Below are 56,288 nucleotides of genomic sequence, written 5' to 3'. Positions count from 1 at the left end.
GGTGCCGACGCTGACGCTCACGCCGCCGCCGAGCGCGGCGGCGAAGGCCGCGCCGGCGCGCCCGACGGGGTCGGCGCTGCGGGAAGAGCTCTGACGCGAGGGGTCGTCGCGGTCACCGTCGACCTGCAGGGCGGTCACGTCGGGCATGGAACCGGCGTTGCGTTCCAGTTCATCCCAGCTCGGTTCCCAGCCGGGCCCGCCGAAGAACGAGGCGTCCAGCACGAGGGAGGTGATCGGCGGGTTCGCCGGGTTCGCCCGCCAGGCGGCGAGGGTCTGGCGGGCGAGCTCATCGACGTGGGCTGCGCCGGGGTAGACGGATTCCGTGCCGGTGGGCAGGCGCGTGAGGGTGAGGTCTCCCCCGCCGACCAGCACGACAGACCCCGGTGTGCTGCCGGTGACGACGGTGGTCGTGGCCCGGTAGTCCGGTCCGAGCACCTCAAGGGCGGCGGCGCTGGTCAGCACCTTGAGCACGCTCGCCGTGCGTGAGGAGGTATCGCCGCCGCGGTCGAAGAGCACCTCGCCGGTGCTGGCGTTGATCACCTGGGCCTGGAAATCAGCCAACCGGGGGTCGGCGGCCAGCGCTGAGACCGAACACGTACGCAAGTTTCTGGCATCGGAGGCGGTGGCCGGCACGGGGCGCTCCGAAACGGGTTCCGCGGCCGGCACGTTCACGCTCGCACCGGTGTTCGCGGCGGCGATGGAGGCGGTGGCCGCGGCATCCGGGGCCCGGGTCGACGCCCCGATCAGGACGGCACCCGCGCCCAGCAGCACCGCCACGGTGACGAGGACGGCCGCGAGGCGTTTGCGAGGCTTCGATTCTTCCACCCGTGAACCCTACCCGCCGGGCTTGTGAGTCAGCCTGTGCCTCGTGCCCACGGCGTTGCAACGGCGTTACTGCGGCGTTGCGACGGCGCCCGCGTGGCCGCCGGCGCGTGCCGGGCGGCGAGCCAGGCATCCAGTGCCGCGGCCGGAAGCGGGCGGGACATGTGGAAGCCCTGGGCCTCGTCGCAGCCGTACCGGGTCAGCTCGGCGTAGGCGACGGCGTCCTCGACGCCCTCCGCCACCATGCGCACGCCGAGGCTGTGCGCGAGCGCGATGATCGAGGCCACCAGGGCCGCGGCCCTGGCGTCGTCGGCCATCGGGAACACGAAGGACTTGTCGAGTTTGAGCTCGTCGATCGGCAGGTCCCGGAGGTAGGCGAGGGAGCTGTAGCCGGTGCCGAAATCATCCACGGCAATGCGGATGCCGCTCTCCCGCAGGCGGATCAGGATGTCCCTGGCCCTGGCCCGGTCTTCCATCAGGAACTCTTCGGTGATCTCCAGCATCAGGTCGGCGGCCGACAACCCCCGCACCTGGATCATGGCGGCGATGCGTGCGGGCAGATCGGACTCGATCAGGGTGCTGGGAGACATGTTGACCGCAACGGTCAGCGGTGTTCCCTGCGCACGCCAGACCGCGGCCTGGTCGAGCGCCTTTCCCAGCACGATCCGGGTCAGGTCGCGCATGAGCCCGACGTCTTCGGCCAGGGTCAGAAACACGTCGGGAGGCAGCAGACCCCGGCTCGGGTGCTGCCAGCGCACCAGCGCCTCCACACCGTGCACGTGCCCGGTGGCCAGCTCGATCTTGGGCTGGTAGTGCAGCACGAGTTCGTCCATGGCGAGGGCGCCGCGCAGGTCTTCCATCATCCGCAGCCTGGAGTCGCCGTGATCGTCGTCGGAGCAGACGAAGACGTGGTGCCCGCTGCGGGAGGACTTGGCCTTGTACATGGCCATGTCGGCCTTGCGCAGCAGCACCTTGAGGGTGTCACCCTGGTCGGGGAATAGGGCGATGCCGATGCTGACGTTGGACTCGATCGCGATGCCCTCCAGCGTGAACGGCCGGGCCAGGACCGCCCGCAGCCGCACGGCCGCCGCCACGGCCTCGTCGTGGCCGGCGTCCTGGATCAAAAGCGCGAACTCGTCGCCGCCGAGCCGGGCGAGAAGATCGCCCGGTCGTCGCTGATCGAACAGGCGCGATCCGGCCTGCACCAGCAGCAGATCGCCGACGTCGTGGCCGAGACTGTCGTTCACTTCCTTGAACCGGTCGATATCCAGGAGCAGCAGGGCGCTCCGGTGGCCGTCCCCGGGCACGAGGTGAGCGGATGCCTCGGCGTAGAGGGCGCGCCGGTTCGGCAGCCCGGTCAGGTCGTCGGTGCTCGCCTGGCGGTGAAGGTCGGCCATCCGCCCGATCTGCCGGGAGGCGAGCTGGGTGCGCACGGTCCCGAGCACCAGGGTCACGCCTGCGAGGAGCACGGCGCCTGTGGAGATCTTCACCTGCGTGCCGAGGACGAGCACCGCCATCCCGGCGATCGTGGCTGCCCCGGGCACCGCGAGGGTCCACACGCCGCTCAGGGGGCGCCGGGCGGTGACACCGGGCCGAGCCAGGTCCCACGCCCAGACCGCAATGAGGGTGAGGCCGAGCGCCCAGCCCGCATCCAACGGCTCCCCGAAGGTGTACGTTCCGGCGGAAACCTGGAAGGCGTAGACGGCGTCGGTTGCCGCGAAGATCAGGAGTCCGAGCACCAGCAGGGCCCACCGTCGGCCCACGTCGAGTCCGCGGGCGGCGGCAATCCCCGTGATGACCGACACGAGCAACAGATCGAGCAGAGGGTAGCTGGCGGACACCAGGGCGGCCGGGGAGGGCGGCCAGACACCCGCGGATGCAATCACCGGGCTGAGCAACACGGCCAGCACGGATGCCGCGCCAAGCGACCCAATGGCTCCGTCCACCAGGACCGACCGGGGTATTTCACCACGCTGACGGTGGACCAGGACAGCCAGTCCGGCCAGAATCAGCGGATAGAAAAGCGTGTAACCGATGTCGGCCGGAGACGGAAACGAGAGGGTCGCCGCGCCCGCGAGCAGGTAATAGGTGCTGCCGAGGGTAAAGGCCGTCATCGCGGCCGACACCAGAATCAGCTGCGTGCGGCCGCGCTCCGCGCAGAGCGCGGCTGCCCAGCAGAGCAGGGCCGGGAGCCCCGCAGTGATTAGCGACAAGGAACCGGTGAAAACCGGGCCGAAGGAGGCGAACAGGCCGATCGCGTAACCGATCAGCAGCACCCACATCAGCCACAGGATCCAGCGGCCGAGCCGCGCATGGCGAAGGGAGCGGTCATCGATTCGATCCGCGTGCGCGTTGGCGTGCATCGGATCCCCCGCTCCCGTTGCGTACACGCTAGCCGAGCCGTCATGGGCCGATGGACCAACGCCCCCGAGTACGACCACCCCAAAACGGGGGGTGGCGTCATCCGACGGGCGGAACGAACTCGAGCGGCTCGACGACGGAGCACGCGACCAGCGCGCCGAGGAGCCGCAACGGCCACGTATGGGGGCGGTGAGGCCGGTTCGTGACACCACCACTGGATCCACGCGGCGCCATTCTGCCCCCTCCCGCTCTACTGGTCAGATTATCGACCGGAGCACAGCGCACGGACTCCCGCTTACTCCCCGGGGTACCGCAGGCCGATTTGCGCGCGCACCAGGTCGAGCGTCTCCATGATCGCCACCACTTCCTCGACCGGCAGGATGTCGCTCGAGATCTTGCCGGCCCGGATCAGTTGCTCCGCTTCGGCCGCCTGGTAGTGCATGCCGCGCCCGTTGATCTCGGCGGTGAAGGTCTCGATGACCTCGTTGGCGCTGTTGAGCACCCGGAAGTCCGTGGGCGAGTACCAGACCCGGTCGATGTCGATGCGGCCCAGCGTGCCGAGGATGGTGGCCGTATTCGGGCCGGTGGTGTTGCTGGCCGACAGGGTCTGGGCGATCTGCCCGCCCGCGTAGCGGAAGGTCGTGGCGATCTGCGCGTCGGCGCCGGTGGCCTTGAAGGTGGCGGTCGCGAGGATCGTCTCGGGGCGTCCGAACAGTTCGGACGCGAAGGTGAGCGGGTAGATGCCGAGGTCGAGGAGCGCCCCGCCGCCCAGGTGCATGGCGTTCAGCCGGTGCGCCGGGTCATCCGGCAGGTCCTGGGTGTGATCGGCGATCAGGGTGCGCACGTCGCCGAGGGTGCCCTCGGCGAGGATCTCGCGGATGCGCACCATGTGCGGCAGGAACCGGGTCCACATTCCCTCGAGCACCAGCAGCCCCAGGGTCGCGGCGAGGTCGACGACCTCGCGGGCCTCGGCGCCGTTCAGGGTGATCGGCTTCTCGATCAGAACATGCTTGCCGGCATTCAGGGCGAGCTTGGCGTTCTCGGCGTGAAACGGATGCGGGGTCGAAATGTAGATGATATCGACATCCGGGTCCGCGGCCAGGGCCTCGTAGCTCGGATGAGCCGTGGGAATGCCGAACTCGGCCGCGAAGGCATCCGCCGACGCCTGCGAGCGGGAACCGACCGCCTGCACCTGAAAACCGTTCCGGACGAGGTCGTCCGTGAATGCGTGGGCGATCCCGCCCGTGGCCAGGATTCCCCAGCGAATAGTGTCGGTGCGGGTTGTGTCGGTCATGGGATCAGCCTAGCGATCGCGGGCGGCCGGCGGCCGAGCCCGTCACGACCCGGCGACCTGGTCCGGCGGCCCGGCACCGGGCATCCGTGGGGACAGCACGGTGACTCCGGAGATTTTCGCAACACGCCGCTCGGCCGGGCCGTAGAACCGGCGTTTCCCGAAAATCTCCGCGTTTACGTGACGACGGATGCCCCGGTCGGCTCAGTCAGCCTCAGGTTGCGGGCTCAGTAGGGCGGTATCAGCTCGATGAGCCGCGCCGCGTGCGTGCGTGCGTGCGTGCACTAAGTGGCTTTCCGCGAGGTTGCGGTTGGCGACCACGCGGGTGAGGCGACTTCGGTCGATGAGGCGGTCGATTTCGTCCCGGCCACGAGCCCAACGCCCCTGTACGCGATTCGGGTGACTTCGCGGTGAGCACTTGCGTGCCGGGCGTGCGCGGCACGAGCGAAAGCCACGGCTGCCTGAGTTGAGATGGAGCCGCCTATCAGAATCGAACTGATGACCTTCTCATTACGAGTGAGACGCTCTACCGACTGAGCTAAGGCGGCGTCACGATTATTCCTCTCGGAAAACCTCGGACACAGCTACAAAGTCTAGCTGGTCTTCAGGGTCATCTCGTACAGGTCCGCGAAGGATGCCGCGACGTGCGTGGCCAGGGGGCGGGCCGCGTCGGAGTCGGCCCAGCACCGCCAGGCGTGGCGGAGCGCAGCCACGGCCACCAGGGTGAACAGGAGCGCCCGCTGCTCAAGCTGCGCCGAGCCGGCGCCGAGCTCGGGGTGGTCGACGACGAAGCGCCGGGTGACGATCTCCTGCAGTCGACCCTCGAAGTTGCGCAGGGTGGCCATCCGCATCCCGAACAGGTAGGGATTCTCCTTCATGACCTGACGCCGCAGCTGGTGGATCTCCCGGTCACCCTCGGTGTTCCTGAGGCTGACCGAGAGCAGCGCGGCCAGCTGGGCCAGGATGTCCCCATCGCGGCCGCCGTGCACGAAGGCCTCGATCTGCTCTTCGGACGCGAGGTCGAGTTCGTCGCCGACCAGCGCGGCATCCTTCGAGGGGAAGTAGTTGAAGAAGGTGCGCGGCGACACATCGGCGAGCCGGCTGATGTCCTCGACGGTCACCTTCTCGAGCCCCCGCTCGCAGGAGAGCGTCAACACGGCGCGCTGGATGGCGCGTCGCGTTGCGAGCCGCTTACGTTCGCGTAGGCCCGGTTCCTCGTGGTGCAGCGACATGCCTCAATTCTTACACAGCGCGCAAATCTGCAGCCAGGCGGATGCTCAGCACATCGGGTCTTCGGCCGGCACCGTGCCCTTCAGCAGGTAATCGTCGACGGCCGAGTTCACACAGTCGTTCGATTTGTTGTAGGCGGTGTGCCCTTCGCCGGTGAAGGTGACGAGGTGGCCGCTGGCGAGCTGCTCCGACAGGTTCTCGGCCCACACATAGGGTGTGGCCGGGTCGTTGGTGGTGCCGATGACCAGGATCGGGTCGGCCCCCTCGGCGGCGATCTCGGACCGCTCCCCTTCAAACTGGTAGGGCCAGTTGGCGCAGCCGATGTCGCCGAACGCCATGTACTTGCCGATCGTCGGGGCGGCCTGTTCGATCTCGGCGGCCTGCGCGCGCATCGAGGCGGGATCGTCGTTGTAGCTGTAGTCCACGCAGTTGATTGCCAGAAAGGCCTCGGTCGCGTTGTCGCGGTAGGTGCCGTCGGCGGACCGGCCATTGTAGCCGTCCGCGAACTGGAAGGCCATGTCGGCATCGCCCTGCAGAACGCTCGCGAACATCTCGCTCAGGTTCGGCCACGCGGTGGCCTGGTAGAGCGGGTAGATGATGGCGGTGAGCAGCGTGTTCGCGCCGAGTCGACGGCCGTCGGTGGCCGTGATCGGGCTGACGTCAACCGAGGCGAGCAGGGCTCCGATGGTAGTCATGGCCTCGTCGACGGTGCCATCGAAGGGGCACTCCTCGCCGGCCAGGCAGTCGGCCAGATAGGAGCGCAGCGCGTTCTCGAACCCGGTGGCCTGCACCCGGGTCACATCGGCGTTGCTGGTGGACGGGTCGAGGGCGCCGTCGAGGGCGAGGCGTCCGACCCGCTCGGGGTAGAGGTCCGCGTAGGTCGCACCGAGGAAGGTGCCGTAGGAGTAGCCGAGGAAGTTGAGCTTCTCGTCACCGAGCGCGGCGCGCAGCAGGTCGAGGTCGCGGGCTGCGCTGAGGCTGTCGACGTGTGCGAGCAGGGCGCCGGTATTCTCCTGGCAGGCGGCCCCGAAGTCGACGGCGGCCGTCGACAGCTCCTGGATCCAGGCGTCGCTCCCCCGCACCGCGGCGGGCAAGCCGTAGAGGTACTCGTCCATCTCAGCCGGTTCGTAACAGCTCACCGCCGAGGAACGGCCCACCCCGCGCGGGTCGAAACCGACGACGTCGAAACCGGCCTGCAGCTTCGCATCCGTGGCGTAGTCGAGGGAATCCTTCACGAAGTCGTAACCGGAGCCGCCGGGGCCTCCGGGATTGACCAGCAGGGAACCCACCCGGGTGCCCGTGGCCGGATGCCGCACCAGCGCCAGGTCGACCGTCTCGCCGCTGCCCGGGTCGGCCCAGTCGAGCGGCGCCGAAGCCGTGGTGCACTGCAGGCCGGAGTCGCAGTCCGCCCACTTCAGCACCTGGTCATAGAACGGTTCGAGGTCGGCGTCGACCTTCTCCCCGGTCGGGACCGAGGTGGTCGGCGCCTGCCCCGGCAGGAACAGCGGCACGCAGCCGCTGAGGCCCATGGCGAGCACCAGTGCCAGGGCGGTGGCCCTGGCACGCGCCGACAGGGTGCGCACGCGAGTTCGTCTGGTCAACGGATTCCCCTTTTCTGGGACGTGTTCTCGGTCACCGGCGGATTGCCGATACGAGCATGGCCTCGAGGGCCAGCGCCGGCGCCACGTTCGATTCGATCCGCTGCCGGGCTTGGGCGATCGCGTCCAGGGTGAAGAGCGTGGCGGCGGGCGCACAGACGGTTCCCGCCGCCCGCACCTCCGTGAGGAGTTCCCGGTTGATGACGCTGGTCTCCCGGCCGAGCTGCACCATGATCACGTCGCGGTACAGCGAGGTGAGGTCGACCAGGATGCGGTCGATCCCGTCGCGGAGGCTGCGGGTGGCCCTCCGCTTCTGGTCATCTTCGAGGGCCTTGATCTGGCTGCGCAGGCCGGGCGGGACCGACTGTCCCGGCTCGACGCCCAGGGAGCGCAACACGCCCTCACGCTCGGCGGCGTCGCGCTCGAGCGTGATCGCCTTCGCGTCGTCACCGGCGACGGCGAGCAGCCGGGCCGCCGCATTCACCGCCGCCGACACGCCGCGGATGCCGAGGGCCGCCCGCAGGGTCTCCTCGCGTCGCGCTCGCGCCTCGGGGTTCGTCGCCAGGCGGCGGGCCATGCCGATGTGGCTCTGCGCCTCCCGAGCGGCTCGTTCCGCGGTGGCCCGGTCGACACCGTCCCGGGCCACGAGCAGCTCGGCGACGTCGTCGATGCTCGGCACCCGCAACCGCACCGATCGCACGCGGGACCGGATCGTGGGCAGCAGGTCAGCCTCGCTGGGAGCGCAGAGAATCCACACGGTGCGCTCCGGCGGCTCTTCCAAAGCCTTGAGCAGAACGTTGGAGGTGCGCTCGACCATGCGATCGGCGTCTTCGACCACGACCACCCGGTAACGGCCCACCGACGGTGAGTACTGCGAGCGCTTCACGGCCTCTTTGACCGAGTCCATCTTGATGATGACGCCCTCGGTGGAGAGCACGGTCAGGTCGGGATGCGTCCGGGCGTCGACCAGGCGGCGGGCGCTCTCGTCACCGGCCTCGGTGCCGGGACTGAGCAGCGCGGTCGCGAAGGCGAACGCGAGGTTGGAGCGGCCCGAGCCGGGCGGCCCGGTGATCAGCCAGGCGTGCGTCATGGCCGACCCGGCGCGCGCCTCGGCGTTTCCGTCACTCGGACGTTCGGCCGCCGCGCGGAAGATCGCGATCGCTCTCGCCTGACCCGTCAGGCCATCCCACACAGTCATCGGACCAGAGTACCTTTCGTCGGTGACAGAGGGCTTAGAGCTCGTCCAGCCGGCGCCGTCAGCTGGTTGCGCCCCCGGCAGGGCCCGTCCAGTCGGCGCATTCCGTCCAGCCGGCGCAGCACCGCGCCTGGTGCCGAACCAATTCGACGGAGATTTTGCCGAAAACGGCCGGTTTGGGGCCGATAACGGGGTCCAGGGCCAAAATCTCCGTCGAATTCGCACGGCGCACGGCGCACGGCGAGCCCGCGCGTGAAACGGATGCCGCCGCAGCGGCGGGCCGCCGGGCCGCAGCGGCCTCGGACATCCGTTCACACCATCCCTAGAGCAGCGCGGCGACCCGGTCGCGGATGACGGCGGCGATCTCGGCCACCGGACGCCCGGCGTCCACGACCAGAAACCGCTCCGGCTCGGCGTCGGCCAGGGCGAGGAACGCGGCGCGCACCCGGCGGTGAAAGTCGCTCTTCTCCGCCTCGAGCCGGTCGAAGGGCTTGTTCTCAGCGTCGAGGCGGCCGCGCGCCACGGTCTCGTCGAGGTCGAGCAGCACGGTCAGCGCGGGCAACAGTCCCTCCGCCGCCCAGAGCGACAGATCACGCACCGGGGTGGCGTCGAGCACCCGTCCGGCACCCTGGTAGGCGACGGATGAGTCCAGATAGCGGTCCTGGATCACCACTTCGCCTCGGGCGAGCGCCGGCCGCACCGCGGTCGCGATGTGCTGGGCCCGGTCGGCGGCGTAGAGGAGCGCCTCGGCCCGCGGTGCGATCTCACCGCGGTGGTGCAGCACGATCTCACGGATGGCGCCGCCGACATCCGTTCCGCCGGGCTCGCGGGTGCGCAGCACGGTGCGCCCGCTCTGCCGGAGCCAGTCGGTGAGAAGCTCCGACTGGGTCGTCTTGCCGCTCCCGTCACCACCCTCGAGGGTGATGAACAGCCCGGCAGCGGCGGGACCGGTCACGGCTTCCGGAACTTCTCGGGTCACGACAGCGACGACGCCTGGGTCGCGGCCTTCGCGGCCGCGGTGGCCGCCCGGGTCGCCGCAGCCTTGGCCGCCGTCGCGGCCTTCTGAGCCGGGGTGCGCTGAGCGCGCACCGTCGTGGTGGCACCCGACGGAGTCGGCTTTTTGACGGCCGACTTCCGAGCCGGGGCCTTCCTGACCGCCGTCTTCTTCGCCGGGGCCTTCTTGACCGCCGTCTTCTTGGCCGGGGCCTTCTTCGCCGGCGCCTTCTTGACGGCCGGGCCCTTGGCGCGCTTGTCGGCGAGCAGCTGCACGGCGCGGTCGAAGTCGACCTCCTCCACCGTCTCGGCTTTCGGGATGGTGGCGTTGGTGATGCCGTCGGTGACGTAGGCGCCGAACCGGCCGTCCTTGATCTTGATCGCCTTGCCGCTCTCGGGGTCGGGAGCCTCGAACTCCTTGAGCGCGCTCGACGCCCGCCGGGCGCCGTACTTGGGCTGGGCGTACAGGTCGACCGCACCGGCCAGATCGATCTCGAAGATCTGGTCCTCGCTGGTCAGTGACCGGGTGTCCACGCCCTTCTTGAGATACGGGCCGAACTTGCCGTTCTGGGCCGTGATCTCCGCGCCCGTCTCCGGGTCGAGGCCGACCACGCGCGGCAGGGCGAGCAAATGCAGGGCCGTGTCGAGGTCGATCGTGGCGAGGTCCATGGTCTTGAACAACGAGGCCGTGCGCGGTTTCACCGCGGCGACCTTCTTCGCCGGGGGCTTGCGCTTGGGCTTCGCGGCCGCGGCCGTCGTTTTGGTCGTGGAGGCAGCCTCGGCGGCGGCCGAATCGGCAAGCAGGGTCACCTCGCCGGTGACCGGGTCGATGGTCTCGCCGGGTTCGACGACCTCGACCTCGGGCTCCAGCTCGGTGACGTAGGGGCCGAACCGGCCGTCCTTCGCCACGATCCGCTTGCCGTTCTCCGGGTTCTCGCCGATCACGCGGTCGGTGATGACCGGCGCGTCGATGAGTTCGCGGGCTTTCGCCGGGGTCAGCTCGTCGGGGGCCAGGTTCGGCGGGATGTTCACCCGGCGCGGCGGGGCATCCGGTGCCGCGCCCGGGTCGATGACCTCGAGGTAGGGACCGTACTTGCCGATGCGCAGGGTGATGTCGTCGCCGATGGGCATCGAGTTGATCGAGCGCGCGTCGATCTCGCCGAGGTTGTCGATGACCTGGCGCAGGCCGCGGTGCTTGTCGGAACCGAAGTAGAAGCTGGTCAGCCAGTCCACCCGGTCGGCTTTGCCGTCGGCGATGCGGTCGAGGTCGTCTTCCATCTCGGCGGTGAAGTCGTATTCGACCAGGTCGGAGAAGTACTCCTCGAGCAGGCGAACGACGGAGAAGGCGATCCAGTTGGGCACCAGCGACTGGCCGCGGGGGGTGACGTAGCCGCGCTCGGTGATCGTGGAGATGATCGACGCGTACGTCGAGGGGCGGCCGATGCCGAGCTCCTCGAGCTTCTTCACCAGGCTCGCCTCGGTGTAGCGGGCGGCCGGGGTGGTCTCGTGGCCCTTGGCTTCCACGTCGAGCAGGGTCAGCTTCTGGCCCTCTTCGAGCGGCGGCAGCTTGGACTCGGTGGCGTCGGTGGGTGCGTTGCGCTCCTCGTCACGGGATTCCTCATAGGCCAGCATGAAGCCGCGGAACGTGATCACGGTGCCGCTGGCGGCGAATTCCGCGAGCACCCCGGATGTCGCGGGGTGCGTGGACGTGCCGGTCGGCCCGGCCGCGATGGTCACCGACGCGGTCGAGCCGGTCGCATCCGCCATCTGCGAGGCGACGGTGCGCTTCCAGATCAGGTCATAGAGCTTGAAGTCGTTGCCGCGCAGAGTGGATGCGAGCGCCGAAGGGGTGCGGAATGTGTCGCCGGACGGACGGATCGCCTCGTGCGCCTCCTGAGCGTTCTTGCTCTTGCCCTTGTACAGGCGGGGCTTGTCGGGCACCGTTTCGGGGCCGTAGAGCGCCGCCGCCTGGGTGCGCGCGGCCGTGATCGCCTGCTGCGACAGCGACGGCGAGTCGGTTCGCATATAGGTGATGTACCCGTTTTCGTAGAGCGACTGGGCCACGCTCATGGTCTGGCGGGCGGTGAAGCGCAGCTTGCGGGCCGCCTCCTGCTGCAGGGTCGAGGTGGTGAAGGGCGCGGCCGGGCTACGACGGTAGGGCTTGGCGGTCACCTTCGTCACGGTCAGGGCGACCGATGGTTCCTTGAGGGCGGTGGCCAGGGCGAGGGCGGATGCCTCGTCGAGCGTGACCGCCGTCACCTTGGGTTTCAGCCGGCCGAGGTCGTCGAAGTCGCCGCCGGAGGCGATGCGCTCCCCGCCCAAGCGCACGAGCTTCGACTGGAATGCGGAATCCGCCCGGGACGCGCCGGTAGCAAGCTGGGCGATGAGGTCCCAATAGCCGGCCGACACGAACGCGAGGCGCTCGCGTTCGCGTTCGACGACGAGGCGGGTGGCCGCGGACTGCACGCGGCCGGCGGACAGGCCCGGGCCGACCTTGCGCCAAAGCACGGGGGAAATCTCGTAGCCGTAGATGCGGTCGAGGATGCGCCGGGTCTCCTGCGCGTCGACGAGGGCGGTGTCGAGGTCGCGGGTGTTGTCCTTCGCCTGAAGGATGGCTTCCTTGGTGATTTCGTGGAAGACCATGCGCTTGACCGGCACCTTGGGCTGCAGGACCTGCAGCAGGTGCCAAGCGATGGCCTCGCCTTCGCGGTCCTCATCAGTCGCGAGCAGGAGTTCGTCGGCGTTCTTCATGGCCCGTTTGAGTTCGGCCACGGTCTTCTTCTTCGCGTCGGACACGACGTAATACGGCTCGAAACCGTTTTCCACGTCGACCGAGAACTTGCCGAGCGGACCCTTTTTCAGTTCGGGTGGCAGGTTCTTGGGCTCGATCAAGTCGCGAATATGGCCGACCGAGGACAAGACCTCGTAGCCGTCGCCCAGATACGCGGCGATCGATTTCATCTTCGTCGGCGATTCGACAATGACCAGCTTCTTAGTGCCTGGCACCAGACTCCTCTTTATAGGTACGGGTCCAAGTGGGCCATGGCACACCATACACACTTCAATATGGTGCCTGCCTAATCGACCACGCCGCGCGAGACCATTGGGGGTTGCCAGGCCTGCGCTGGCGGAGACAATTGGAGCATGGCGAATTCAGCGACGGGCACGTACACCGCGAAGCTCACGGACGGCCCCCTCCAAGGCAAGACAGTCACCACCCAGTTCCTGGAATCCGGCGATCCGCGGCCGCGACTCGAGATCCCTGCCGACGGCAACAAGCGCTACCTCTATCTACGCGGCTCCGGCCTCGAATTCGACTCCAGCACATTCCCGGCTCGACCCACCGCCGTGGACTACCGCTACATCGAGGCCCTCTTCGACTGAGCCGCCCGTGGCTTTCGCGCCCGCTGAGACGAAGTCAGCCGGCGGGGCCGCCGGGCGAATCGGGCGGCCCGGCCCATGCCTGCGCGCCCAGCTCGAACCCGAGGTAGCCGCGCACCGCGGTCACCGATGCGATCAATCCCTCCACCGTGCAGACGGTGACGGATGCCCCGTTCAGCCTCGCGGCTTCGGCCGCCGCCGCGCAGGGAATCCCGGCCACGGCGCCCGAGGCGGTGTCGGCGGCGGCGAGCGCCGCGGCATCCGCTGCCCCCTGCACCGCCTGACCGACCACCAGCGCGGCGAACAGCGGCAGCAGCACCGCCGTCAGGAGCATGACCGCGCCCAGCACCCCGACAGCTAGCACCGTACCCGAGCCGCGCTCGGGTGCTGACCAGTGCCGCCGCCGCAGAGCCCGGCGAGTCACGGTCCGCCGCCGCAGAGCCCGGGAAGTCAGCGTCCGGGACCTCCCCCGGCGGGGCCTCACCGGCCACCGCCGAGCGCGCAGGACCCGGCCCGGAGCGTGAGGCCGAAGGCCGCGAAAGCGCCGAACGAGCTCGGTGCGCGCAGGTTCACGCAGACGAACTCACCCCGGCGCTCCGGGGTCATCGAGGCCCCCTGCACCGCCCGCTGCACCAGCCCAGAGGCCCGGTCGACGCTGTCGCCGCGGGAGAGGGACCGGGCGGCATCGGCCGCGGCATCCGTGAGGCGCACCTGCTGGCCGATCACCTGCAGGGCGCCCAGGCAGCAGGCGAGCACGAGCAGTACAGCCGGAACGACCGTCGCGAACTCGGCGGTGACGCTGCCGCGGTCGCGGGGGCGGTCCCTGGGGCCGGGGCGGCGCCGCGCGCGGCTTCGGGCGCTCGGGGCGTCGTCGGAGTGCCCGTCGGAGTGCCCGTCGGAGTTCCCGTCGGAGTGCCCGTCGGAGTGCCCTTCCGGCCGGCGGCTACCCCACGGAAAGCGCATTGCGCACCAGATCGGTCAGGATGCCGCGCACCTCGTCGCCGCGCAGGATGACGATCAACAGGCCGGCGAATCCGACCGCCGCCATCGTTGCGACGGCGTATTCGGCGGTGGCTGCACCCGTCTCGGCGCGCAGGCCGCGCGGCAGCCGGAACCGGTCGGGGCGCGGAAGCCGGGGTGCCGGTGCCGCCTTGCGCAGAGAATCGTGGCCGAGGCCGGGGCCGGTGGTCGCTGCGTCGATCGTGCCGGTGGCGCGCTCGGCGATCAGGTTCCTGGTCAGGTTGGTGACCTCGTCGGTGGCCGGTTCAACGGTCGGTCGCAGGGCCTGACCCCTGGTCGGTTTGGCGGCCTGATCGGTGGTCGGTGTCAGGGCAGAATCGGTGGTCGGTTCGATGGTGGGCATTCGTTCGTCTCCTTCTCGCGTCGGGCGACGCGGTGTGTGGGCGGCACGAGTGGTCTCAGACTGGCGCGGGCGAGGGCGGAACACCGACAGCCGCTCGCTTCGGTGCAGAACTTCAGAAAACGAGCACTGTGGACGAGAGGACGGTCATCAACAGCGGCAGAACTCCGACCAGCATGAATGCGGGCAACACGCACACCCCGAGCGGGATCATGAGCGTGACCGCGAGGGTGGCGGCCCGGTGCTGGCCGTCGCTGCGGGCCTGCCGACGCAGCTGGTCGGCCTCGCTTCGCAACAGCTCCGCGGCGGGAACGCCGGCGCGCACCGACAGAGCGAGCACCCGGTCGATGCTGGCCGCCGAGTCCGCGCGGTGCAGGGCGAACCGCTCTGCCGCCGCGTCGACCAGGGTCCGGGCGCGGTCGACGGAGCCGCCGCCGGTCATGGCGATGGCGGTGAGGTCCAGTTCGAGCCCGGGGGTCGGGTCCCGTGCCCGGGCGGAGTGCACGAGCCGCCGGTTCCAGCGGTCCGCCGCCAGCATGAGGGCGCCGCCGCCGGCGAGGCAGGCCCAGCCGGGTGCGGTGAGGAATAGCGTCTGCAGCGTGTTGAAGCCCAGAAGGCTGCCGAACAGCACACCGACGACCGGCAGGAACGCGACCATCCGTGCCGTGGCGCTCGGGCCGGCGAGCGCCACGGCGAGGTCGGCGTGCAACTGGCCGAGGTCCCGGAAGGATGACGCCAGTTGCCGCAGGCAGGAGGCCAGCGGCGCTCCGGCCTGGGTGGCCACCTGCCAGGCCGCGGCGAGGCCCAGCCAGGCGGCGCCGATCTGGCCGCCGAGTGCGCGGGCCTCGGCGGCCACGGCGTCGGCGATGTTGTTGCCGCGGCGCCCGGCGTCGGCCGCCGCCCGGATGATCTGTGCCCCCGAAGAGGGCGGTGTCGGCGACAGAGACTTTTCGCCGACGGGGTGCGAAGCGACGGGTTCGAGGTAGGCCCACGCGGATGCCGGGGAGACGCCGGCGGCGAGGAGAACCGCGATGCGTTGGGTCACCTGCGCCACCTCCTCGATGGCCGGGCTGGGCGGACCGTGCCGCCGTTTCACGCCGAGCCACGTGCCGAGTCTCGTGCCGACTCTCATTCCGACTCTCCAGTCTCGGCGGGCGCGGCGGCCCGCCGCCCGTGTGTGCGGACCGGTCTGGGCGGGCCGGACTCCCCCGGGGCCCAGCGGTTCCCCGGGGCCGCGGCGATCACCAGCAGGCGATCCCGGGCGTCCAGCACGAACCGGCCAAGCGGAGCGAGCCGGCGGCGGCCCTCGCGGCGCTCGAGGTGCAGCACCAGCCCGATCGCGCTCACCGCCTGCCGCGCCACCGCTTCCGGACTCAGTCCGGCGAGAGCGCCGAGGGCCTCGAGTCGGGCCGGAACGTCGTGCAGGGAGTTCGCGTGCAGGGTGCCGGCGCCGCCGTCGTGGCCGGTGTTGAGCGCGGCCAGCAGCTCCCGGATCTCGGCACCGCGGCATTCGCCGAGCACCAGCCGGTCGGGGCGCATCCGTAACGCCTCGCGCAGGAGACTCTCCAGGCCGATCCGGCCGGCACCCTCGAGGTTCGGCTGCCGTGCCTCGAGCGCCACGACATGCGGGTGGTCTATGCGCAGTTCGGCGACGTCCTCGATGGCCACGATGCGTTCCCCAGGCGGCGCCTCGCCCAGCAGCGCCGCGAGCAGGGTGGTCTTGCCGCTGCCGGCGGCTCCCGTGATGAGCAGGTTCTCGCGCCGGTGCACGGCCACGCGCAGCCGGTCGGCGACGGCGACGGATGCCTCCCCCACCCCGAACAGACCCCCGGCGGCGAGCGTGGCGAGGCTCAGCCGCTCGGCGCGAGGCAGCCGGATGGACAGCAGCGTGCCCGTGCTCGACGCCGGCGGCAGCACCGCATGCACCCGGATGCCGTCGGACAGCCGCACATCGACGCAGGGGCTGGCCTCGTCGATGTGGCGCCCGCCGAGGGCGATCAGGCGCACCGCCAATTCCCGCACAGCCGGTTCCGGGCAGCTCCACTGCGGGGCGTGCAGCAGTCCGTGGCCGGCATCCACCCACAGCCCGGCGGCGCCGTTGACGAACAGATCGGTGACCTCGCCGTCGGCGGCGAATTCGGCGAGCGGGCCGAGCACGAACACGTCGAGGGGCCGGATCGCCGGCAGCACACCGGGGCTGAGCGCACCGGGCGGCCGGGCATCCGTGCGGCGGTCGGGAGCACCGTTGGTAGGGCGGGCAGGCACGGACCTGCCATATGACGGGACGGCGACGAACGGCTCGGGCATGCCCCGACGTTAGATCGGCGGTGGGAGCGCATCCGGCCCCTGCGCCGGATCGAGGAGAACCCGGGCCGACCGCCGGCTGGGGAGGACCGGGACGCACCACCGCGAAAAACCACTGGTTAAAAAGGGGGGCGGCACCTATTGGGGGGAACAGGTGCCGCCTCGGCAGTGCGCTGATTGGGGGGAACCAGACACACCGCAGGTCAAAACTTTCGTTCAGACAAAAACAAATGTACAAGGGGAATTACAGATGCGCAAGTCCCCCGTGTCCTCATAAATGAGGACACAGAACCCGGGTGCCTGATGAGGCCACAATTGGGGGTGGGAACTCGCCGCAATTCCGCGCAACCTGGGCGACACATGTCGCCGTGTAGGGTTCAGGAGGGGCTGGTTTACGCGCCCGATACACGCAGCGCATCGCAAAGGAGCGACATACGTATGAGCGTCAAGATCGATAACCTTCTCCATGAATCCCGCAGATTCCCGCCGACACCGGAGTTTGCCGCACAATCCATTGCGAAGCCGCAGATCTATCAGGACGCCGCGGACGACCGTTTGAAATTCTGGGCTGATCAGGCCCGCGAGCTTCTGCACTGGCATAAGCCGTTCACAAAAACCCTGGACTGGACCAATCCACCGTTCGCCAAATGGTTCGAAGACGGCGAATTGAACGTGGCCTGGAACTGCCTCGACCGGCACGTGCTGGCCGGCAACGGCGACCGGGTCGCGCTGCACTTCGAGGGTGAGCCGGGAGACTCCCGCGACATCACATATGCCGAGCTCACTGCCGAAGTGAAGCGTGCTGCGAATGTGCTGACAAAACTCGGCGTGAATGCCGGGGACCGCGTCGCGATCTACCTGCCGATGATCCCGGAGGCCGTCATCTCGATGCTCGCCGTGGCCCGCATCGGCGCCGTGCACTCGGTCATCTTCGGCGGTTTCAGCGCCGAAAGCCTCCGTTCGCGCATCGATGACGCCAGCGCCGTGCTCGTGATCACCGCCGACGGCGGTTACCGCAAGGGCAAGGCGTCCGCTCTCAAGCCGGCCGTCGACGCGGCTCTGGAGGGCGGCGAGACCACCGTGCGCAACGTGCTCGTGGTCAAGCGCACCGACGGCTTCGTGGAGTGGTTCGACCGCGACCTGTGGTGGCACGACGAGCTCGCCTCGGTCGCGGGAGAGCATGAGGCGCTGGGCTTCCCGGCCGAGAACCCGCTGTTCATCCTTTACACGTCCGGCACCACCGGCAAGCCCAAGGGCATCCTGCACACCACCGGTGGCTACCTCACGCAGGTGGCGTTCACCCACAAGAACGTGTTCGACATGCACCCCGAGACTGATGTCTACTGGTGCACCGCCGACGTCGGCTGGATCACCGGCCACAGCTACGTGGTCTACGGCCCGCTCGCCAACGGCGCCACCCAGGTGCTCTTCGAGGGCACCCCGGACACCCCGCACCCCGGCCGGTGGTGGGAAATCGTTGAGAAGTACAAGGTGAGCATCCTGTACACGGCGCCCACGGCCATCCGCACCTTCATGAAGCTGGGTCGCCAGATCCCGCAGGGCTTCGACCTGACCAGCCTGCGCCTGCTCGGTTCGGTGGGCGAGCCCATCAACCCGGAGGCGTGGATGTGGTATCGCGAGGTCATCGGCGGCAATGTCGCGCCGGTGGTCGACACCTGGTGGCAGACCGAGACCGGCGCGATCATGATTTCCGCCCTGCCCGGCGTGACGACGACCAAGCCCGGCTCGGCGCAGAGCCCGATCCCCGGTGTCGTGATCGATGTGCTCGACGACGAGGGAAACCACGTGGGCCGAGACAACGGTGGCCTGCTCGTGGTGACCGAACCGTGGCCGTCGATGCTGCGCGGCATCTGGGGTGACCCGGAGCGCTTCAAGGAGACGTACTGGGAGAAGTTTGGATCGGAGAACCCGCGCTACTTCGCCGGTGATGGCGCCCGCCTCGACCGTGACGGTGAGATCTGGCTGCTCGGCCGGGTCGACGACGTGATGAACGTGTCGGGGCACCGTCTGTCCACGGCCGAGATCGAGTCGTCGCTGGTGGCGCACCCGATGACCGCCGAGGCGGCCGTGGTCGGCGCGCATGACGACACGACCGGCCAGGCGGTGGTGGCGTTCGTCATCATCAAGTACAGCCACCTGGAGGAGTCCTCGCACGCGGACATCCAGGCCGTGCTGCGGGCGCACGTGTCCCAGCAAATCGGTGCCATCGCGAGGCCCCGCCAGATCTTCATCGTGAGCGAGCTGCCGAAGACGCGCTCGGGCAAGATCATCCGGCGTCTGCTGCAGGATGTCGCGGAGGGCCGCGAGGTCGGCGACACCACCACCCTCGCTGACACCTCGGTGATGACGGCGATCATGTCCACCCTGAAGTAACCAGCGTCTAACCAATTCGTTCGGGCACGCACCCGAGTAGACACACGAAAGCGGGCAGGCCCAGTGGGCCTGCCCGCTTTCTGGGGCTCAGGCGAAGGAGACGATGAGCTCCAGCTCGACCGGGGAATCCAGCGGCAGCACAGCGACGCCGACGGCCGAGCGGGCATGCACGCCCCGGTCGCCGAAGATCTCGCCGAGCACCTGGGAGGCACCGTTGACGACACCGGGCTGGCCGGTGAACGACGGGTCGGATGCGACGAAGCCGGTGACCTTGACGACCTGCGTCACTCGGTCCAGCGATCCGATCGCGGCCTGGATGGCGGCAAGCCCGTTGAGCGCGCACTGCCGGGCGTAGTCCTGGGCGTCGGCGGCCGGCACGAGTCCGTGGCCGTCGCCGACCTTGCCGGTGGCCGGCAGCGCCCCCGAGATCATCGGCAGCTGACCGCTGGTGAACACCAGCGAGCCGGAGACCACGGCCGGCACATAGCTGGCCACGGGAGGCACGACGCTCGGCAGCTCGATGCCGAGCTCGGCCAGTCGGGCAGCGATCTGCGCCACGCCTCAGGCTCCTTCGGTGGCGACGGGGCGCTTGAGGTAGGCGACAAGCCCACCCTCGGGTCCGGGAACGACCTGCACGAGCTCCCAGCCCTCCGAGCCCCAGTTGTTCAAAATGGCAGCTGTGTTGTGAATCATCAGCGGCGTCGTAAGGTACTCCCAGGCAGGCATAAGGCTCCGATTCAGGCGGTTATTCAGATTTGTCACTTAGTCTCAATAGTATGTCTGCCAAAAATCGTACGGTCAGTGGAGCGCTCGGCGGGTTCCTCGGTTTCGTCGGGATGAGCGCCGTGGCCGGCGTCCTCGTCGCCGCCGCTGTCACCCCCGCTCTGGCCCTCTCCGGCATGACAGCCACGAACACGATCAACATGTTCGAGAGCCTCCCCGACTACCTCGCGATCGACCAGCTGGCGCAGAAGAGCAACATCTACGCGACCAACGCCGACGGCAGCCCCCTGCTTTTGGCCTCGTTCTACGATCAGAACCGGGTGGAAGTCGAGTGGGACGCGATCAGCCCGTTCGTGAAGGATGCCGTGATCGCGGGCGAGGACCCCCGCTTCTATGAGCATGGCGGCATCGACCTCGAGGGCACCGTCAAGGGCGTCGTGAGCACCGTGGCCACCGGCACCGCACGCGGCGGCTCCTCGATCACCCAGCAGTACGTGAAAAACGTGCAGGTGCAGAAGTGCGAGGCTCTGGCCGACGAAAAGAAGCGCATGAGCTGCTACGACACGGCCACGGAGACCACCCCCGACCGCAAGCTCAAGGAGATGCGCCTCGCCATCGGCGTGGAGAAGCAGTACGCGAAAGACGACATCCTTCGCCAGTACCTGAACATCGCCGGTTTCGGCGGCACGGTCTACGGCATTGAATCGGCCGCCAACTATTACTACAACACCACCGCCGCGGGCCTGTCACTGGCGCAGGCGGCGAGCCTGGTGGCGATCGTGAACAACCCGGTCAAGTTCCAGCTCGACAACCCGGAGAGCGAAACCAACGGCGTCGCCAACGGGTATGCCGCCAACAAGGAACGCCGCGACTACATCCTGGGCGAGATGCTCAAGTACCAGAAGATCACCCAGGAAGACCACGACGCCGCCCTGGCCACCGTGATCGAGCCCACCATCACGGAACCCAGCACCGGGTGTGCGACAGCCGGCGGCAGCGCCTACTTCTGCGACCTGGTCGTCAACACCCTGCGGAACGACCCCTCCTTCGGTGAAGACGAAGTCACCCGCATGGCCAACTTCCGTCGTGGCGGCTACGAGATCTACACCACGCTCGACCTCGACCTGCAGAACGCCGCCGAGACCACCATGAAGAAGCACGTGCCGAAGCAGTACGGGGACTGGGACGTGGGCGGTGTGATCACCAGCGTCGAGGTGGGCACCGGCCGAGTGTTGGCCATGACCCAGAACAAGGATTACAGCCAGGACCCGGCCGTGACCGAGAACAATAATGACTACACGGGCATCAACTACAACACCAACTCCAACGAGGGCGGCTCGCTCGGGTTCCAGCCCGGCTCGACCTACAAGGTCTTCACCCTCGCCGAGTGGCTGACCCAGGGGCACACGCTCAACGAGCGCGTCGACTCCCGCCGCAAGAGCGACTGGGGCGTGTTCAAGAACAGCTGTGAGGGCAACCAGAGCTATGTCTTCAACCCCAAGAACGACGCGAACGAGCCCGGCACCAACTACAGCGCGCTGCAGTCGACGATCGACTCCATCAACACCGGCTTCATCGGCATGGCGAAGAAGCTGGACCAGTGCGGCATCGCCACGATGGCCAACTCCTTCGGAGTGGGCCGCGCCGACCTGAAGCCTCTCGAACAAGGTCCCTCGGCCGTGCTCGGCACGAACGAGGTCGCGCCGCTCAGCATGGCCATCGCCTTCGCCGGCATCGCCAACAACGGCGTCAGCTGCAGCCCGATCGTGATCGACCGGATCGTCGGCGGCGACGGCGTCGACATGACCCCGCCGCAGACCAAGTGCACCCAGGCGGTCACCCCTGAGGTCGACGCCGGCATGACGTATGCCATGCAAAAGGTGATGACCGAAGGCTCGGGACGCGCGTCGAATTCCGCGACCTCCCCGAAGGTGCCGATGATCGGCAAGACCGGAACCACCGACGGCAACAAGGACACCTGGATGAGCGGCGCGAGCACCAAGGTCGCCACGGTGATCGGCGTCGTCAGCGTCACCGGCGACATCAACCAGCGTCTCGTCCGCGACTGGGAGGGCGGCACGGCTGCCACCGCCCGTCACCGCATGTGGCCGGAGGTGATGAGCGTCGCGAACGCGAAGTACGGCGGAGACGCCTTCGCCGAGGCATCCAACAAGGTGCTGCAGGCCGTTCAGATTCCGGTCCCCGACCTGCGCGGCAAGTCGATGAGCGAAGCCGCCTCCACCCTGACCTCGGCCGGCTTCGACGTGGTCGACGGCGGTGTGACCGACTCCGAGATGCCCGCCGGCACCGTGGCCCGCACCGACCCGGCCGGCGGCAGCAGCGCCAGCCGCGGCTCGACCGTGACCGTCTACTCCAGCAATGGCGCGCTCAAGATCGTGCCCGATGTCGTGGGCAAGACCGAGGCCGAAGCTACCTCCACCCTGGCGGGCTTCGGCATCGTCAAGCAGGAGCAGGACGTCACCGACCCGAAGCAGGTCGGCACGGTGCTCTCCATGACACCGACCGCCGGCTCCGGCGCCGCGGCGGGCAGCTCCGTCACGATCGTGGTCGGCAAGCTTGCCGCCGGCGCGAAGCCCGACGCGAAACCCGACGCGAACGGCGGGGGCAACGGATGACCCGCGCCAACTCCGCAGGCACCTCCCTGGCCGTCAGCGCCGGGGTGGTAGCCGCGGCCGGAGTCGTCGCGTTCGCCTGGGGCTCTCTCGTGGAGCGCCGCATGTTCACCCTCCGCGAGGTTCTCGTCCCGGTGCTCGCGCCGGGATCCGCCCCGATCAAGGTGCTGCACCTCTCCGACCTGCACATGGCACCGTGGCAGCGGGATAAACAGGACTGGGTGCGCGGCTTGGCCGACCTCGCACCGGACCTGATCGTGAACACGGGCGACAACCTCGGTCACGCCGACGGCATTTCCGGGATCGAGTATGCCCTCGAACCGTTCCGCGGCATTCCGGGCATCTTCGTCAACGGGTCGAACGACTACTACGGGCCGCAGTTGAAGAACCCGATGCGGTACTTCCGTGCCCCGTCGACGCTTCGCTCGGCGTTTCACGAGAAGCTCGACATCGCCCACCTGCACCGGGTGTTCGGCGACCTCGGCTGGATCGACCTCGACAACGCAGCGGCCGCGCTCGACATCAACGGCACCCACCTGGAGCTGTTCGGGGTGGATGACCCGCACATCGGGCTCGACCGCCTCGACCTGATCACCCGGGCGATCGACGACCTGCGCGCGAACGACCCGTTGTCGGAGGAGCACTGGCCCGACCCCGAGGAGGCGACCCCGCCGCGGTCGACGCTCACGGTGGGCGTCGCCCACGCGCCCTACCAGCGGGTGCTCAACTCGTTCGTCAACCATGGTGCCCAGCTGATCCTGGCCGGGCACACGCACGGCGGGCAGGTGTGCGTTCCCCGGTACGGCGCCCTCGTCACCAACTGCGACATCCCACGCAAGCAGGTCAAGGGCCTCAGCCTCTGGGACTCCGGACTGCACACCTCGTACCTGAACGTGTCCGCGGGGCTCGGCACGTCGATCTACGCGCCGGTGCGGTTCGCCTGCGCGCCGGAGGCGACCCTGCTCACGCTGACGGCGGCGTAGCGGGGGTATCGGCAGGCTCGGCACCGGATGGTCGTGGTAGGGCATCCGGGGGGTTATACTTGTCAAGGCTTACGGGCCATCGGGGTATGGCGCAGCTTGGTAGCGCGCGTCGTTCGGGACGACGAGGTCGCAGGTTCAAATCCTGTTACCCCGACAGATATGCAAAACCCTCACTCTTCGGAGTGGGGGTTTTTGTAGTTGGTGTTTGGTAGTTGGTGTTTGGTGTTGGTGCGGCCGGGCCGGCGCGGCCAGAAGCGCGAGAGGATCATGTCATGACCGATTCCAGCCCGGGTCTCCCCGCACCTGTCGCTATCCCACGGCATGCCTGGCAGGCCCTGATCGTGCTGCTGGCCGGCATGTTCATGGCGCTGCTCGACACCACGATCGTGAATGTGGCGCTTCCGACCATCCGTACCAGCCTGGATGCCTCGGAGGCCACCCTCTCCTGGATCATCTCCGGCTACGCGCTCGCCTTCGGGATCGCGCTGATCCCGGCCGGGCGGCTCGGCGACCGCATCGGCCACAAGTGGGTCTTCTTCACCGGTCTGCTGCTGTTCACCCTGGCCAGCCTCGCCTGCGGGCTCGCGCAGAACGATCTGCAGCTGATCATCGCCCGGGTCGTGCAGGGGCTTGCCGGCGGCATGTTCGTGCCGGCCGTGACCGCTGTGATCCAGCTTCTGTTCCCGCCCATCACCCGCGGCAAGGCGTTCGCGATCATGGGCACGGTGATCGGCGTATCCACGGCGCTCGGCCCGATCATCGGCGGCCTGATCATCGAGGCCTTCGGCGACGAGAACGGATGGCGCCTGGTCTTCTGGGTCAACCTGCCGATCGGCATCGTCGCCCTCGTCGCGGCGGCGATCCTGTTGCCGGCCGGCTCCGAACGTGCCCCGGGCACCCCGAGCGGCGGCATCGACTGGGTGGGCCTGCTGCTGATCTCCGGCGGGCTCGTGGCGCTGCTCGTTCCCCTGATCGAGGGCGAGGACCAGGGCTGGCCGCTCTGGACCTACCTGACCCTGGCGGCGGGGGCGCTGTTGATTGTGGCATTCGGCTTCTGGGAGGTGGCGTACACCCGGTGGGGCAAGAGCCCGCTGGTGCCGCCGCGGCTGTTCCGGCATCCGGCGTTCACCGGCGGCATCGTGCTCGCCCTGGTCTACTTCGCCGCGTTCACCAGCATCTTCTTCACCATTTCGATCCTCTGGCAGGCCGGCCTCGGGCACACCGCCCTCGAGTCGGGGCTGGTATCGATCCCGTTCGCGATCGGAACCATCATCGGCGCCTCGCAGAGCAACCGGCTGGCGCAGCGGCTCGGCCGCACCGTGCTGATCATCGGCGTGTCCTTGGTCACCATCGGCCTGGTCTGGGTCTGGCTCGCCCTGCTCCTGATCGGCCCGGCGATCACCAACTGGGAGCTGCTGCCGCCGCTGCTGATCGCGGGTCTCGGCAGCGGATTCTTCATCGCGCCGAACGCCCAGTTCATCGTGGCGACCGTGGACCGCTCCGAGGCCGGTGCGGCCAGCGGCGTGGTCGGCGTGATGCAGCGGGTCGGCAGCGCCGTGGGCATAGCCGTGATCGGCAGCGTCTTCTTCGGCACGCTGGTCGTGGCCGGCCCCGGTGCGGAGGCCGTCGCCGCCGGCTTCACCGACAGCGCCACCGCGGCGATGGGCGTGAGCGCCGCGTTCAGCGTGCTGGCACTGCTGCTCGTCTTCGTGCTGCCGAAGCGGGTGTCGGCCGGGCGGTAGGGGCTCGGTTTTCGTCGTGAGGGTGCCTGTTCCGGTCGAGAGCGCCCGCTTTACCGGTCACTCTCGACCGGAATGGAAGTGGTCGGCGGTGGGCATCCTTCGGCTCAGAGCGTATTTGCGAGCCCCCGCGCACGGATGCGTCTACGGTAAATAGATCGACAGTGTTGCGGTCAGGTCCCGGCGCCGTCGGTTCGCCGATCGTGACGTACCGGGAGGCGAGACATGACCGACGCGAGTCGCACTCCCCCGCCGAGACCGCCGGGCCCTGCCGCGGCGGGCGGAGCCGCGCCCACCCGGCTGCGCCGGTGGGCGCCCTGGCTCATGCTCGCCTATCTGGTCGCGCTGGCCTTCATCGCGTTCTGGCCGGTGCCGGTCGACCGGGCGGCGTACGACTCACTGCTGGCCCTTATCGATTGGCTGCAGGAACACGGCGCGCCCGGCTGGGTGCGCTACGGCCTGGTCGAGTTCATCGCCAACATCGCCCTGTTCGTGCCGGTCGGCCTGTTTGTCGTGCTCGTGGCCGGCGCACGACGGTGGTGGCTGGCCGTGCTGGTCGGGTTCGCGGCGAGCTGCACCATCGAGCTCGGGCAGCTGATCTTCCTGCCGGACCGGTTCGCCACCCTCGCCGATGTGGTCGCGAACACGGTCGGGACCGCGGTCGGAACGGTGCTCGGGTTGGTTCTGTTGCGCGGCGGCCGCGGGCGCTGACGGGGACTGCAGGTCGGGTGCGGGTGTGCGCCGGGGTGCCCGTCGGCACGTGCACTTGCCTTTTCTGTGGCTAACTCAGGAGATCCGGGATGGGCCTCGGTATCCGTTGCGTAATTCCGGGGGCGCAAGCCGCAGCCGGCCCGGTTTTCCTGAGTTAGCCCCCTACGGCCGCGCACAACTCCTGCAGATTCTGACGGATGTGCCCGATTCGGCCTGGCGTGACCCTCCGGCCGCGAATTGCAGGAGTTACGCCAGCTGAGCCACCGGCCACCGGGCTCACAGGTGGCTAACTCAGGAGATCTGGGCTGGATGCGCGGCACAGCCCCCGGGAATACGGCGCAACGGATGACTGTGGCCGGGTTTCTCCTGAATTAGCCGCAGCTGCCAGCCCGACTCAGGGGTACGGCAAGGCAGCCCAGAGCAGGCGGCAGGTGACCTCACGGGCAGTGGCCGGTGGCCGAGACAGATCACGGCGCCAGACCGAAAGATCCGCGGTGGGAGATGCGGCGGCAACACTGCGCCCTTAGTCTGAGTCTCATGAGCTCCGAGATTACCAAGGCCGTCATTCCCGCGGCAGGACTGGGAACACGCTTTTTGCCGGCGACCAAGGCCATGCCGAAGGAAATGCTTCCCGTCGTCGACAAGCCCGCGATCCAGTACGTGGTCGAGGAGGCAGCCGCGGCCGGCCTGACCGACCTACTGATGGTGACAGGGCGGCATAAGAACGCGTTGGAGAACCACTTCGACCGCATGACCGAGTTGGAGTCGCTGCTCGAGAAGAAGGGCGACCACGACCGCCTGGCGAAGGTGCGGCTCCCCACCCGGCTGGCCGACATCCACTACTTGCGCCAGGGCGACCCGCTCGGACTCGGGCATGCGGTGCTGCGCGCGAAGATGCACGTCGGCGACAAGCCGTTCGCGGTGCTGCTGGGTGATGACCTGATCGACATCCGTGACCCGTTGCTGGCCCGGATGCTGGTGGAGCAGGGCGCACGCAACGCCAGCATCGTGGCGCTGATGGAGGTCGATCCGTCGCAGATCCACCTCTACGGCTGTGCCGCGATCGAGCCCACCGACGACCCCGACGTGGTGCGCGTGACCGGGCTCGTGGAGAAGCCCAGCGCCGCGGATGCCCCGTCGAACCTGGCCATCATCGGCCGCTATGTGCTGCGCCCGGAGGTGTTCGACGTGCTCGAGCACACCCTGCCGGGCAAGGGAAACGAGATTCAGCTCACGGATGCGCTGCAGGAGCTTGCGACGACCCCGGATGCGACGGGTGGCGTGTTCGGAGTGATCTTCCGCGGTCGCCGCTATGACACCGGCGACCGCCTGGACTACATCAAGGCGATCGTGCGGCTCGCCGCAGACCGCGAGGACCTCGGGCCGGACCTGCGGCCGTGGTTGCAAGATTTCGTCGCGGGGTTCGACTGAGCAGAATTCGTCAGGCGGAGGCAGTGGCAGCGGCAGAGGCTGCTGCTGCTGCTGCGGCGGCGGCGGCGGCGAGCTGAGGAATCAGCGTTTCGAGGAACGCGGCCGTGTCTTCCCAACCCCCCACGGCGACGCATTCGACGCCGAGAACCTTGACCGGGTAGTCATTGCCGTTTTCGTCGAGGCGGTCGCCGACGAACAGCATGTCGTCGAGGGGAACGCCGGTGAGGGCGGCGAGCTTGAGCATGCCGTAGGCCTTGTCGATGCCGCGACGGGTGATGTCCACCGAGGTGGAGCCGCCGGAGCGCACCTCGAGGTCGGGCAGTAGCGCCTGCACGGCTTCGCGCAGGGTGTTCTTCTTCTCACCCGTTGGGTCCCACGCGACTTTGGCGGCCACCGGGGCGGCCTGGCCGAGGGCGGAGAAGGTGATCTGCGAACCGCGGTCCTCGAGGATCGGACCCCACGTGTCGCTCTCCCAGTAGCCCAGCGAACGCGCGGAGATCTCGACGGCGGCGAGGGCATCCGTCTTCTCGGCGTCGGTCAGGTATTCGGCGTAGATCTGGGTCCAGGAACCCTCGACGTGGCGGTAGTACTGGGTGCCGCAGGTGGGCATCAGATGCAGGCGCGAAAGGATGTCGTCACTCACGGCCTCGAGGTTGTCGATCAGCTGCATGTGGAACTGGGCGATCTGCCCGCCGGAGATCACGCACACCTCGACGACGCCGAGCAGGCTGACCAAGAGTTCCGCCATGCGCGGGTCGAGCGGCGATTTGGAGGCGGCAAGCGTGTCATCGAGATCGAAGGCAACCAGGCGGGGAAGTGTCGTCATGTGAAGTGTGGATCCTTTTCAGTTACTCGGGGCCGTAGTCGTGGTCCGGAGCTTGACGTCACCCATGCGCGACGCCCTAGAAAGTGTACAGCGGGCCCTGCTTGTCGAGCCGGGGCAGGGTGCGGGGCTGGTTTCGGGGCGGGCGCGGGGCAGGTTTCGGGGCGGGTGCGGGCAGGGTGCGGGGCTGCGTGTGGGGAGACGGGTGCCGCGGCGGCGGGAGCCGTCGGGGCTCGCGCGGGAGCGTCCGTCGTGACGTTAACTCGGAGAATTTCGGGACACGCCCTATGTGCCCGGGTGGGGTGACCCCGTCCGAAAAGACCGGGTCACCCCAGCCACGGGGAAAGGCGTGTCGCGAAAAAGTCCGCAGATAACGCAGGGGCACGGATGCCGCGTCGCGGGTTCAGAGAATGGCTCGCCGGGTTTCGACAAGCGAAACCACCGACAAGCACCACCACCGACAAGCGAAACCACCGACAAGCGAGACCACCGGGCCGCTACAGCCCCGCGGGCAACTTCCCCGTCGCCACGAGATACAGCCGTTGCGTCGGACGCGTCATGGCCACGTACAGCGCCCCGGCCCCACGCGAAGACGCCGCCACGATCCCCGCCGGGTCCACCACGATCACGGCGTCGAACTCCAGCCCCTTCGAATCCTGCGGGGTGAGCACCGCCACATCCTTGAGCAGCCCCGCAGCCCCGACACCGACACTGACGCCCAAGGAACCGAACGCAGCAACCAGCGAACCAACAACCCCCGCCAACGAGTGCTCCAGCACGATCACTGCAACCGTGCCACCCAACCCCAGCGAGCGTTCCCGCCTAACGGCCGAAACAACATCCGTGAGCGTCTCAATTGGCCACTCGCTCGCCCGCACCGACCTGGCTGGGGTGATCGGCAGATCGTGCGCGAGCGCCATCGACTCGGCAGCCGAAGTGATCTGGCTCGGCGTGCGGTAGTTCACGGTGAGCTCCTCGAGCCGCCACCGCGAGGCCTCGAGCGAGGAGCCGAGCAGGGGCTCGAGGGCGTCGCGCCAGTTCGACGCGGCCGCGGCCGACGCCGCCTGGGCGATGTCGCCCACGATCGTGAACGACCGCAGCGGGCCGCGCCGCAGCACCAGCCGCCACTGCATCGGCGACAGCTCCTGTGCTTCGTCGACGACCACGTGCCCGTAAGTCCAGGTGCGGTCCAGGGCGGCGCGCTCGGCCGTGGTGGCCCGGTCGCCAAGCTCGGCGAAGTTGTCGGCGAGCGCCTTGGCGTTCACGAGCCCCTTCACCTCCATGTTCGAGATGGCCAGCTCGGCGTTCTCCACGTCGCGCTTGCGCTGCTCCTTCTGCTCGCGCTTCTGGGCTGCGTCGACCACGTTGTACTCGCCCAGGTGCTCGGCCGCCTCGTCGAGCAGCGGCACGTCCGAGATGGTGAACTCGGCATCGCGCGGCCGGTGCAGCAGCGCGCGCTGCGCCGGCGTCCAGGTGGGGGTGAGCTGCGCCAGCCATTGCGGGCGGGCGTAGAGGTCTTGCACGAGCTTCTCGGGGGTGAGCGGCAGCCAGGCCGTGTTCAGCGCCACCCGCACGTCGTCGGCCAGGCGCAGGTCTTCGCGCAGCATGGGCAGATCGGTGTCGTCCATCGACCGGCCCTGGGCCTTCAACTGCGCGAGCCACTCCCGGGAGAGCGCAGCGAGCGCGTTCTTCACGAACGTGACCCGAGCCTCGTTGTGCGGCTTGCCGCCGGCCCGCGCCCGGTGAATCGCGGTCTCGATCAGTTGCGGCTTGAGCGTGAGCCGGTCACCGTTGACGACCAGCACCTGCGCCGACGCCGGCACTCGCTGCCGCGACCGCACAGCACGCTGAACCAGCCGGGCCATCGAGGTCTGGCCCTTGATCGCGGCGACGGCCGGGGCATCCTCTCGGGTGGCCTCGATACCCGGATAGAGCTGGCCCACGGATGCGAGCACCACCCCGGTCTCCCCCAGCGACGGCAGCACCGCCTCGATGTAGTGCAGAAAGGACTCCGACGGCCCCACGATGAGCACACCCGAGTTCTTCAGCCGATCGCGATGCGTATATAAGAGGTACGCCGCGCGGTGCAGGGCTACGGCCGTCTTGCCGGTGCCGGGGCCGCCCTGCACGACGAGCACGCCCTTCAGGTCTGAACGGATGATGCGGTCCTGCTCCGCCTGAATCGTCGACACGATATCGCTCATGTGCCCGGTGCGCTGGGCGGTGAGTGCGGCCAGCAGTGCGCCCTCCCCCTGGTGCTGGGTTGCCGAATCGCCCTCGAGCAGCGCGGCGTCGAGGATCTCGTCCTCGATGCGCACGATGTCCCGCCCCTTCGAGAGCAGATGCCGGCGGGCGCGGGCGCCGAGCGGCGTCGCCGCGGTGGCCTGGTAGAACGCGCTGGCCTGCGGCACCCGCCAGTCGAGCAGGATGGGCTGCAGGTTTTCGTCGCGCAGCCCCAGCCGGCCGATGTAGCGGTAGACGGAGGCATCCGTCGAGTCGGAAGAAGAGGAAGAGGAAGAGGAAGAGTCGGAAGCAGAATCAGAGTCAGAGGAGTCGGCGGCCACTTCGAGCCGCCCGAACGCCAACCGGTCGTCGACCTCGCGCAGCTGCACGATCCGGTCCTCATAGAGGCGCGCGAACGTGTCACGCTCGGAGCGCGACTGGTGGTTGCCGCCCACGTCGAGCCGCCGCACGGCCACAAGCTGCTGCTCGGCCTCCCGCTGCAGCGCGTCGAGGCGCGCATACAGGTTCGCTACATACTGCTGTTCCCGCTGAAGCTCCTGGTCGACCACGCGCACACCCCTTGAAATCGGAGCCTCAAGCTTACTCGGGTCGAGCAGGGCCGCTAGACAGGCTCTGCGTCGTTGCCCGCGCATGAGCGACGTGCGCGCCCACGGGCCGCTAACCGATCGTCTGTAGCTCGGGCTGGTACGAGTCGAGGGTGTCCGTCTGAAACCCCTGCTGCACTTCCTTCAACTTGTCTTGGTCGATGACGACGATCGACTGGCCGTCGGGCGAGGTACCGGTGCCTGTCGTCGGCAGAGTGAAGAACGTGACGTCGTCCACGCGCACGTCGCGCAGCTCCACCGCCAGGCCGGCCACGTAGGCCGAGTTCAGCCCGTCGTCAACGGCGAGGTAGGGAGCAATCGCCCCGACCAGATCGCTGATCCTGGCGGGGTTGGTGAGGGTTTCCGCCGTCAGCGACTTGCCCAGCAAGGCCTTGATGAAGGCCTGCTGGTTGCGGGCCCGCTGAAAGTCGCCGTCCGCGAAGGCGTACCGTTCCCGCACGAAGGCCAGCGCCTCCGTGCCGTTCAAGCGTTGGGTTCCCTCGGCGAAGTAGCGCCCCGGCAGCGAGGACGAGTCGAAGCCGACCGGATTGTCGATGTCGACGCCGCCCAGGGCATCCGTGATGCCCTTGAATCCGGTGAAGTCGACGATGGCCACATGGTCGATGCGCGCACCGAGAAGACCCTCGATGGTCTGCACGGCCAGGGGAACCCCGCCGTAGGACATCGCGGCGTTGATCTTGGCCTCGCCCTCACCCGGAATGTCGACCCAGCTGTCACGCATGATCGACATGACATAGATGTTCTCGCGGTTCGCCGGCACATGCACCACCATGATGGTGTCCGAGCGCTGGCCGGTGAGGTCGGTGATGGACCCGTCGTTCGCTCCTCGGGTGTCAGAGCCGAGCAGGAGGATGTTCTGCCCGGTTGCCCCGTCACCGGTTGCCGCGTCACCGGTTGGCGCCGGCGGCCGTGACGTCTCGTCGGGGAACACGTCGGGGATCTTCACGGTCTGGCTATCGAATGTATTGCTTAGAGTCCAGGCGTAGACACCCGCGGCGCCGCCAACCAGCAGAACGACGGCGGCGACGGCGATAAGGGCGATTCGCCACCCGCGGCGTTTCGGCTTTGTCACCGAAGCATGAGAAAGGTCGGCCATCAGGGCCGACCGAGCCCCAGGTAGGTCCAGCCCGCAGCACGCCAAGCAGCAGCGTCAAGAGTATTTCGACCGTCAATTATTATGGGCACACGAACCAGAGTAGCCGCCCAGACCGGGTCGATCTGCTTGAACTCGGCCCATTCTGTGACCAGCACGATCGCGTCGGCGGCGCGCAGGGTCTCCTCGATGCTGGTGGAATAGGTGAGCTGCGGATGCCGCAGGCGCGAGTTCTCGATTCCCTGCGGGTCGGTCGCCATCACGTCGGCGCCGAGGCCCCGCAGCTGCACGGCCACGTCGAGGGCCGGCGAGTCCCGCACGTCGTCGGAGTACGGCTTGAAGCTGAGCCCGAGCACGGCCACCTTGGCTGTGTAGACGGGCTTGTCCAGGGCCTGCAGGGTCATCGCGACGACCCGCTGGCGCTGCCGCATGTTGATCGCGTCGACCTCCTTCAGGAAGGAGACTGACTCGCCCCGGCCGAGTTCCTCGGCGCGGGCGGTGAAGGCACGGATGTCCTTCGGCAGGCAACCGCCGCCGAACCCGACGCCGGCGTTGAGAAAGCGGCGCCCGATGCGGTTGTCGAACCCGATGGCGTCGGCCAGCTCGGTGATGTTCGCCCCGGAGACGTCGGCGATCTCACTCATGGCGTTGATGAAACTGATTTTGGTGGCCAGGAACGCGTTCGCGGCGACCTTGACGAGCTCGGCCGTGGCGTAGTCGGTCACGATCAGCGGCGTCTCAGCGGCCATCGCCGACGCGTAGACCTCGTTTAGCAGCGCTGTGGCGTGCTCGCCGGCCGCGCCGACCGGCACCCCGTAGACGAGACGGTCGGGACTGATGGTGTCTTTCACGGCGAAGCCCTCGCGCAGAAACTCGGGGTTCCAGGCCAGGGTGGCCCCGTTGCCGGATGCCTCGATCACGCCGGCCAGGCGGGCGGCGGTGCCGACCGGCACCGTGCTCTTGCCCACGACCAGGTCACCGGCGGCAAGGTGTGGCAGCAGCGACTGCACAGCCGCATCGACGTAGCTGAGGTCGGCGGCATGGCTGCCGGCCTTCTGCGGGGTGCCGACGCCGATGAAATGGACTTGCGCGCCGGCGGCGTCGGCAATGTCGGTGCTGAAGCGTAGCCGACCCGACGCCATGGCCGAGGACAGAATCTCGGGCAGGCCCGGCTCGAAGAACGGCGGCCTGCCCGCGGCCAGCTGGTCGATCTTTCGAGCATCGATATCGATGCCCACCACGTCGTGGCCCAGCTCTGCCATAGCCGAAGCGTGCACGGCCCCCAGGTAGCCACAACCGATCACGGACAGTTTCATATCTCAATCACCACGATTGAAGCCTAGCCTCGGGCACCAGGCGAGGCAGCCTAACCCCCTCCTTTGGGGGCCCAGAGCAATGATTCGGGTGTCACCGCAGCGGTACAGTAAAAATTATGACGAAAATCCGGCCCGAGCAGATGGGCCACAAGGCATTATTGCGACGAGGTCGCAGCACCAAGGGACTGCAGTACGCCTTTCTGGCCGTCGCTGCGGTTTCCGCCGGAGTCATCGGCTACGCCGCCTTCGCCATCGGCCTGTAGCCCGTCACCCACTACTCCGCCGCGACGGTGGCGCAGTCGAGGGGCAGGTCCGAGATTGTCGTGGGGTTCACCATCGGAGTGACCTGAGCCTCGAGCGCCTTCTTGCCGGTTCCGAGCGCCACAACGTCGATTGCCATCTTCGAGGTGGCGCCGGGCTCCATACTCACGATCAGCTTCGCCACCGGGTAGTCGGTGTCGTGGAACGACTCCAGCTGCACCGCAGCCCCGTCAACCGTCGCTCCAAGGATCTGCGAACCGGGCGGGGCGTAGACCATGACGATCATGCGCTGCACACCCGGCTCGAGCTTCTCCCGAACGAACGTGCCGAGAATCGACGGGCTAATGGATGTCGCCGCATCGCCCGGAATCTCGTTGGTGAGGTCGATGCCGACGCGATAGGACGCCTTCCCATCAGCCCGGCACGCAGCCTGGCCGAGGTTGACGGACTGCTTCAGGTAGTAGTTCATCTTCGAGCCAACGTTTTCTTGAAAGTAGACCCCGACCCGATCTGTCTTTTCGGTGCTCTTCGGCAGGGAGCCATCCACCCCCAGAGACTCGAAGATGGCTTGTTCTTCCGCCTTTGGGCTCCACATCAGCACCCGATGCTCGCTCGCGGCTTGGGTCAGGGCGGACAGCACCACCTTTGGGTCCAGCTCTCCGCCCAGAAGCTGATCGAAGGTTTTTACGACGATCTCCGCGTACACGGCATCCTGTGCCGCATTATCCGCCCAATAGCGCATGTAGACGCCGTTTAGAAGCAAAGGCACAAGGGTGTCGCTCGTCAGAACATCGCCTGTAGATATCGGAATCGGCGCGGTCCCGCGAAGAAGATACCCCAGCGCCACGGGGTCGATGGAAATCACGCCGTCAACGTCTATTCCAAACTGTTGTTTCCACATCACCCGGGTCGTCTCGGCAGCACTCCCGAAGTAAGGCCGCACCGTAACGTTCGACATGGCCCGACCAAACTCCGAACCGTACAGCGCCTCAACCCCCTCCGGCAGAGGAATCACGGATTCCTGGTAATACGCGAAGTTCCCGAATCCCGCCGGCACGGCGTCACCCAGCGTGACGCGACCCTTGTCAATGGTCAGCAGGGCGAACGAGAGCGAGGTGCCCCCGAGCGCACGCGCCTCAGCGTTGTTCTGGAACACGATGACGTAGTTGCGTGGCGCAGTCCCCCCGAGAGCATCGGGAAGAGCCTCCACTACCTGGCTTGCCGACACCAACGCCGGAGTGATGCTCCCGAGGAAGCCGTGAAATTCGTCCACGGCTGCGGTGACCTGCCCGACGGTCATGCTGGTGTCGAGGTCGCTGACCCGCTTGTCCGCTGCCGCGAACACTGTGCTGGCCTGGTTGAGAGCTTCGCCCGCTGCAACAATCGGCTCAAGATCGATGGCGCCGCCGGTGGGCTTGAGCGTCGCAGGATTCAACGTCGCTGCGGTCGCAGCCAAGGGGACGGCCGCACCGCTGACTACGTCATCGGCAACGTCGGCCAGGTTTCGCACAGCTGCGAGATTGGCCCCCACGAAGGGAACGAGCTCCGCGGCACGCCACACCGGATCGTCGGTCAGATCGCGGGCGCGGGCGGTCTGCCCTGCCATGCTCTTCACCGATGCGGAGACCGCCGCCGAGTCTCCTACCAGCAGCTGCGTCTTTATGATGGAGGCCAGTGGTATTGCTGCTTCCAGCTCAACCTTCGCCTGTAGTCCCCGGACACCCACCCATGCTCCGGCAACAATGACGACACCGACGGCGATGGCCCCCCAGAACCACCAACGACGGTAGATCCGGGGCTTGCTGCGCTTCGCGGTTCTGCGAGCGCTCGAGCGGTTTCCTGCTTCAGTCACTGTGTCATTGAATCAGGTCGAGACGCTGCCGAAGAACCAGAGGAGCTAAGGGCGCCGTCGGCCAGGGGGTCGATCTCGAAGGCGTCGCCAAGACCCTGAACGAACGCCCTCGCAAGACACTCGGATTCAAGACGCCAGCCGAAGCGATGAACGAGCTACTTTTATTCGCAAACACCGGTGTTGCTTCCACCGGTTGAATCCGCCCAATACGCGTCAGCGCAGATCACCGCGTTCGCTAAAGCGCACCGCATCACCCGGTCGATGGGCTACACCGGGGTCTGCTGGGATAACGCGATGGCGGAAAGTTTCTTCGCCACGCTCAAGACCGAGTTCTACCATCGACGCGTCTGGCCCAGCAAAAACAAAGCATCCAAAGAGGTCGGCGCCTGGATCGAAGACCGCTGCAACCGGCGCCGCCGGCACACATCCCTCGGCCAGGTCAGCCCCGTAGACTTCGAACTGCAATACTCAAACCAGAACGCGGTCTTCGCTAAAGCCGCATAACCCCGTGTCCACTAACGGGGACAAGGCCAATTTGCACATCCTGAACACCAACTCAGGACTCGTGGTTTCCGCCAACACCATCGAGAACACGTACACGTCCACCGCAGCCCTGTCATGCGTCATCCACGTCCGTTCGACGTACAGTACCGTTACCATTTCGGGCGCTAGGTCAACTGCGGCGCGAAGACTGCAACGCTTGTCAATGACCGCGGCCTGCAAGTGCCCTATCCGACCGGGAACGTGCTCAAGGACGGCACGGGCAACACTTGGTCAAACGCCGCGTTGCCGATGGATGGTGTGGCGCTCGTCATAATGTCGCCCACGAACGGCGCAACGCCCGTGGTGCGTGCTGCGGCCACCGCTTCACCCTCCACGCCGAGCGCCGCCTATAGCCAGGCGGAATCGACCGCCATGAAAACGGCTGTGGGCGCCCTGAGCATTGCTGTCAAGAACTATGGAATAACCCCGTAGTCGTTGACTGGCTTGCTCTCCTGCGCATTGACGATCCAAGCGCAGGAGAGCAGCACCCACATGAGGCGGTTGTCGTTGATGTCGCCAGATACCATCGCGTTGAACACGGAGAAGATGGTTAGGCCAAAGATGACCGCCGACATGGGCGTGGCCGACGACTTCGCCGCCCGAACCAACGTCCATACCAGATAGACGAGGACCGCGAACCCGGCAAGCCATCCGGCTTCAAGGAAAATCTCCACGACGACGTTATGCGGGTAGAGCCGGTCGCCCTCGACATAACGCCAAAGACCAGCGATTTGGATGAAATTGCCCCAACCAATGCCCGCTGGTGACGCACCAATATTTTCGACTGCTTGCCCGAGCAAGTATTGGCGGACGCGCACGGAGTTATCTTCCTGCCCTGAGATGAACCCGAATATCCGAGCGGCCCCGCCACCGCCGCCTCGCACTGCAAAGAACGCAGCGACACTGGTGACGACAAAGGCGGTGGCGATTGCTCGGCCGCGGAGCTTGGAGAACATCGGCGACATGACAATGACACCAAACAAGGCAAGGCCAATGGCAAAAAAGGGGCCACGGCTTCCGGTGCCAAGGGCGCTGAACGCAAGCACGCCGCCGAGTACTGCAAGGATTAGGCGGCTGCTAGGGTGAATCTTTAGGGACGCGGCTAGCACGAGGCACACTACGACCCCGGCGGACAGCATCTGTGCGGTGCTGATCGTGTTGGAGCCTTCGAGCAGGCGTACCCCCGCGTATGCAATGTCCTGGCTTGGCGCGGCAATGGTGAGTATCCCCACAAAAATAGCGATGGCGACAAGGGCCGTGATGAAGACCCGCCGTTGGGGTGCGGTGCGGAGAACGTAGAACGGGGCCAGCATCGCTAGGAACGTCAGCGTATACAAGGCGACTATCTTCGACAACGAATAACCATCGAGTGACGACCCGAAGATACCAAGAAGGAACAGCGCGAGTAACACCAGTGGGATAGCGACGGCACTAACCGTGTGGCCGCGATTGAGCCGTGACGCGATCGCGGCAAGTGCGACGATCGAGCCTGCCGCCAATGTGAGGTCAACTGGGAGCCATGTGAGGGCGGGGCTGGATTTCAATGGACCCGCAAACACGAGTACGGCGAGGGCAGCCGGGCCGAACCATCCGTCTAGGTACCGTCGCTTCGAACGCTCGCCCTGCCGATTCGACGCCACCATGGTCCTTGACATATTTCCCCCGGTTCGATGCCGCCCAAGTCTATCGACTACGAGAAGCCGTGCCGTCCGACCGGAACAAAACGACCCAGTTCGACTAGGTCGAGCTACCAGTCGAACCCGCCGTCTGGGAGGTCCCGACAAAACGCGCCTACATGCTCGTCGGCTCGCTCGCGCATTTAGAGGGGGGCTGGCGGGCGGTGATTTCCCCGACGATGGACCTGGCGCAACCTCCCCGACGACGTGACCCTCGAACAGGCGCAACAGTGCCTGACCGCCTTCGCGACCCGCCAGGACAGCCGGTGCCGCGAAGGCCGCGGCGATGTTCGCCGCGGAACAGCTCCATTCGCTGCCGCCGACGCTGTTCCCGGTCGTGGTGACGGAGGAGCGCACCGCGACGCGGCAGGCGTTGATCGATTGGTGCGGGAACCGCTACTCGGTGCCGCCGGAACTGGCCGCGGCCCGCGTAATCGTCCATCAGAGGCTCGGCGCGCAGACCATCGACATCGCGACTGTCTTTGGCATCGTCATCGCCCGGCACACTGTCGCGGAGGCTGGCCTCGGGGTCACGATCCGCGGCAGCGGACACGTCACCGTGCTCGAGTCCATCGCTTTGAACGCTGCGACTCCCGGCCGACCGCACCGGGGAAAGGAACGCATCCCACCCACCCTGCATCGCGGCCCGCCGCGCCGCGATGGCGCTGACCGGCGCCACCGAACCCGCCACAGTGATCAGCCTGGCCGCCTACGAGACGGCCGCGAGAACACTCTCCGATGAACACACTACTCACCGCCACCGAAACGACCGCCACGCTCGTGACGGCGGCGACGCCGGCAAGCGTCTATCAGCAGCTGCGCGGCCACGTCACCGAGGTCACTGCGACCGACGCCCGCGCCTCTCGGGGCGATTCCGCTTCGCGAACCTCCCCACCGGCGCCACCCTCGACGACTTCGACCTCGATGCCATCTTCGGCATCGACCGGTCCCTGCTCGCCGAGCTCGGCACCTGCCGCTACCTCGAGACCGCGACCGACGTGCTCCTGATCGGACCGCCCGGAGTCTGCAAAACACACATCGCGACCGGCCCCGGCCATGCCGCGGTGACGGCCGACTACCGCACCTACTTCACCTCCGCCGCCGACCTCGCAGCCCGCTGCCACCGAGCCGCGATCGAGGGCAAATGGGGAACGATGATCCGCTTCTTCCCCGGCCCGACGCTGCTCGTGGTTGACTTATGTCGACTTCGTGATGCTGCCGATGTCGCCGTGGATACTTGCCGATATCACTGATAGTGCTTGCATTTTTCGCAAGGTCCAAAAGATTTTGTCGGCATAATTTCGGCGTCGTTGGAAGCTGTTCGCGAGGAGGCATCGTGCCTCCGGACGAGGAACGAGACGATGTCAGGAACACGCAGAAAACTAGGCGCGATGGCGCCCCATATCGCCGGTATCGATGCGAAGCTGGCCGCTGCTGGCTACACGCCGGGCACGCGGCGGGGCATGCTGAAGATCGTCGGCGACGTCGGCCGCTGGCTGAACGAGGAACGGTTGACGGCCGCGGATTTCGATGAGTCGGCGGTCGCGCCCTTTCGCGCCGCCCGAGCCGGGGCTCGCCAGGTCGGTCGCAGTCGCCCGGCACCGCCGGGCGAGCCCGGGCAGCCCGTCGATCGATGACACCCACATCCCGGATCACCGGGAACGGGTCCCTTGGGACTACGCGATTAAGGCCGGAAGCCCTGCGGAAGCAGATTTCCTCGGCATCGGCGCCAGCCTTCGCTGACCGCCAACCAGAGGTTCGCCTACCAACCATGGTGTCAGACGGTCGATCCGCTTTGACCGATCGCGATATAGGTGACCGCCGGCCACGAAGCGGCAGATAGCGCGCGCCTGCCGTCGAGAATTGTTTGGATACCAGGTAGCTCCGCCGGACCCCACGCCTGGTAGTCGACGTGGTCGGCCTGAAGGACGGCCGCGTCCGTCTCAGCGCCTATTTCGAACGCGGTGAAGCCCAGAGCACTCAGCTCGTCATCGGAGTAGAGGGGATCATGCACGAAGACCGTCGCGCCGGCAGCTTCTAGGGCGGTGACAGTCGCGAAGACGCCGGAAAATGCGGTTTCCTTGACCCCGCCGCGGTAGGCAGCCCCCAGTACCACGACCCGGGCGCCCTTCAACGATCCGTGGGCACTCTCAAGGAGTTGCACCGCATGTTCCGGCATGTCAGCGTTGCGCGCCCGAGCAGCTCGAACGATTGTAGCTTCAGGGTCGTTCCATAAGTACAGACGCGGATAGACCGGAATGCAATGACCACCCACGGCAATACCAGGCCGGTGGATGTGGCTGTACGGCTGTGAATTGCAGGCTTCGATGACCTGGTAGACGTCGATCCCGGTCTTGTCGGCGTAGGTCGCGAACTCATTGGCCAAGCCGATGTTTACATCACGGTAGGTGGTCTCTGCCAGTTTTGCCATCTCCGCAGCTTCTGCTGACCCGAGGTCCCAGACTCCGTTCTGACGAGGAAGATCAGGACGGTCATCGAAGTCAAGGACAGTCTCATAGAACTGCGTCGCCTGTGCTGAGCCCTCTGCAGAAAGCCCGCCGATGAGTTTGGGATATTTGCGTAAGTCTTCGAACACACGCCCAGTGAGCACACGCTCCGGAGAAAAGACCAAGTGGAAGTCCACGCCTTCCGTTAGGCCGCTGATTGACTCAAGCTGAGGCTTCCAACGATATCGCGTTGTTCCCACCGGCAACGTGGTTTCGTACGAAATGAGCGTGCCTGCTGTCAGGTGACGCCCAAGCGAAGTCGTTGCAGCATCCATCCAACCAAAATCGGGATTGGCGTCGTCGTCGACGAAGAGCGGAACAACGAGCACAACAACATCCGCGTCTGGAATTGCTTCAGCGTAGTCGGTCGTAGCACGGAGGTAGCCTGCCGAGGTGACTTCCAACAGTTTCTCCTGCAAATGAGACTCTCCGGGGAAAGGCTCAATGCCTCGGTTCACTAGATCAACTACGGTCGCATTGACGTCGATGCCGATGACCGTGTTGCCTTTGCTCGCAAACTGAACGGCGAGGGGAAGTCCGATCTTACCGAGGGCTATAACAGCGATTTTCACTTGGAGATCAACCTTTGTTTGGGGGTGGGGATTGCCAAGCGGGCCTCAGAGCCAAGTCACGTCTCCGCTGGATGAGGACTTGATTGCGGCTTCAGCAACGCGAAGAGTAGCGAGACCGTCACGAAACGTAACCACGTCCTGGCGTAGACCCAGTACTGCATCTCGGAATGCCTCGTGTTCGACTCTGAGGGGCTCTCGCTTGGTCAGCGCATACCGAATCATCGAGCCTTCGGATACGCCCCTAAACGCCGCGATGGAGTCCCAAGCTGTGGCAGCAATGCCATTTTCGAAGAACGTGAGGTCCGCAGTAATCGTGTCTGCAACGAGAGATCCCTTCTCGCCAGTCGCGATGGTGACGCGCTCTTTCAAGGGCGACAGCCAGTTGACCAGGTGGCTAGTGATAACCCCGCTAGCGAGGCGTCCCGTGGCGACGACGAGGTCCTCATGAGGGCGTCCACTTTTGTGGGCGGTCTGGGCGTAAATCGACTCGTAGTTGCTCTGTGCCAGCCAAGCGGTGGAGTCTATGTCGTGGGTGCCGAGGTCTTTGATGACGCCGACGTCGGCGATCCTTGCGGGGAAGGGGCCTTGGCGGCGTGTAACGATCTGGTATACGTTGCCGATCTCACCCGCCGCGATCCTCTCGCGCATGCTTTGAAGAGCCGGGTTGAACCGCTCGATGTGCCCCACGGCACCGATTAGGTGACGAGACTCAAAAGCCTCAACGAGCCGAATACCCTCCTCAACCGTGTTCGTGATTGGCTTCTCCATCAGGGTGTGAACGTTCGCCTCGGCGAGCTGTAAGCCGATCAACTCGTGAAAGGCAGTCGGCACCGCGACAACGGCCATATCCAAGTTGTGGCTAAGCATCTCTGCAACAGACATGCAGAATGGAGTCGTTCCTGAAACATTGTGGGCATCGCCCGTCTCGTCGGCGACAACGACGAGGTCGACGCCGGGGAGCTCCCTCAGCACCCGTGCGTGGTGCCTTCCCATCATGCCAAGCCCAATCAGGCCTGCTCGGAGATTGGACATCAGGCACCTGCCGTCGTGAGCGTATTGACGGAGGTCACGATGCGCTCGAGATCGGCCGTGGAAAGGGACGGGTGAACGGGAAGTGACAGCACCTCAAGTGCGGCTGTCTCCGTGTTTGGTAGATCCTCTTTGGATCGGAACGGTAGCAGCCTGTGGTTAGGGATCGGATAGTACACGCCCGTGCCGATCTGATGCTCCTCTCGGAGTGCAGTCGCGATGCGGTCGCGTTCTTCGCCGACCCGGATTGTGTACTGGTGGTAAACGTGCTCTGCGCCGACGGCGACCTTCGGAGTCACAACACCGGTCAGGTTCTCAGTAAAGAAGGCCGCGTTCTCGCGTCGACGATCTGTCCAGTCCCAGATCTTTGTGAGCTGCACACGGCCGATGGCGGCGTGGATGTTCGTCATGCGAGCGTTGAAACCGACGAGCTCATTCTCGTACTGCCGTTCCATTCCTTGGTTGCGCAGAAGGCGCAGGCGGCGCTCCATCTCGGTGGAACCAGTGGTCACCATCCCGCCCTCGCCGGATGTCATGTTCTTGGTGGGATAAAGACTGAACATAGCGAAAGCGCCGAACGAGCCGACGCGCTGGCCGTTCAGGCTGGCGCCATGGGCCTGCGCGGCATCTTCGAAAAGCTTGAGGCCGTGTTTCTCGGCAAGGCGTTGCAATGCGGGCATGTTGGCTGGGTGTCCGTAGAGGTGAACGGGCATGATGCCGACGGTGCGATCGGTGATCGCCGCCTCTACCGATACCGGGCTGAGGCAGAAGTGATCAAGCTCGATGTCGGCGAATACCGGCGTCGCGCCGGTGAGCGCAACAGCGTTGGCCGTCGCCGCGAAGGTGAACGACGGAACAATCACCTCGTCCCCTGGGCCGACACCCGCGGCCAGAAGGCCGAGGTGCAATCCGGCCGTGCCTGAGTTAACCGCGACAGCAGCGCGGCCGTCCACGAGAACGTTGGAGAACTCCGTCTCGAACGCCGCGACCTCGGCGCCCTGCGCGAGTTGCCCGGAGACCAGAACTGCGTCAACCGCACGTCGTTCGTCTTCGCCGATGATCGGGCGTGCTGCTGGTATGAATGTTTTAGTCATTCGGGGGCCTCCGTCAAGCCGTTTTTGCTTTCTAGATATCGTTCGCCAGTTGAGGCGCATACCCATGCATTCTCGGCGTGTGCCAAAGGTCGGCCGGTCTTGCCCACCCAGCCGACCCGTCGAGCCGGAACCCCCGCAACGAGCGCGAAGTCGGGGACATCGCGGGTAACTACTGCCCCCGCGGCGACGGTGGCCCACCGCCCGATGCGCACTGGTGCGACACACACTGAGTGGGCACCGATTGCGGCACCTTCCTCAACAATGACACCGGTCGGGATCCAATCCTCAGCGGTTTTTTGTGTACCGTCTGGATTGATTGCTCGAGGATAGGTGTCGTTAGTGAAAACCACAGCTGGCCCTACGAAGACACCACGGCCGAGAGTAGCGGGTTCATACAGAAGAGCATTGTTCTGAATTTTCGAATTGTCCCCAACGGATACCCCCGTGCCTATGTACACCCCACGACCGACTATGCAATTGGAACCAAGTATCGCGTTTTCACGAATTTGGGCCAGATCCCAAATTTTGGATCCTTCACCAATTGATGCCGATTGTGCAACTGATGCGCTGTTCGCGATGAAAATTGGATCCCCCTGGTCGATCTACTCGGTTTCGTAGTCTACGCGCCAGGCAGACCAACGCGGCCACATGGTCCGGTGGGGCAGGCCAGCGACATGAGAAGCAGTCTTACCCTTTGAGACTGAGGACTCCGTTGGAATGTGGGCGAGCCGGGGGGCCTTGAGCCACCTCGGGTTGTGGAGGTGCTGTTGCTTCAGCCCGCTAATGTTGACGGGTGACGGCTGCTCGAAATCCCACCACTCTTCTCGAGCGGGCGCCATACGCGTCGCCAAGTGTGCGGCTGGGCGAGAAGCGCGTTGGGTTTCGCGCCGATATTCAAGGCCTCCGCGCGATTGCCGTGCTGCTCGTCGTCCTCTATCACGCGAAGCTGCCGGGTCTAACTGGTGGATATGTGGGAGTCGATGTCTTCTTCGTTATCTCTGGCTTCCTGATTACGGCGCATCTGCTGGCCACGTTGGCCGACCACGGCAAAATTTCGTTGATCGACTTCTACGCACGGCGTCTGCGAAGGCTCCTTCCAGCGTCCATGACGGTCATTGCGCTCACTACAGTCGCCGCGCGCTTGTGGGTTCCACCGCTTAGCCTGCCACCGATTTTCAAGGATGCTGCAGCGACCTCGTTGTACATTCCAAACTTCCTCTTTGCACAGAACGACGTCGATTATCTTTCGGGGCCGAACCCGTCGGTGTTTCAGCATTATTGGTCGCTTGGAGTTGAGGAACAGTTTTACCTTGCGTGGCCGCTGCTTATGGCGATCGCGTTTATTCTCTTCCGTCGATCTTCCCGCGCCATCCTTTGTACACTGCTCGTCACGCTAGTCGTCTCCCTCGGACTGTGCGTTTGGATCACGGCTCGGGCACAGCCGTGGGCCTTTTTTATGGTTCCTACGCGAGCATGGGAGTTCGCTGCCGGCGGCGTGGTCGCCTACCTCGTCTCCTCGACGCGAATTCAGCTCTCGACCCGTCTGAGCGGCATTCTCAGTTGGTCGGGAATTGTTGGTCTGTTTGCAGCCGCGCTCGCTTTCGATGAAGCCACCCTTTTCCCGGGGTTTGCAGCTGCACTTCCCGTGGGCGCTGCCGTTCTCATTATTCTCGGCGGGGCCCTAAAGAATCAGGCGCGATGGACTGGTCAAGCGGTGCTCTCCGTGCGACCTCTGGTCTTCATCGGCACGATCTCCTATTCGCTCTACCTAGTCCACTGGCCTCTTTTAGTGATCCCGCAGATAATCACAAGTGAGAGGCACACACTTCCGTTGTGGGCAAGCCTTGCGCTTGTAACCTTGAGCGTGCCGGTCGCCTGGTTGCTTGATCGGCTGGTTGAGAACCCCGCGAGCAATTGGAGATTAGCTTCTATCGCCCGGCCCCGCGCAACGCTTTGGGTCGCTGCTGCCCTCACTGTGGCCTTTACTTCTGCCGCACTCTTCGCCCTGACCAATGCCCGCACGTTGCCTCTTTATCTGCTCAGCAAGGCTCCCCAGGCAGTCGTTTCGACCCATCCGGTTGGCACAAATTACGTACCCTCGAATATGGTGCCGAGCATTCGCAAGGCAAGCGCTGACAACCCGGCCATATATGGTTCGGGGTGCCATCTTCCCGTCGTTCAGACCGATCCGCAGGGCTGCACCACGGGCGACTTCGGAGCACCCGTGTCTGTGGCACTATTCGGTGATTCTCATGCGGCCCACTGGTTTCCGGCCCTCGACGTTCTCGCCGAGCAAGGGAAGATTGTGCTGACCGCTCATACCAAGAGTTCCTGCCCTTCATTTGAGCTTCCTGCATACCTGTTGGTTGCGCCCTACCCCGAGTGCGCTCAATGGCGAGAGGGAGTGGTCTCGCGACTCGAAAGCGATCCGCCTGCCGTCGTCGTCCTCTCGAACTTTCTCGACGGCGACCTCGGCGGGCTTGGGCACCGTGACCTCGCCGCCTTGTCGACCGCTGTTGAGCAGACGGTGAGACGCTTATCGGTTGAGTCGACCGTGGTGGTGTTGGCTGACACCCCAAACTTCGAGATCTCCCCCTCGGCGTGCTTGTCCGCACACCTTGCGGACGCTGACGCATGCAGCCGCAGATTCAGCGACGCTCGTTCGCTTGCGATCGCCTCGGTGGTGGAGACGGCTACGAAACGTGGCGGTGGGGAGCTTGTTGATCTAACACGGTATTTGTGCAACAACCATTCCTGCCCCGTAGTGATCGGGGACACTCTCGTCTATCGCGACAGCAGCCACCTCACGGCATCATTCAGCTCACTCATGTCAGATGTATTGGGCGACAAGATCATGATGTCGCGGCGTCGGGAGATTAGCACGCCGCCGTAGATGCGCCGGCGCTTGAAGGTCGTGGCAACGCTGATTGACAAAGGGCCACTTCTGCCGTGTGAAAAAGAGTAAACATGAATAAAAAGAGTACGCATGGAGCTGCTGCGCAGGAGAACTTGAGCGGATGAGAATCGGAAGGATAGTCCTATCTTGCTGCGAGCGTCTTGGGGATGGACTCTGGTGAAGGCTGGACGTCGATGGCCCTTGGCGCCCATGCGTTCGGAAAACAGTGTGGCGTGGAGGGTCGTGGGCACCCGGTCGTGGTGCCTTGAGAGCGAACTTCAGAATCTTTGACTGACGGCCTTCCTCCGGCAGGCACCTGTGATGGTGGTGGTGCTCAATGAATGAGATCTTTCAATAGCGTTGTGCGCCGACCCGGGCTGGGCGCCTGGTGCCTCAGCGTCAATGTGGTCCCCGCCTCGAGCCGGGGTCTGGCTGGCTGAACGGATATCGCATGCCGCGCCGGCCTGCTCCGTCTCAACTTCGTCAACCTGGGTGGCCTCGTACCGATCGTGCTGCTGCGCCTCTTGCGGCCTGTTCGCCGACCGGAAACTGGCCTTGCCCACGGTTAGTGGACACGGGGTTACGCGGCTTTAGCGAAGACCACGTTCTGGTTTGAGTATTGCAGTTCGAAGTCGACGGGGCTGACCTGGCCGAGGGATATGTGCCGGCGGCGCCGGTTGTAGCGGTCTTCGATCCAGGCGCCGACCTCTTTGGATGCTTTGTTTTTGCTGGGCCAGACGCGTCGGTGGTAGATCTCGGTCTTGAGCGTGGCGAAGAAACTTTCCGCCATCGCGTTGTCCCAGCAGACCCCGGTGTAGCCCATCGACCGGGTGATGCGGTGCGCTTTAGCGAACGCGGTTATCTGCGCTGACGCGTATTGGGCGCCGCGATCGGAAAGCAAGATCACCTGCTCGGGCCGCTCACCGCAGAGCGCCATGGCCATGACCAGGGCGTCCTGGATGAGGTCAGTTCGCATGTGGTCGGCGATGGCCCAGCCGATCACGCGGCGCGAGTGCGCGTCGATGACAGTGGCCAAATAGAGCCACCCTTCCCAGGTCCTCAGGTAGGTGATATCGCCCACCCAGACCTGGTTCAGAGCCCCGGTATCCCACTGCCGTTTGACGGCGTCGACCGGATAGGCGTCCTCGGTTTGGCTAACCGTGGTGGTGCGCCAGCGTTTCGGGCTGATGCTCACCAACCCAGGCGGCGCATGGTGCTGGCCACGGTTTTGCGGGAGATGATCTCGCCATCGGCGAGGATCCGCGGGGACCCGTAGACCTCGTCTGAGTCGCTGTGGAACCAGGCAACCTTCTGCTCGATGTTCTCCCGCCGCACCGCCCGCTCAGACGGGCTGCGGCCCAGCCAGGCGTAGTAACCCGACCGGGACACGGCGAGGAGGCGTACCATGCGGACGATGCTGAAGTTGGTCTTCTCCACCAGCATTAGTGTGAACGCTTGGCGTTCGTATCCGAGGCTTCCTGGGCGAAGAAGAGGGAGGCTTTTTTGGGAACGCCCGGTCTAGTTTCTGGTCGGCGTTCTCTTTGCGCAGCCGCAGCAGTTCGGCCTTCTCCGTCTCCGTGACCCCGCCCTCACCGGCGTCTTGGCTGGCCTTGAACAGGTTCACCCACCGGCCCAAGGTGGCTTCCTTGATGCCGAGCTCACGGGCCACGGTCGACACGGGCCGACTGGTGTTGATCACCAGCTTCACGGCCTCGTCTTTGAACTCAGGAGTGAACTCCCGGCGTGTGTTTCCCATAATGAACATTCTCTCTTGTGAGGTGTCCACCAACCGGGGTCAAGGCCAAACAGGGCCACTTCTGCCAGGCGAGTTCTAGGTCTCGTCGCAACACTCCACCACGATTTGGAGTGTGAAGATAGCCAGACGTGGGCGCAAGAGAAACCTCAACCGCGAAGACGAGTATAGGAATCTTATCCTTGCCGGTATCGGACCGATCGCCGCCGCGAAGCGCGTCGGGATCGGACGCACGACCGGTCACCGTTGGCGATCTCAACGTGGTGGGATCGCCCCGCTAAGACTTGTCGAGGCAGACAGACACGAACGGTACCTGAGCCTCATCGAACGTGAGCGCATCGCCTTGTTCAGGCGAGGAGGATTCTCCATCCGGGAGATCTCCAGGCGTCTCGGCCGGTCACCGTCGACGATCAGCCGCGAGCTTCGCCGCAATATGCGAAGACACGACCGCGGCCAGTACGACGCTGTCCTGGCCCACGCAGGAGCGCGAGAGAAGGCGCGACGGGCGCGAATTAGGCGCATCGGGCAATACCTCCAGCTCCGCGACCTGGTCCAAGACAAGTTGAAACTGGATTGGAGCCCCGAACAGATCAGCTACTGGCTCCGAGACGCGCACCCACAGAAACGATCTGTGGCAAGTGTGCCACGGAACGATTTACCAGGCCCTGTACTGGCCCGGCAACAGTGGTTTGACCAGGAAATTGACACCCCATCTAGGAACGGGCCGGCCACTGTGCAAGCGTCGACGGCGCCCCGATGTACGTGCCCCACGCTGCTGCGGTATTACTTCCCCAAGCACACCGACCTCGCCATTCACAGCGCAGACGACCTCGCCGCTGTCGCGATTAAGATCAACAACAGACCCCGGAAACGACTCGGGTGGACAACACCAGCCAAGGCCCTCAAAGAGGCACTACGATTCAGCTGACTAATCAGTGTTGCGACGACCGCTGGAATCCGCCCTAGAACTCACCTGGCGTTTCTCGCCCTGAAGTGTGAATCTCTTTAGCGGTTCCCGATGACGGTAGCTTCTAAGCGGCTGGCATGGTGACAGTGACCTCTCGGCCGAGTTTCTCGATCTAATGGACGAGTCGGGCGAGTTGTTGTTCTGGGGCTTGGCGTCGAACGGACCAATCCACGCCTTGGTCGATGTAGTCGACGTCGTCGTGGACGTGCGGGCCGCCAACTGCGCTGCCTAGGTGAGTGCTGTGCGCAGCGCCACAAATCCGTGACTGGTTCGACCTGACCTCGCTTTGCCTCCGGATGCGTGTTTCCCGGACAGATTCCAGCCCAGGAAGCCAGGTGCGCCGCTGGGGGAAACACGCTCATGTCCAGGCTCCCCTGCTGTATCCGTGGGTGTTTCGGAGCGCCTTAACGGCCGCACGCCGCTTCCTGTCTAGGTTTCTGACTGTCAAAGGAAAGAAACTTTATAGGCGGGAAAACGGCGTGCGGTCTCTAACAATATGGCGGACTTTGCTCGGTGTCGACAAGACAGTGGTCGAGGACGTTGATCTCGACCTCGTAGCGGGCGTTTTTGTTGCGTCGGTTCGGCTGACCAGGTCGATGCGGAACCGGTGCGGGAGCTGCCAGAAGCGCTGCCCGCGCTACGACGAGGGGGCGGGGCGCCGCCGGTGGCGGGGATTGGATTTCGGCTCGACCCGGGTCTTTCTGGAGGCGGATGCCCCGCGGGTGTCGTGCCGGGAGCACGGTGTGATCGTGGCTGCGGTGCCATGGGCCAGGCACCAGACCGGCCACACGCATCACTTTGACTCTCAGGTCGCGTGGCTGGCCACGCAGACGTCTAAGGCCGCGGTCACCGTGTTGATGCGGATCGCGTGGCGGACGGTCGGGGCGATCATCACCCGGGTTTGGGCCGACACGGAAGAGCTCCATGATCCCTTCGCCGGGCTCACCCGGATCGGGATCGATGAGATCTCCTACAAGCGCGGCCGGAAGTTCTTGACTGTGGTCGTGGACCACGATTCGGGGCGTCTGGTCTGGGCTGCACCCGGCCAGGATAAGGCCACCCTGGGCACGTTCTTCGATGCGCTCGGCGCGGAACGATCCGCTCTGATCACGCATGTTTCCGCGGATGGGGCCGCGTGGATCGCGTCGGTCGTCGCAGCACGCTGCCCGAACGCAGTCCGCTGCGCGGACCCGTTCCACGTCGTGAAGTGGGCCACGGAAGCCCTCGACGAAGTTCGCAAGGCCGCCTGGACCGAGGCCCGCAAACAGGCCCGCCTAAACGAGTCCCGCACGGTTGGCCGGCCCGTGCACGACGCCCCGGCCCGGCCTCACAGCGAGCACGCGAAGTTGATGATGAACTCCCGCTACGCGCTCTGGAAAAACCCCGAAAACCTCACCGAGAAACAACAGATCAAGCTGGCCTGGGTCGTTCACACCAACCCGGCCCTGGGCCGGGCCTACTACCTCAAAGAAGGCCTCCGGCTGGTCTTCAAGCTGCCCCGCGACGAAGCCGCCGAGGCCCTGGACAAGTGGGTCGGATGGGCCCGCCGCAGCCGAATCCCGTCGTTCGTGAAACTCCAACGCTCCATCGTCAAGCACCGGGCCGCGATCCTTGCATCGATCGAGCACGGCCTCTCCAACGGCCGCATCGAATCCATGAACACCAAGATCCGACTACTCACCCGCATCGCGTTCGGCTTCAAATCACCCGACGCCCTCATCGCCCTCGCCATGCTCAGCCTCGGCGGCCACAAACCAGTGCTCCCCGGCCGGGAATAACCCACGGTTACGACAGGAGAGCCCATGTCCAAGCCGATTTCCGCGACCAGACTGACCGCGCTCTTGCGGCCAACCCTGGGGATCGTTTGCACTCGTTCGAGAACCGGTTCGTACTCCATTACCCGCTGTCCGATCTCAGCATCGATTTGATCGATCTGGCCATCCAGAAAATCGATGTAAGCGAGCATCTGCTTCACATGGACACCGTGATGCGATACCCGAAACGTGCCTTGAAGAGCGTCCTGGAGTTGCGGGATCTTGGACCGCATTCGGCCCAGCGACAGGTTCGCGAGGACAACCGGGTCGGCCTCGCCGGCGAGCATCTCGTCCAACATCGCTCGCCCCGACTTTGTGAGAATCGTCGACGTGGCAAACGAGAGTTTGACGCCGACGTCTTGGAGCGCCTTCTCCAATCTCTGGATACCTCGAGTTCGTTCCTCGATCAAGCTCCGACGATACCGGGTGAAATCCCGAAGCTCACGGATCGGAGGCCGCGGGACAAATGAAGGCCGAACCAAACCGTGTTCCACCAACTGGGCGATTCATTCCGCATCGCCCACATCGGTCTTCCGGCCCGGGACATTCGTCAAATGGACGGCGTTCATCAGCCACACCTCGGGGACGCGATCCTCCAGCAGGTAGAAGACCGGTTTCCAATACACACCGGTGGACTCCATGCCCACCCGGGTCTCTCCTTCGTCGACAGGCCAGTCGCCGAGCGCCAGCAGACCCCTCGTGTCGGTGAGGAATGTGCGTGCTTCGACGATTGTCCCCGTCCACTTGGGCGTCTGACGGCGGCCACGACGGTGTCCCGATGGTCATCCAAGCCGGCACAATATTGAACGACCTCATCCATTGCCACCCTCCTTCGTTGAGCACCACCATCACATGTGCCTGCCGGAGGAAGGCCGTCCGTCAAGGACTCCGAAGTTCGCTCTCAAGGCACCACGACCGGGTGCCCACAACCCTCCACGCCACACTGTTTTCCGAGCTTATGGGCACCAAAGGCCATCGACGTCCAGGCCGACAAACACGTCACCAGAATCCATCCCCGAAACGCTGCCAGCAAGAGGTGACCATCTCCCGATTCTCATTCGCCCAGGTGCGGCTGCGCAGCAGCTCCATGCTTACTGTTTTCAGTTGGCGTTAAAACGGCTCAAGGATCGCCGACACGACGTGCCCAACGAGGCGAGGCTAACGAAGGAGACCAAGGCTGATCAACGCCGTGCGCAGGTCGTTCACGAGTGCCTGCGTTGTTGCACCGTCGCTCGCAGCCGCCCGAATGACCGGCTTGGGTATTGGCGTCGCGCTGAAGAATCCAACTCGCCCGTTGCCCCTGCCCACGCGGACCACACTTGCGTTCATGGAGGTTCCAGTCCGAAGCCCTCCGCCGCCTTCCGCGAGGAGGGTGCCCGATTCCACTGCGCAATCCGGACCAACCGCCACAGTCGTCGTCGTAGAGGGGTCGGACTGGTAGAAGCCATACGCCAGCACTGATGTGGCTTCCTTCCCTCCGCGCCGACCGTAAAAACCCGAAATGACGCCCGAATTGTTTGTTGAACGCGTCGAAACTACCGACGGAATCGTGTGCGTGTCTGACCATGGATCAGTCACCTGGAGCCCTGAAATAATGAAGGCTTGATTGTCGCTAGACAGCACGACTCCGTGGCTACCCGGCTCAGTTGCGCGGTTGCAGATCGCGCGCAAGCCGAGTGTCGTTCGAAACCAGAAGCCGCCGAGCGAGTGATTTGAGGCATCGCCGGACCTAATGACGTGATTGCCGGAAATCATCCCCGTTGCGTATTCAATCGGTGAACCGACAACTGTGCCTGCACCGGACACCCCGATCCCGTGGGAGGTCTTGATTCCCGTCCCGTCCACAACGCAGTCCTGAATCGCAACGTCCAGTGGAGCGAAGGAGACAACTGAGAGTTCATTGGTTCCGCCGACGAAATCAATCCCTCGTTTACACCGCAGAACGATACACCTCAGCGCCGTAATCCGGCGGCCGCCATGGGTATCAATACCTGCCCAATCTGGCACGCCGTCAATGAGGGCATCACTGATGAGTACGTCAGAGGAACGTGGATGCACGGCCAGCGGGCCGTTCCATCGGGTCGCGGTGATTCCGTAGGCGTTTGGCAACCCGCCAGTACTGATATCAACCACGGTTGGTTTTATAATCGCTGCTCGCTGAACCGAAACGAGAGCCATACCGTAATACGCGCAACCTTCGACTACGGTGTCAGTACTCGTGAAATCTTGCACGAATTCAAGGACAATTCCTCCGCCACCGAATTGCGTCACATTGACGTCACTAATGTGTAGACGACGACGAGGGCTTTCTATTGTACCAATGCAAGATATTCCGCGTGCGCCCGGAATCCACTTTGTGCGTTGTCGCCCCTTCAACGACAGCCCACCTCCAAGGTACACATCGTCCGCCTCAACTGAGATGCAGGGCGAATCGTGCGCTGCCACGAGTCGGCCAGGGCCCTCGAGGCGGATCGCTCGGTTTACTACGACGGTTGTGTCTACCCTGTAGTCCCCTGCAGGCACCCGAAGGGTGGTCCCACTTGGCACACTGTCGATCGCCAGCTGAATCGCACTTGCTTGATCGACCAGAACCGAGGGCACGGCGCCGTACTCATTTACGCTTCGAACCGGAACTATGAGACCTGGCTCTCCTGCCATGGCCACTGCTCGCCACCGCCGGACGTCAGCGGTTGTCGACGCGGCACTTGAACCCGCCGGCGTCAGAGACGACCCAAGCATACCGCTCGCAACTCCCGCAGTAGACAGGGCAGTGACTTTGAGGAATAAACGGCGAGATCGACCAGACATCTCGGCCGGAGGGCCCTCACTTGACGTGGTCGACGGAAATCGCTTCAACCATTCGAATCGAGCATTCATTGGACCCCCTAATGAGGACACCGCGCATTTGCGTACACTATGCACCACTCGACTCGAAGGAATGATTCGCGCACACCCCCAGTCAGGGTGCCACCTATGCCGCTTGTCAAGCGGCGAGTGGGTGGTCGGCTTGATAGAGGGTGCCGTCGCGGCGCAGTGCAAGAGGACGTCGCGGTGACGTCGGGCGAGGGCGATGAGCGATTCGCTGTGGCGCTTGCCCTGGTGGATTTTGCGGTCGGATTAGTCCCGTGAGACCGGGTCGCGGCGGGCGGCGAAGGCCGGGTGAGTATTTGAGGCTTTGGGCACCACCCAATCGTGCGGTTCAGCACCACCGATCGTGCGGGAGAGCGCCAGTGGTGGTGTGGTTGGGAGCCACTGACGCCCTCCGTCATCGATTACGCGGTGGCTAGTGCGGTGTGCTCCCTCATGTTGTAGGTGCCCGTCTCGACCCAGATCGTGTCGTGGATGATCCGGTCATGATCGCGCCCGCGTGAACACCGGAGCCGAGGCGCTGGTGCCAGTCCTTCTGCGAATACTGGGTGCAGAACACCGTCGCTGTTTCGCCGTATCGGCGCTCCATCAGCTCCAGCAGCATGCCGCACATCGACTCCGTCGGCCGGTCCCGCAACCGCTCGTCAATGACGAGCAACGTGATCGCGGCGTATTTGCGGAGGAACTTCCCGGACCCGCCGGAAGTGTCTTGTCTTGGGCGGCAACCCAGGCTTCCTCGAGGTCGGCATGCGGGCGTAGTGGACGCGGATGCGGTGCTCGCAGGCGCGCTTGGCGATCACGCAGCCCAGATACGACTCCCCCGACCCGGTGAACCCCTGGAAGACGACGTTCTGTTGCCGGGTCACGAACGAGCAGGTGCCGAGCTGGGTCAGCAACGGCCGGTTCAGGCCGCGCTCGTCGAGCAGGTCGAACCGACGCAAGGCCGCGTTTGGATAACGCTGCCCCGCCCGTCGGATCAGCCCGGCGACCTAGGAGTGCGTGAAGCTGGAGTAGGCATCATCGACGACCAGCCGGACGCGTTCGTCGAACGACAAGCTGATCGAGAGTGTCTCGCCCTGGGTGCCAATCGCTTCAAGTAGCTCGCTCGCGTTCATCTCGCGGAACTTGCGTTTGGTCTCCCCGTCCAAGCGGCTCAACGCGTCCCTTCGGCGTAATAGGCGCTGCCGCGGACGTATTCGCCGTCATCACCCTCAGGCTCCTCCCGGACTGGCCTTGACCCCGGAGAGTGGACGCGGGTTAAGCGGCGAGTTGGATCTCTGCGGCCTGTGACGAGTATTGCATCTCGAAGTCCACAGGGGTGACATGCCCGATCGAGGAGCGCCGCCGGCGGCGGTTGTTGTAGCGGTCCTTGTCTCTGAGGGGTCCACGTCTGGTGCGGGTCAGAGCCGCTGCTCCACCCACGGATCGTGGCGTTCAGAGCCAGAGCCAGCGTTGGCGTGGATAGGAGCCACCTGAAAAGCTATTTCCACCATGTGACGGACACATGGTGGAAGGAGGACCGGTAATGGTACGGAAGATCAAGGCGAAACTCGTCTTGCAGTTACACAACCAGGGTTTGTCGGGCAGTGCTATCGCGTCCGCGCAGGGCATCGCCCGAAACAGCGTCCAAGCAGTGATCGATGCTGCCGAACAGTGGCGAGTAGCGCGTGATGGTAGCGCCAGTCCATGCACTTAGTAGCGCGGTTCTGACGAGGTGGTAGCGGCCCGGGCGCTGTGTGCCCGGGCCGCTCCGGTCTCATTCCCAGTAGGTCTCGTGGGCGCGAGCTTGGTCGTTGCGGTGCCTCCGCATGTCGATCTGGCCGAGGTTGATGATCCGGGCGTGGTTGGCGAGGCGGTTCACGATCGAGTCCGCCGCGACCCGGTCAGGCAGCTCGGCAACCCAGTGCGCGGGCCCGGTCTGCGAGGCGATCATTGTTGGCAGCCGGTGTTCGCGGTTGGCGAGGATCGCGAACAGGTCGCTGGCGGCGTCGCTGTCGATGCCGACGGTGAGGAAATCGTCGATGTTGAGCAGGTCGATGTTGGAGAGCTCGTTCAACAGCTTCTGGTGGGCGATGCCGTCGCCGCGGGCGATGACGGGCCTTCGGTGAGGTCGTCCATCCGGAAGTAGAGGATCGAGTGCTCACTATGGCAGGCGCCGAAGGCCAACGCGCAGGCGAGGTAGGTTTTTCCGCCGCCGGTGGGCGAGATGATGAGCAGGTTTGTCACATCGGAGCGCCAGTCATGGGCGGCATAGCGTCGCATTCTGACCGGGGTGATCCCGCGTCCGTCGCGGTAGTCGACTTCGGCGACGGTCGCTCCCGAGATCGGGAACGCGGCCTGGCGGATGAGTTTGTCGACCTTATTGATGCGGCGGGACTCCAACGCGTCGTCGACGGCAGTGAGGAACAGCTGCTCGGGGGTGAGGGGGTCGTTGGCTTCGTCCTGGATTAGTTCCTCCAGCCGGGTCGCAACATGGGCCACGCGAAGAGCGCGGAACTTGTCGTAATCGATGCTGGTGAACATCACTTTCCCTCCTCGCCGCGTGCGTAGTGGGAGGCGTCGCGAACATAGACGTCTGGCATAGTGTCGCGGAAAACGACGGTGCTGACGCGCTTGCGCGTGGAGGCCGCCGGGACCACAGCCCGTCGATATTGCGTTGCTGCGGCGGGACATGTTCCGGCAGGGTCGAGTACTGGCCTTTCCGGCCAGCCAACCGGGGGTGTTCGCAGAGCATGTCGTTCCCGTCGAAGACCGTCACTCGGGACGACGTCAGCCGGACCCGCAGCAGCTTGCCCGCCAGAGCGAACGGCACGGAATACCGTTGCGTGTCCGCGGTGACGTGGTAATTCCGGGCCGCTTTCAGCTCCTTCCACTCGACGTCCTCAAACCCGGCGTCGGGCAAGGGGCCAAGGAGCTCTCGCTCCTCGGTGTCGAACCTCTCCCACCTGGTCGTGTCGTCGGCGCGGCGAATGTCGTGGTTGATCTCTCGCACCCGTTCCTCGATCGCGTCGTTCAACTCGGTGAGTGAAGTGAAGACATCGTCGTCGAGGTAACCGATGACGCGTTTGTTCACGACGTTCACCGCGTTTTCGGCTGCCGCCTTGTCGCTGTTAACGCCAACTGAAAACAGGGCCAGAAACGCCAGGCGAGTTCTAGGTCTCGTCGCAACACTCCACCAAGATTTGGAGTGTGAAGATGGCCAGACGTGGGCGCAAGAGAAACCTCA

48 protein-coding genes, 2 tRNA genes and 5 pseudogenes are annotated in these 56,288 nt (G+C 65.6%); 19 read left to right on the top strand and 36 right to left on the bottom strand.

What is annotated here, in order from left to right; all coding sequences use genetic code 11:
- The 9 genes from E3N94_RS00855 to topA all read right to left on the bottom strand — a co-directional run.
- A partial coding sequence (locus E3N94_RS00855) for a D-alanyl-D-alanine carboxypeptidase (RefSeq protein WP_174776109.1) occupies positions 1-825 on the bottom strand: 825 nt, incomplete at its 3' end.
- 29 nt (positions 826-854) lie between these two features.
- Positions 855-3,212, bottom strand: coding sequence for an EAL domain-containing protein (locus E3N94_RS00850; RefSeq protein ID WP_206750945.1), 2,358 nt, complete (start codon positions 3,210-3,212; stop codon positions 855-857).
- Positions 3,213-3,478: 266 nt separating this feature from the next.
- On the bottom strand, positions 3,479-4,477 hold the full coding sequence (locus E3N94_RS00845; RefSeq protein WP_104099405.1) for a Gfo/Idh/MocA family oxidoreductase: 999 nt from the start codon (positions 4,475-4,477) through the stop codon (positions 3,479-3,481).
- A 469-nt stretch (positions 4,478-4,946) separates the two neighbouring features.
- Positions 4,947-5,022: transfer RNA gene (locus E3N94_RS00840), tRNA-Thr, on the bottom strand.
- Between the two features lie 45 nt (positions 5,023-5,067).
- On the bottom strand, positions 5,068-5,706 hold the full coding sequence (locus E3N94_RS00835; RefSeq protein ID WP_104170792.1) for a TetR family transcriptional regulator: 639 nt from the start codon (positions 5,704-5,706) through the stop codon (positions 5,068-5,070).
- A 45-nt stretch (positions 5,707-5,751) separates the two neighbouring features.
- Positions 5,752-7,305: an alpha/beta hydrolase gene (locus E3N94_RS00830; RefSeq protein WP_241987024.1), complete on the bottom strand. Its 1,554-nt coding sequence runs from the start codon at positions 7,303-7,305 to the stop codon at positions 5,752-5,754.
- Positions 7,306-7,336: 31 nt separating this feature from the next.
- Positions 7,337-8,500: a DNA polymerase III subunit delta' gene (locus E3N94_RS00825; RefSeq protein ID WP_134569619.1), complete on the bottom strand. Its 1,164-nt coding sequence runs from the start codon at positions 8,498-8,500 to the stop codon at positions 7,337-7,339.
- Between the two features lie 319 nt (positions 8,501-8,819).
- Positions 8,820-9,476, bottom strand: coding sequence for a dTMP kinase (tmk, locus tag E3N94_RS00820; RefSeq protein ID WP_233191130.1), 657 nt, complete (start codon positions 9,474-9,476; stop codon positions 8,820-8,822).
- The gene (topA, locus tag E3N94_RS00815) at positions 9,473-12,496 is read right to left on the bottom strand and encodes a type I DNA topoisomerase (protein ID WP_104099402.1); all 3,024 of its coding nucleotides are present in this window, start codon (positions 12,494-12,496) and stop codon (positions 9,473-9,475) included. Before topA ends, tmk begins: the two co-directional genes overlap by 4 nt.
- Before the next feature lie 138 nt (positions 12,497-12,634).
- Between topA and E3N94_RS00810 the strand changes: the two genes are divergently transcribed.
- Complete coding sequence (locus E3N94_RS00810; protein ID WP_104099401.1) at positions 12,635-12,874, top strand: hypothetical protein; 240 nt, start codon at positions 12,635-12,637, stop codon at positions 12,872-12,874.
- A gap of 34 nt (positions 12,875-12,908) precedes the next feature.
- Here the strand turns inward: E3N94_RS00810 and E3N94_RS00805 are convergent, their stop codons facing one another.
- The 5 genes from E3N94_RS00805 to E3N94_RS00785 form a co-directional block, all read right to left on the bottom strand.
- Positions 12,909-13,295 carry an Rv3654c family TadE-like protein gene (locus tag E3N94_RS00805; protein WP_277870663.1) on the bottom strand — a complete coding sequence of 129 codons (387 nt, stop codon included), beginning with the start codon at positions 13,293-13,295 and terminating at the stop codon, positions 12,909-12,911.
- Between the two features lie 56 nt (positions 13,296-13,351).
- Positions 13,352-13,834: a TadE family protein gene (locus E3N94_RS16780; RefSeq protein WP_194087965.1), complete on the bottom strand. Its 483-nt coding sequence runs from the start codon at positions 13,832-13,834 to the stop codon at positions 13,352-13,354.
- Complete coding sequence (locus tag E3N94_RS00795; protein ID WP_233191137.1) at positions 13,815-13,979, bottom strand: DUF4244 domain-containing protein; 165 nt, start codon at positions 13,977-13,979, stop codon at positions 13,815-13,817. The genes E3N94_RS16780 and E3N94_RS00795 overlap by 20 nt, the downstream gene beginning before the upstream one ends.
- 367 nt (positions 13,980-14,346) lie before the next feature.
- Positions 14,347-15,276 (bottom strand): type II secretion system F family protein, encoded by a 930-nt coding sequence (locus E3N94_RS00790; protein ID WP_241987022.1) that lies wholly within the window; start codon positions 15,274-15,276, stop codon positions 14,347-14,349.
- A gap of 83 nt (positions 15,277-15,359) precedes the next feature.
- On the bottom strand, positions 15,360-16,538 hold the full coding sequence (locus E3N94_RS00785) for a TadA family conjugal transfer-associated ATPase (protein ID WP_134569617.1): 1,179 nt from the start codon (positions 16,536-16,538) through the stop codon (positions 15,360-15,362).
- A gap of 435 nt (positions 16,539-16,973) precedes the next feature.
- Here E3N94_RS00785 and acs point away from each other — a divergent pair, with 435 nt between their 5' ends.
- Positions 16,974-18,929 (top strand): acetate--CoA ligase, encoded by a 1,956-nt coding sequence (gene acs, locus E3N94_RS00780; protein WP_134569616.1) that lies wholly within the window; start codon positions 16,974-16,976, stop codon positions 18,927-18,929.
- Between the two features lie 87 nt (positions 18,930-19,016).
- Here the strand turns inward: acs and E3N94_RS00775 are convergent, their stop codons facing one another.
- Positions 19,017-19,487 (bottom strand): RidA family protein, encoded by a 471-nt coding sequence (locus tag E3N94_RS00775; protein WP_134569615.1) that lies wholly within the window; start codon positions 19,485-19,487, stop codon positions 19,017-19,019.
- A gap of 3 nt (positions 19,488-19,490) precedes the next feature.
- Entirely contained in the window at positions 19,491-19,655 is a 165-nt protein-coding gene (locus tag E3N94_RS00770) for a DUF4177 domain-containing protein (RefSeq protein ID WP_134342594.1), read from the bottom strand.
- Between the two features lie 50 nt (positions 19,656-19,705).
- On the opposite strand from E3N94_RS00770, the gene E3N94_RS00765 reads away from it, so the two are divergent.
- The 6 genes from E3N94_RS00765 (at position 19,706) to E3N94_RS00740 (ending at position 27,149) form a co-directional block, all read left to right on the top strand.
- Positions 19,706-22,288 carry a transglycosylase domain-containing protein gene (locus tag E3N94_RS00765; RefSeq protein WP_134401254.1) on the top strand — a complete coding sequence of 861 codons (2,583 nt, stop codon included), beginning with the start codon at positions 19,706-19,708 and terminating at the stop codon, positions 22,286-22,288.
- Positions 22,285-23,268: a metallophosphoesterase gene (locus tag E3N94_RS00760; RefSeq protein WP_104099394.1), complete on the top strand. Its 984-nt coding sequence runs from the start codon at positions 22,285-22,287 to the stop codon at positions 23,266-23,268. The genes E3N94_RS00765 and E3N94_RS00760 overlap by 4 nt, the downstream gene beginning before the upstream one ends.
- Before the next feature lie 80 nt (positions 23,269-23,348).
- Positions 23,349-23,422: transfer RNA gene (locus E3N94_RS00755), tRNA-Pro, on the top strand.
- A gap of 118 nt (positions 23,423-23,540) precedes the next feature.
- On the top strand, positions 23,541-25,010 hold the full coding sequence (locus E3N94_RS00750; RefSeq protein WP_104099393.1) for a DHA2 family efflux MFS transporter permease subunit: 1,470 nt from the start codon (positions 23,541-23,543) through the stop codon (positions 25,008-25,010).
- Positions 25,011-25,232: 222 nt separating this feature from the next.
- Positions 25,233-25,718, top strand: a complete 486-nt coding sequence (locus tag E3N94_RS00745) for a VanZ family protein (protein ID WP_134401255.1) — start codon at positions 25,233-25,235, stop codon at positions 25,716-25,718.
- A 537-nt stretch (positions 25,719-26,255) separates the two neighbouring features.
- Positions 26,256-27,149, top strand: coding sequence for a UTP--glucose-1-phosphate uridylyltransferase (locus E3N94_RS00740; RefSeq protein ID WP_134401256.1), 894 nt, complete (start codon positions 26,256-26,258; stop codon positions 27,147-27,149).
- Positions 27,150-27,159: 10 nt separating this feature from the next.
- Here the strand turns inward: E3N94_RS00740 and E3N94_RS00735 are convergent, their stop codons facing one another.
- The 4 genes from E3N94_RS00735 to E3N94_RS00715 all read right to left on the bottom strand — a co-directional run bounded on the left by E3N94_RS00735 (position 27,160) and on the right by E3N94_RS00715 (position 33,230).
- Positions 27,160-27,975 (bottom strand): HAD-IIB family hydrolase, encoded by an 816-nt coding sequence (locus E3N94_RS00735; protein ID WP_134569614.1) that lies wholly within the window; start codon positions 27,973-27,975, stop codon positions 27,160-27,162.
- A gap of 494 nt (positions 27,976-28,469) precedes the next feature.
- The gene (locus E3N94_RS00725; protein WP_241987021.1) at positions 28,470-30,764 is read right to left on the bottom strand and encodes an ATP-binding domain-containing protein; all 2,295 of its coding nucleotides are present in this window, start codon (positions 30,762-30,764) and stop codon (positions 28,470-28,472) included.
- 109 nt (positions 30,765-30,873) lie between these two features.
- The gene (locus E3N94_RS00720; RefSeq protein ID WP_241987020.1) at positions 30,874-31,893 is read right to left on the bottom strand and encodes an LCP family protein; all 1,020 of its coding nucleotides are present in this window, start codon (positions 31,891-31,893) and stop codon (positions 30,874-30,876) included.
- A gap of 23 nt (positions 31,894-31,916) precedes the next feature.
- Positions 31,917-33,230: a UDP-glucose/GDP-mannose dehydrogenase family protein gene (locus E3N94_RS00715; RefSeq protein ID WP_134569611.1), complete on the bottom strand. Its 1,314-nt coding sequence runs from the start codon at positions 33,228-33,230 to the stop codon at positions 31,917-31,919.
- Positions 33,231-33,346: 116 nt separating this feature from the next.
- Here E3N94_RS00715 and E3N94_RS16350 point away from each other — a divergent pair, with 116 nt between their 5' ends.
- A complete protein-coding gene (locus E3N94_RS16350; protein ID WP_158251972.1) occupies positions 33,347-33,493 on the top strand; it encodes a hypothetical protein in 147 nt (48 codons plus the stop codon).
- A gap of 11 nt (positions 33,494-33,504) precedes the next feature.
- Here the strand turns inward: E3N94_RS16350 and E3N94_RS00710 are convergent, their stop codons facing one another.
- Positions 33,505-35,343, bottom strand: coding sequence for a DUF4012 domain-containing protein (locus E3N94_RS00710; RefSeq protein ID WP_134569610.1), 1,839 nt, complete (start codon positions 35,341-35,343; stop codon positions 33,505-33,507).
- 71 nt (positions 35,344-35,414) lie between these two features.
- Between E3N94_RS00710 and E3N94_RS16960 the strand changes: the two are divergent.
- Positions 35,415-35,540: pseudogene (locus tag E3N94_RS16960) on the top strand (IS30 family transposase); the annotation flags it as partial.
- Positions 35,521-35,847, top strand: coding sequence for an integrase core domain-containing protein (locus tag E3N94_RS00705; RefSeq protein WP_134569609.1), 327 nt, complete (start codon positions 35,521-35,523; stop codon positions 35,845-35,847). The pseudogene E3N94_RS16960 and the gene E3N94_RS00705, both read left to right, overlap by 20 nt.
- A 452-nt stretch (positions 35,848-36,299) precedes the next feature.
- On the opposite strand, the gene E3N94_RS00700 is transcribed toward E3N94_RS00705, so the two are convergent.
- A complete protein-coding gene (locus E3N94_RS00700) occupies positions 36,300-37,529 on the bottom strand; it encodes an O-antigen ligase family protein (RefSeq protein WP_134569608.1) in 1,230 nt (409 codons plus the stop codon).
- 319 nt (positions 37,530-37,848) lie between these two features.
- Between E3N94_RS00700 and E3N94_RS00695 the strand changes: the two genes are divergently transcribed.
- The 3 genes from E3N94_RS00695 (at position 37,849) to E3N94_RS00685 (ending at position 39,199) form a co-directional block, all read left to right on the top strand.
- Positions 37,849-38,304: a hypothetical protein gene (locus E3N94_RS00695; RefSeq protein ID WP_241987019.1), complete on the top strand. Its 456-nt coding sequence runs from the start codon at positions 37,849-37,851 to the stop codon at positions 38,302-38,304.
- On the top strand, positions 38,222-38,815 hold the full coding sequence (locus E3N94_RS00690) for an ATP-binding protein (protein WP_241987018.1): 594 nt from the start codon (positions 38,222-38,224) through the stop codon (positions 38,813-38,815). Before E3N94_RS00695 ends, E3N94_RS00690 begins: the two co-directional genes overlap by 83 nt.
- Before the next feature lie 138 nt (positions 38,816-38,953).
- Entirely contained in the window at positions 38,954-39,199 is a 246-nt protein-coding gene (locus E3N94_RS00685; RefSeq protein WP_134569607.1) for a hypothetical protein, read from the top strand.
- 140 nt (positions 39,200-39,339) lie between these two features.
- On the opposite strand, the gene E3N94_RS00680 is transcribed toward E3N94_RS00685, so the two are convergent.
- Genes E3N94_RS00680 through E3N94_RS00665 form a run of 4 tightly spaced genes read right to left on the bottom strand, consistent with a single transcriptional unit; the run spans position 39,340 to position 43,348 of the window.
- Positions 39,340-40,641: a nucleotide sugar dehydrogenase gene (locus E3N94_RS00680; protein ID WP_134569606.1), complete on the bottom strand. Its 1,302-nt coding sequence runs from the start codon at positions 40,639-40,641 to the stop codon at positions 39,340-39,342.
- A gap of 45 nt (positions 40,642-40,686) precedes the next feature.
- A complete protein-coding gene (locus tag E3N94_RS00675; protein WP_134569605.1) occupies positions 40,687-41,673 on the bottom strand; it encodes a Gfo/Idh/MocA family oxidoreductase in 987 nt (328 codons plus the stop codon).
- Positions 41,673-42,764, bottom strand: a complete 1,092-nt coding sequence (locus tag E3N94_RS00670) for a DegT/DnrJ/EryC1/StrS family aminotransferase (protein WP_134569604.1) — start codon at positions 42,762-42,764, stop codon at positions 41,673-41,675. The genes E3N94_RS00675 and E3N94_RS00670 overlap by 1 nt, the downstream gene beginning before the upstream one ends.
- Positions 42,761-43,348: an acyltransferase gene (locus tag E3N94_RS00665; protein ID WP_174776110.1), complete on the bottom strand. Its 588-nt coding sequence runs from the start codon at positions 43,346-43,348 to the stop codon at positions 42,761-42,763. Before E3N94_RS00665 ends, E3N94_RS00670 begins: the two co-directional genes overlap by 4 nt.
- Positions 43,349-43,557: 209 nt before the next feature.
- Between E3N94_RS00665 and E3N94_RS00660 the strand changes: the two genes are divergently transcribed.
- A complete protein-coding gene (locus tag E3N94_RS00660) occupies positions 43,558-45,657 on the top strand; it encodes an acyltransferase family protein (RefSeq protein ID WP_134569603.1) in 2,100 nt (699 codons plus the stop codon).
- 583 nt (positions 45,658-46,240) lie between these two features.
- Here the strand turns inward: E3N94_RS00660 and E3N94_RS00655 are convergent.
- Together E3N94_RS00655 and E3N94_RS16345 are read right to left on the bottom strand one after the other, a co-directional pair.
- Positions 46,241-46,855 (bottom strand): IS3 family transposase, encoded by a 615-nt coding sequence (locus E3N94_RS00655; protein WP_166790025.1) that lies wholly within the window; start codon positions 46,853-46,855, stop codon positions 46,241-46,243.
- Positions 46,852-47,103 carry a transposase gene (locus E3N94_RS16345; RefSeq protein WP_166790022.1) on the bottom strand — a complete coding sequence of 84 codons (252 nt, stop codon included), beginning with the start codon at positions 47,101-47,103 and terminating at the stop codon, positions 46,852-46,854. The genes E3N94_RS00655 and E3N94_RS16345 overlap by 4 nt, the downstream gene beginning before the upstream one ends.
- A gap of 617 nt (positions 47,104-47,720) precedes the next feature.
- On the opposite strand from E3N94_RS16345, the pseudogene E3N94_RS16955 reads away from it, so the two are divergent.
- Positions 47,721-47,846 (top strand): annotated as a pseudogene (locus E3N94_RS16955) (helix-turn-helix domain-containing protein); the annotation flags it as partial.
- Between the two features lie 339 nt (positions 47,847-48,185).
- Positions 48,186-48,341: pseudogene (locus E3N94_RS16950) on the top strand (IS30 family transposase); the annotation flags it as partial.
- Positions 48,342-48,650: 309 nt separating this feature from the next.
- On the opposite strand, the pseudogene E3N94_RS16945 reads toward E3N94_RS16950, so the two are convergent.
- Positions 48,651-48,745: pseudogene (locus tag E3N94_RS16945) on the bottom strand (transposase); the annotation flags it as partial.
- Positions 48,746-48,859: 114 nt separating this feature from the next.
- Between E3N94_RS16945 and E3N94_RS00640 the strand changes: the two are divergent.
- Both E3N94_RS00640 and E3N94_RS00635 read left to right on the top strand, forming a co-directional pair.
- Positions 48,860-50,158, top strand: coding sequence for an ISL3 family transposase (locus E3N94_RS00640; protein ID WP_134569600.1), 1,299 nt, complete (start codon positions 48,860-48,862; stop codon positions 50,156-50,158).
- An 86-nt stretch (positions 50,159-50,244) separates the two neighbouring features.
- Positions 50,245-50,664 (top strand): hypothetical protein, encoded by a 420-nt coding sequence (locus tag E3N94_RS00635; protein WP_134569599.1) that lies wholly within the window; start codon positions 50,245-50,247, stop codon positions 50,662-50,664.
- Here the strand turns inward: E3N94_RS00635 and E3N94_RS00630 are convergent.
- The 7 genes and pseudogenes from E3N94_RS00630 to E3N94_RS17380 all read right to left on the bottom strand — a co-directional run.
- Positions 50,608-50,883: pseudogene (locus E3N94_RS00630) on the bottom strand (transposase); the annotation flags it as partial. The gene E3N94_RS00635 and the pseudogene E3N94_RS00630 sit on opposite strands and share 57 nt — an antisense overlap.
- Positions 50,884-51,352: 469 nt before the next feature.
- The gene (locus E3N94_RS00625; RefSeq protein ID WP_241987017.1) at positions 51,353-52,852 is read right to left on the bottom strand and encodes a glycoside hydrolase family 55 protein; all 1,500 of its coding nucleotides are present in this window, start codon (positions 52,850-52,852) and stop codon (positions 51,353-51,355) included.
- 643 nt (positions 52,853-53,495) lie between these two features.
- Positions 53,496-53,720: a hypothetical protein gene (locus E3N94_RS17395; RefSeq protein WP_277870662.1), complete on the bottom strand. Its 225-nt coding sequence runs from the start codon at positions 53,718-53,720 to the stop codon at positions 53,496-53,498.
- Complete coding sequence (locus E3N94_RS17390) at positions 53,707-54,003, bottom strand: ATP-binding protein (protein WP_277870661.1); 297 nt, start codon at positions 54,001-54,003, stop codon at positions 53,707-53,709. The genes E3N94_RS17395 and E3N94_RS17390 overlap by 14 nt, the downstream gene beginning before the upstream one ends.
- Positions 54,004-54,051: 48 nt before the next feature.
- Positions 54,052-54,219: a hypothetical protein gene (locus E3N94_RS16940; protein WP_241987016.1), complete on the bottom strand. Its 168-nt coding sequence runs from the start codon at positions 54,217-54,219 to the stop codon at positions 54,052-54,054.
- Between the two features lie 599 nt (positions 54,220-54,818).
- The gene (locus E3N94_RS17385; protein ID WP_277870660.1) at positions 54,819-55,118 is read right to left on the bottom strand and encodes an ATP-binding protein; all 300 of its coding nucleotides are present in this window, start codon (positions 55,116-55,118) and stop codon (positions 54,819-54,821) included.
- A complete protein-coding gene (locus E3N94_RS17380) occupies positions 55,115-55,585 on the bottom strand; it encodes an ATP-binding protein (protein WP_277870664.1) in 471 nt (156 codons plus the stop codon). Before E3N94_RS17380 ends, E3N94_RS17385 begins: the two co-directional genes overlap by 4 nt.
- Between the last annotated feature and the right edge of the window lie 703 nt (positions 55,586-56,288).

Source organism: Cryobacterium sp. Sr3, from assembly GCF_004402835.1.
GTDB lineage: Bacteria > Actinomycetota > Actinomycetes > Actinomycetales > Microbacteriaceae > Cryobacterium > Cryobacterium sandaracinum.
The sequence above is the reverse complement of the archived record's forward strand: the minus strand, read 5'-3'. Positions and strand labels throughout refer to the sequence as shown.

Excerpts from the sequence above, each read along its gene's own strand:
- E3N94_RS00845 (WP_104099405.1), bottom strand. The coding sequence starts at position 4,477 with ATGACCGACACAACCCGCACCGACACTATTCGCTGGGGAATCCTGGCC.
- E3N94_RS00835 (WP_104170792.1), bottom strand. The coding sequence starts at position 5,706 with ATGTCGCTGCACCACGAGGAACCGGGCCTACGCGAACGTAAGCGGCTC.
- E3N94_RS00825 (WP_134569619.1), bottom strand. The coding sequence starts at position 8,500 with ATGACTGTGTGGGATGGCCTGACGGGTCAGGCGAGAGCGATCGCGATC.
- E3N94_RS00810 (WP_104099401.1), top strand. The coding sequence starts at position 12,635 with ATGGCGAATTCAGCGACGGGCACGTACACCGCGAAGCTCACGGACGGC.
- E3N94_RS16780 (WP_194087965.1), bottom strand. The coding sequence starts at position 13,834 with ATGCGCTTTCCGTGGGGTAGCCGCCGGCCGGAAGGGCACTCCGACGGG.
- E3N94_RS00785 (WP_134569617.1), bottom strand. The coding sequence starts at position 16,538 with ATGCCCGAGCCGTTCGTCGCCGTCCCGTCATATGGCAGGTCCGTGCCT.
- acs (WP_134569616.1), top strand. The coding sequence starts at position 16,974 with ATGAGCGTCAAGATCGATAACCTTCTCCATGAATCCCGCAGATTCCCG.
- E3N94_RS00770 (WP_134342594.1), bottom strand. The coding sequence starts at position 19,655 with ATGCCTGCCTGGGAGTACCTTACGACGCCGCTGATGATTCACAACACA.
- E3N94_RS00765 (WP_134401254.1), top strand. The coding sequence starts at position 19,706 with ATGTCTGCCAAAAATCGTACGGTCAGTGGAGCGCTCGGCGGGTTCCTC.
- E3N94_RS00760 (WP_104099394.1), top strand. The coding sequence starts at position 22,285 with ATGACCCGCGCCAACTCCGCAGGCACCTCCCTGGCCGTCAGCGCCGGG.
- E3N94_RS00750 (WP_104099393.1), top strand. The coding sequence starts at position 23,541 with ATGACCGATTCCAGCCCGGGTCTCCCCGCACCTGTCGCTATCCCACGG.
- E3N94_RS00745 (WP_134401255.1), top strand. The coding sequence starts at position 25,233 with ATGACCGACGCGAGTCGCACTCCCCCGCCGAGACCGCCGGGCCCTGCC.
- E3N94_RS00740 (WP_134401256.1), top strand. The coding sequence starts at position 26,256 with ATGAGCTCCGAGATTACCAAGGCCGTCATTCCCGCGGCAGGACTGGGA.
- E3N94_RS00735 (WP_134569614.1), bottom strand. The coding sequence starts at position 27,975 with ATGACGACACTTCCCCGCCTGGTTGCCTTCGATCTCGATGACACGCTT.
- E3N94_RS00715 (WP_134569611.1), bottom strand. The coding sequence starts at position 33,230 with ATGAAACTGTCCGTGATCGGTTGTGGCTACCTGGGGGCCGTGCACGCT.
- E3N94_RS16350 (WP_158251972.1), top strand. The coding sequence starts at position 33,347 with ATGACGAAAATCCGGCCCGAGCAGATGGGCCACAAGGCATTATTGCGA.
- E3N94_RS00700 (WP_134569608.1), bottom strand. The coding sequence starts at position 37,529 with ATGGTGGCGTCGAATCGGCAGGGCGAGCGTTCGAAGCGACGGTACCTA.
- E3N94_RS00695 (WP_241987019.1), top strand. The coding sequence starts at position 37,849 with ATGTTCGCCGCGGAACAGCTCCATTCGCTGCCGCCGACGCTGTTCCCG.
- E3N94_RS00690 (WP_241987018.1), top strand. The coding sequence starts at position 38,222 with ATGGCGCTGACCGGCGCCACCGAACCCGCCACAGTGATCAGCCTGGCC.
- E3N94_RS00685 (WP_134569607.1), top strand. The coding sequence starts at position 38,954 with ATGGCGCCCCATATCGCCGGTATCGATGCGAAGCTGGCCGCTGCTGGC.
- E3N94_RS00675 (WP_134569605.1), bottom strand. The coding sequence starts at position 41,673 with ATGTCCAATCTCCGAGCAGGCCTGATTGGGCTTGGCATGATGGGAAGG.
- E3N94_RS00670 (WP_134569604.1), bottom strand. The coding sequence starts at position 42,764 with ATGACTAAAACATTCATACCAGCAGCACGCCCGATCATCGGCGAAGAC.
- E3N94_RS16345 (WP_166790022.1), bottom strand. The coding sequence starts at position 47,103 with ATGCTGGTGGAGAAGACCAACTTCAGCATCGTCCGCATGGTACGCCTC.
- E3N94_RS00625 (WP_241987017.1), bottom strand. The coding sequence starts at position 52,852 with ATGGCAGGAGAGCCAGGTCTCATAGTTCCGGTTCGAAGCGTAAATGAG.
- E3N94_RS17380 (WP_277870664.1), bottom strand. The coding sequence starts at position 55,585 with ATGTTCACCAGCATCGATTACGACAAGTTCCGCGCTCTTCGCGTGGCC.